Annotated in this window: 50 protein-coding genes, 18 tRNA genes, 3 rRNA genes and 1 riboswitch (2 of these 72 running past the window's edge); of the genes, 68 read left to right on the forward strand and 3 right to left on the reverse strand. The window is 37.9% G+C overall.

What is annotated here, in order from left to right; genetic code table 11:
• Positions 1 to 540, reverse strand: partial view of an ECF transporter S component gene (locus WKK_RS05575; protein WP_013989735.1) — the 5' portion only. 24 nt of this gene lie to the left of the window's left edge; the window shows 540 of its 564 coding nt (coding positions 1–540); its start codon is at positions 538 to 540; its stop codon lies beyond the left edge, outside the window.
• A 95-nt stretch (positions 541 to 635) separates the two neighbouring features.
• Positions 636 to 728: riboswitch (TPP riboswitch) on the reverse strand.
• A gap of 129 nt (positions 729 to 857) precedes the next feature.
• On the opposite strand from WKK_RS05575, the gene WKK_RS05580 reads away from it, so the two are divergent.
• The 11 genes from WKK_RS05580 (at position 858) to WKK_RS05630 (ending at position 12,038) form a co-directional block, all read left to right on the forward strand.
• Positions 858 to 1,832: a ribose-phosphate diphosphokinase gene (locus WKK_RS05580; RefSeq protein ID WP_013989736.1), complete on the forward strand. Its 975-nt coding sequence runs from the start codon at positions 858 to 860 to the stop codon at positions 1,830 to 1,832.
• Positions 1,833 to 1,869: 37 nt separating this feature from the next.
• Entirely contained in the window at positions 1,870 to 2,859 is a 990-nt protein-coding gene (locus WKK_RS05585; RefSeq protein WP_013989737.1) for an aldo/keto reductase, read from the forward strand.
• 249 nt (positions 2,860 to 3,108) lie between these two features.
• A complete protein-coding gene (locus WKK_RS05590; protein WP_041942407.1) occupies positions 3,109 to 3,921 on the forward strand; it encodes a Cof-type HAD-IIB family hydrolase in 813 nt (270 codons plus the stop codon).
• Positions 3,922 to 3,942: 21 nt separating this feature from the next.
• Positions 3,943 to 5,307, forward strand: coding sequence for an RsmF rRNA methyltransferase first C-terminal domain-containing protein (locus WKK_RS05595; RefSeq protein ID WP_013989739.1), 1,365 nt, complete (start codon positions 3,943 to 3,945; stop codon positions 5,305 to 5,307).
• Positions 5,308 to 5,369: 62 nt separating this feature from the next.
• Entirely contained in the window at positions 5,370 to 5,681 is a 312-nt protein-coding gene (gatC, locus tag WKK_RS05600) for an Asp-tRNA(Asn)/Glu-tRNA(Gln) amidotransferase subunit GatC (protein ID WP_013989740.1), read from the forward strand.
• Entirely contained in the window at positions 5,681 to 7,138 is a 1,458-nt protein-coding gene (gene gatA / locus WKK_RS05605; protein ID WP_013989741.1) for an Asp-tRNA(Asn)/Glu-tRNA(Gln) amidotransferase subunit GatA, read from the forward strand. Before gatC ends, gatA begins: the two co-directional genes overlap by 1 nt.
• Complete coding sequence (gene gatB / locus WKK_RS05610; RefSeq protein ID WP_013989742.1) at positions 7,138 to 8,577, forward strand: Asp-tRNA(Asn)/Glu-tRNA(Gln) amidotransferase subunit GatB; 1,440 nt, start codon at positions 7,138 to 7,140, stop codon at positions 8,575 to 8,577. The genes gatA and gatB overlap by 1 nt, the downstream gene beginning before the upstream one ends.
• Positions 8,578 to 8,581: 4 nt before the next feature.
• Entirely contained in the window at positions 8,582 to 9,514 is a 933-nt protein-coding gene (locus WKK_RS05615; RefSeq protein WP_013989743.1) for a diacylglycerol kinase, read from the forward strand.
• Between the two features lie 79 nt (positions 9,515 to 9,593).
• A tRNA-Gly gene (locus tag WKK_RS05620) sits at positions 9,594 to 9,665 on the forward strand.
• A 165-nt stretch (positions 9,666 to 9,830) separates the two neighbouring features.
• On the forward strand, positions 9,831 to 10,841 hold the full coding sequence (locus WKK_RS05625; RefSeq protein WP_013989744.1) for a lactonase family protein: 1,011 nt from the start codon (positions 9,831 to 9,833) through the stop codon (positions 10,839 to 10,841).
• Between the two features lie 21 nt (positions 10,842 to 10,862).
• Positions 10,863 to 12,038, forward strand: coding sequence for an AI-2E family transporter (locus tag WKK_RS05630; protein WP_013989745.1), 1,176 nt, complete (start codon positions 10,863 to 10,865; stop codon positions 12,036 to 12,038).
• A 66-nt stretch (positions 12,039 to 12,104) separates the two neighbouring features.
• On the opposite strand, the gene WKK_RS05635 is transcribed toward WKK_RS05630, so the two are convergent.
• Entirely contained in the window at positions 12,105 to 12,791 is a 687-nt protein-coding gene (locus WKK_RS05635; RefSeq protein ID WP_006845143.1) for a VTT domain-containing protein, read from the reverse strand.
• 150 nt (positions 12,792 to 12,941) lie between these two features.
• Here WKK_RS05635 and WKK_RS05640 point away from each other — a divergent pair, with 150 nt between their 5' ends.
• From WKK_RS05640 to WKK_RS05885, 50 genes are all read left to right on the forward strand, one after another.
• Positions 12,942 to 13,523 (forward strand): peptidylprolyl isomerase, encoded by a 582-nt coding sequence (locus WKK_RS05640; RefSeq protein WP_006845144.1) that lies wholly within the window; start codon positions 12,942 to 12,944, stop codon positions 13,521 to 13,523.
• Positions 13,524 to 13,555: 32 nt separating this feature from the next.
• Positions 13,556 to 13,942: a CvfD/Ygs/GSP13 family RNA-binding post-transcriptional regulator gene (locus WKK_RS05645; RefSeq protein WP_013989746.1), complete on the forward strand. Its 387-nt coding sequence runs from the start codon at positions 13,556 to 13,558 to the stop codon at positions 13,940 to 13,942.
• Between the two features lie 45 nt (positions 13,943 to 13,987).
• The gene (locus tag WKK_RS05650) at positions 13,988 to 14,371 is read left to right on the forward strand and encodes a hypothetical protein (RefSeq protein ID WP_006845146.1); all 384 of its coding nucleotides are present in this window, start codon (positions 13,988 to 13,990) and stop codon (positions 14,369 to 14,371) included.
• A 435-nt stretch (positions 14,372 to 14,806) separates the two neighbouring features.
• Positions 14,807 to 16,387, forward strand: a 16S ribosomal RNA gene (locus WKK_RS05655).
• A 310-nt stretch (positions 16,388 to 16,697) separates the two neighbouring features.
• A 23S ribosomal RNA gene (locus tag WKK_RS05660) occupies positions 16,698 to 19,612 on the forward strand.
• Between the two features lie 92 nt (positions 19,613 to 19,704).
• A 5S ribosomal RNA gene (rrf, locus tag WKK_RS05665) occupies positions 19,705 to 19,821 on the forward strand.
• The 16S, 23S and 5S rRNA genes sit together here with 16 tRNA genes alongside, the layout of an rRNA operon.
• Before the next feature lie 6 nt (positions 19,822 to 19,827).
• Positions 19,828 to 19,900, forward strand: a tRNA-Val gene (locus WKK_RS05670).
• Positions 19,901 to 19,902: 2 nt separating this feature from the next.
• Positions 19,903 to 19,975 (forward strand) — tRNA-Lys (locus tag WKK_RS05675).
• A 36-nt stretch (positions 19,976 to 20,011) separates the two neighbouring features.
• Positions 20,012 to 20,084 (forward strand) — tRNA-Thr (locus tag WKK_RS05680).
• 2 nt (positions 20,085 to 20,086) lie between these two features.
• A tRNA-Leu gene (locus WKK_RS05685) sits at positions 20,087 to 20,170 on the forward strand.
• Between the two features lie 16 nt (positions 20,171 to 20,186).
• Positions 20,187 to 20,260, forward strand: a tRNA-Arg gene (locus tag WKK_RS05690).
• Positions 20,261 to 20,294: 34 nt separating this feature from the next.
• Positions 20,295 to 20,368 (forward strand) — tRNA-Pro (locus WKK_RS05695).
• Between the two features lie 29 nt (positions 20,369 to 20,397).
• A tRNA-Met gene (locus WKK_RS05700) sits at positions 20,398 to 20,471 on the forward strand.
• A 14-nt stretch (positions 20,472 to 20,485) separates the two neighbouring features.
• A tRNA-Ile gene (locus WKK_RS05705) sits at positions 20,486 to 20,559 on the forward strand.
• 35 nt (positions 20,560 to 20,594) lie between these two features.
• Positions 20,595 to 20,684 (forward strand) — tRNA-Ser (locus WKK_RS05710).
• 22 nt (positions 20,685 to 20,706) lie between these two features.
• Positions 20,707 to 20,780, forward strand: a tRNA-Met gene (locus WKK_RS05715).
• Positions 20,781 to 20,783: 3 nt separating this feature from the next.
• Positions 20,784 to 20,857 (forward strand) — tRNA-Asp (locus WKK_RS05720).
• Between the two features lie 7 nt (positions 20,858 to 20,864).
• Positions 20,865 to 20,937: transfer RNA gene (locus tag WKK_RS05725), tRNA-Phe, on the forward strand.
• Positions 20,938 to 20,969: 32 nt separating this feature from the next.
• Positions 20,970 to 21,041, forward strand: a tRNA-Gly gene (locus tag WKK_RS05730).
• Positions 21,042 to 21,087: 46 nt separating this feature from the next.
• Positions 21,088 to 21,159 (forward strand) — tRNA-Gly (locus WKK_RS05735).
• Positions 21,160 to 21,163: 4 nt separating this feature from the next.
• A tRNA-Ile gene (locus WKK_RS05740) sits at positions 21,164 to 21,237 on the forward strand.
• 26 nt (positions 21,238 to 21,263) lie between these two features.
• Positions 21,264 to 21,351, forward strand: a tRNA-Ser gene (locus WKK_RS05745).
• Between the two features lie 387 nt (positions 21,352 to 21,738).
• Positions 21,739 to 22,602 (forward strand): helix-turn-helix domain-containing protein, encoded by an 864-nt coding sequence (locus tag WKK_RS05750; protein WP_013989747.1) that lies wholly within the window; start codon positions 21,739 to 21,741, stop codon positions 22,600 to 22,602.
• A gap of 85 nt (positions 22,603 to 22,687) precedes the next feature.
• Positions 22,688 to 23,347, forward strand: coding sequence for a glycoside hydrolase family 73 protein (locus tag WKK_RS05755; protein ID WP_006845148.1), 660 nt, complete (start codon positions 22,688 to 22,690; stop codon positions 23,345 to 23,347).
• 12 nt (positions 23,348 to 23,359) lie between these two features.
• On the forward strand, positions 23,360 to 24,478 hold the full coding sequence (locus WKK_RS05760; RefSeq protein ID WP_013989749.1) for an ATP-grasp domain-containing protein: 1,119 nt from the start codon (positions 23,360 to 23,362) through the stop codon (positions 24,476 to 24,478).
• A 289-nt stretch (positions 24,479 to 24,767) separates the two neighbouring features.
• Complete coding sequence (locus WKK_RS05765) at positions 24,768 to 25,130, forward strand: DUF3397 family protein (protein ID WP_006845150.1); 363 nt, start codon at positions 24,768 to 24,770, stop codon at positions 25,128 to 25,130.
• Positions 25,131 to 25,135: 5 nt separating this feature from the next.
• The gene (locus WKK_RS05770; RefSeq protein ID WP_006845151.1) at positions 25,136 to 25,351 is read left to right on the forward strand and encodes a cold-shock protein; all 216 of its coding nucleotides are present in this window, start codon (positions 25,136 to 25,138) and stop codon (positions 25,349 to 25,351) included.
• 149 nt (positions 25,352 to 25,500) lie between these two features.
• A complete protein-coding gene (locus WKK_RS05775) occupies positions 25,501 to 25,923 on the forward strand; it encodes an NUDIX hydrolase (protein WP_006845152.1) in 423 nt (140 codons plus the stop codon).
• 1 nt (position 25,924) lies between these two features.
• Positions 25,925 to 26,227, forward strand: a complete 303-nt coding sequence (locus WKK_RS05780) for a hypothetical protein (protein ID WP_006845153.1) — start codon at positions 25,925 to 25,927, stop codon at positions 26,225 to 26,227.
• A gap of 60 nt (positions 26,228 to 26,287) precedes the next feature.
• On the forward strand, positions 26,288 to 26,971 hold the full coding sequence (locus WKK_RS05785) for a 5'-methylthioadenosine/adenosylhomocysteine nucleosidase (RefSeq protein ID WP_013989750.1): 684 nt from the start codon (positions 26,288 to 26,290) through the stop codon (positions 26,969 to 26,971).
• Between the two features lie 160 nt (positions 26,972 to 27,131).
• Entirely contained in the window at positions 27,132 to 27,815 is a 684-nt protein-coding gene (locus tag WKK_RS05790; RefSeq protein ID WP_013989751.1) for a ribosome maturation factor, read from the forward strand.
• A 17-nt stretch (positions 27,816 to 27,832) separates the two neighbouring features.
• Complete coding sequence (gene nusA, locus WKK_RS05795) at positions 27,833 to 28,987, forward strand: transcription termination factor NusA (RefSeq protein WP_013989752.1); 1,155 nt, start codon at positions 27,833 to 27,835, stop codon at positions 28,985 to 28,987.
• A gap of 16 nt (positions 28,988 to 29,003) precedes the next feature.
• Positions 29,004 to 29,303 (forward strand): RNase P modulator RnpM, encoded by a 300-nt coding sequence (gene rnpM / locus WKK_RS05800; protein WP_006845157.1) that lies wholly within the window; start codon positions 29,004 to 29,006, stop codon positions 29,301 to 29,303.
• Entirely contained in the window at positions 29,293 to 29,613 is a 321-nt protein-coding gene (locus WKK_RS05805) for a YlxQ-related RNA-binding protein (RefSeq protein ID WP_006845158.1), read from the forward strand. The genes rnpM and WKK_RS05805 overlap by 11 nt, the downstream gene beginning before the upstream one ends.
• A complete protein-coding gene (infB, locus tag WKK_RS05810) occupies positions 29,610 to 31,862 on the forward strand; it encodes a translation initiation factor IF-2 (RefSeq protein WP_006845159.1) in 2,253 nt (750 codons plus the stop codon). The genes WKK_RS05805 and infB overlap by 4 nt, the downstream gene beginning before the upstream one ends.
• Before the next feature lie 57 nt (positions 31,863 to 31,919).
• A complete protein-coding gene (gene rbfA, locus WKK_RS05815; RefSeq protein ID WP_006845160.1) occupies positions 31,920 to 32,294 on the forward strand; it encodes a 30S ribosome-binding factor RbfA in 375 nt (124 codons plus the stop codon).
• A 212-nt stretch (positions 32,295 to 32,506) separates the two neighbouring features.
• Complete coding sequence (locus WKK_RS05820; protein ID WP_013989753.1) at positions 32,507 to 35,503, forward strand: DNA translocase FtsK; 2,997 nt, start codon at positions 32,507 to 32,509, stop codon at positions 35,501 to 35,503.
• Between the two features lie 220 nt (positions 35,504 to 35,723).
• Positions 35,724 to 36,125, forward strand: a complete 402-nt coding sequence (locus WKK_RS05825; protein ID WP_006845162.1) for a DUF948 domain-containing protein — start codon at positions 35,724 to 35,726, stop codon at positions 36,123 to 36,125.
• A complete protein-coding gene (locus tag WKK_RS05830; protein WP_013989754.1) occupies positions 36,125 to 36,730 on the forward strand; it encodes a hypothetical protein in 606 nt (201 codons plus the stop codon). The genes WKK_RS05825 and WKK_RS05830 overlap by 1 nt, the downstream gene beginning before the upstream one ends.
• Positions 36,731 to 36,748: 18 nt before the next feature.
• Positions 36,749 to 36,985, forward strand: coding sequence for a hypothetical protein (locus tag WKK_RS05835; protein ID WP_006845164.1), 237 nt, complete (start codon positions 36,749 to 36,751; stop codon positions 36,983 to 36,985).
• A 363-nt stretch (positions 36,986 to 37,348) separates the two neighbouring features.
• Positions 37,349 to 39,229, forward strand: a complete 1,881-nt coding sequence (locus tag WKK_RS05840; protein WP_006845165.1) for a ribonuclease J — start codon at positions 37,349 to 37,351, stop codon at positions 39,227 to 39,229.
• A gap of 112 nt (positions 39,230 to 39,341) precedes the next feature.
• The gene (locus WKK_RS05845; protein WP_006845166.1) at positions 39,342 to 40,247 is read left to right on the forward strand and encodes a hypothetical protein; all 906 of its coding nucleotides are present in this window, start codon (positions 39,342 to 39,344) and stop codon (positions 40,245 to 40,247) included.
• Positions 40,248 to 40,532: 285 nt separating this feature from the next.
• Positions 40,533 to 41,720, forward strand: a complete 1,188-nt coding sequence (tuf, locus tag WKK_RS05850) for an elongation factor Tu (RefSeq protein ID WP_006845167.1) — start codon at positions 40,533 to 40,535, stop codon at positions 41,718 to 41,720.
• A 296-nt stretch (positions 41,721 to 42,016) separates the two neighbouring features.
• The gene (tig, locus tag WKK_RS05855; protein WP_013989755.1) at positions 42,017 to 43,315 is read left to right on the forward strand and encodes a trigger factor; all 1,299 of its coding nucleotides are present in this window, start codon (positions 42,017 to 42,019) and stop codon (positions 43,313 to 43,315) included.
• 254 nt (positions 43,316 to 43,569) lie between these two features.
• A complete protein-coding gene (gene clpX, locus WKK_RS05860; protein WP_013989756.1) occupies positions 43,570 to 44,811 on the forward strand; it encodes an ATP-dependent Clp protease ATP-binding subunit ClpX in 1,242 nt (413 codons plus the stop codon).
• Positions 44,812 to 44,838: 27 nt separating this feature from the next.
• Complete coding sequence (yihA, locus tag WKK_RS05865) at positions 44,839 to 45,465, forward strand: ribosome biogenesis GTP-binding protein YihA/YsxC (RefSeq protein WP_006845170.1); 627 nt, start codon at positions 44,839 to 44,841, stop codon at positions 45,463 to 45,465.
• Positions 45,466 to 45,625: 160 nt separating this feature from the next.
• Entirely contained in the window at positions 45,626 to 45,844 is a 219-nt protein-coding gene (locus WKK_RS05870) for a cell division protein ZapA (protein WP_041942408.1), read from the forward strand.
• On the forward strand, positions 45,844 to 46,380 hold the full coding sequence (locus WKK_RS05875; RefSeq protein WP_013989758.1) for a CvpA family protein: 537 nt from the start codon (positions 45,844 to 45,846) through the stop codon (positions 46,378 to 46,380). The genes WKK_RS05870 and WKK_RS05875 overlap by 1 nt, the downstream gene beginning before the upstream one ends.
• 193 nt (positions 46,381 to 46,573) lie before the next feature.
• On the forward strand, positions 46,574 to 48,970 hold the full coding sequence (locus WKK_RS05880; RefSeq protein ID WP_013989759.1) for an endonuclease MutS2: 2,397 nt from the start codon (positions 46,574 to 46,576) through the stop codon (positions 48,968 to 48,970).
• Between the two features lie 136 nt (positions 48,971 to 49,106).
• A complete protein-coding gene (locus WKK_RS05885; RefSeq protein ID WP_013989760.1) occupies positions 49,107 to 49,946 on the forward strand; it encodes an aldo/keto reductase in 840 nt (279 codons plus the stop codon).
• 107 nt (positions 49,947 to 50,053) lie between these two features.
• On the opposite strand, the gene WKK_RS05890 is transcribed toward WKK_RS05885, so the two are convergent.
• Positions 50,054 to 50,125: transfer RNA gene (locus tag WKK_RS05890), tRNA-Glu, on the reverse strand.
• A gap of 262 nt (positions 50,126 to 50,387) precedes the next feature.
• Here WKK_RS05890 and coaBC point away from each other — a divergent pair.
• The 7 genes from coaBC to WKK_RS05925 all read left to right on the forward strand — a co-directional run.
• Positions 50,388 to 51,596: a bifunctional phosphopantothenoylcysteine decarboxylase/phosphopantothenate--cysteine ligase CoaBC gene (gene coaBC, locus WKK_RS05895; RefSeq protein ID WP_006845175.1), complete on the forward strand. Its 1,209-nt coding sequence runs from the start codon at positions 50,388 to 50,390 to the stop codon at positions 51,594 to 51,596.
• Positions 51,597 to 52,760 carry a hydroxymethylglutaryl-CoA synthase gene (locus WKK_RS05900; RefSeq protein ID WP_013989761.1) on the forward strand — a complete coding sequence of 388 codons (1,164 nt, stop codon included), beginning with the start codon at positions 51,597 to 51,599 and terminating at the stop codon, positions 52,758 to 52,760.
• Between the two features lie 110 nt (positions 52,761 to 52,870).
• Positions 52,871 to 53,311: a nucleoside 2-deoxyribosyltransferase gene (locus WKK_RS05905; RefSeq protein ID WP_006845177.1), complete on the forward strand. Its 441-nt coding sequence runs from the start codon at positions 52,871 to 52,873 to the stop codon at positions 53,309 to 53,311.
• 28 nt (positions 53,312 to 53,339) lie between these two features.
• Positions 53,340 to 54,239 (forward strand): N-acetylmuramoyl-L-alanine amidase family protein, encoded by a 900-nt coding sequence (locus WKK_RS05910; RefSeq protein ID WP_013989762.1) that lies wholly within the window; start codon positions 53,340 to 53,342, stop codon positions 54,237 to 54,239.
• A gap of 280 nt (positions 54,240 to 54,519) precedes the next feature.
• Entirely contained in the window at positions 54,520 to 55,848 is a 1,329-nt protein-coding gene (gene hisS / locus WKK_RS05915; RefSeq protein ID WP_006845179.1) for a histidine--tRNA ligase, read from the forward strand.
• Positions 55,849 to 55,850: 2 nt separating this feature from the next.
• Positions 55,851 to 57,650, forward strand: a complete 1,800-nt coding sequence (gene aspS, locus WKK_RS05920; RefSeq protein ID WP_013989763.1) for an aspartate--tRNA ligase — start codon at positions 55,851 to 55,853, stop codon at positions 57,648 to 57,650.
• Between the two features lie 18 nt (positions 57,651 to 57,668).
• Positions 57,669 to 57,671 carry the start of a YitT family protein gene (locus WKK_RS05925; RefSeq protein ID WP_006845181.1) on the forward strand. The gene runs 879 nt beyond the window's last position, so 3 of the gene's 882 nt are visible here — the first part of the coding sequence; its start codon is at positions 57,669 to 57,671; the stop codon falls past the right edge of the window.

The following is a 57,671-nucleotide window of genomic DNA, read 5'->3' on the forward strand; positions in this document are numbered from 1 at the left end:
AGTAACCATTTTTTCAATTAAATTAACTAAAATTCCAGCAAAGAACCCAGTTGAGATGAAACGAATTATGAATAGAAGAGCTAGCATGGGTAGATGGTAAGCTAAATAACCTGATTGAAAAAGGTCCCAAATAAAAGTTAAAATTGTCATCATGAGAGCTGAGATAAAAAGATTGGTTTTAGGACGTGGCCGATACTTAGTACTAGCAAAGCCAATTTCAGCTCCTAGACCTTGAATTAATCCGGAGACCAGGTTCATAGCGCCCCACTGTGAAAAAAGGAACATTTCAATAGTTGCAGCCAAAAATTCACCTAAAGTGGCAGAACCAGGTTTTGGAATTAATCGTCCGGCTAAAGGACCGGCCATGAGCCACACGCCTAAAGTAGCGTCATTGGCAAACGGCTTTAGCGGCGTGGCAGCGATGAAAGTATAAGAGAAACCCCAAATTTGATAAATTACACCAAAGAAAAGGGCGATTAAAGCTAAAAAGATAACATCTTTTAGTTGCCAGTGTGATGAGTTGTCAGGAATTGTTTGCATGATAATGCCTCCGGGGAATTTATTATGATATGTCAAACAAAAAACCGTTCTTTTTGCACGTTGAAAGCAAATAAGAACGGTCGTTTACAATTTCTCGGGTAAATAACCAAGCTTCCTTCGTCGGTGCTAACCGTAGCAGGTTCAATGGGTTACTTCTCAGCTCAAATGGAGCGCCCCAGCTTGTTTGATATGTCAAAATTAGTTTAAGGCTTTTTTCTTAAAAAAGCAATTAAAAGTAAATAGTTTCACTTAACCTACTGCGTTAATGATGTTTTTTTGGTAAAATATAAAGTAATAGAAAACGGAGGAATAAGCGGGTGGAGCATGAATTAAAGTTGATTGGTTTGAGCACTAATCATGAATTAGCGCAAAAGATTGCCGATGAAATGGGTGCAGATTTGATGCCGATGACTATCAACCAATTTGCTGATGGTGAGATTTATGAACGAATTTTAGAAAGCGTTCGTGGAGCTGATGTTTATATTCTGGCCCCCATTTCTGGAGAAGTAAATGATAGTTTCATGGAAATTATGATTGTAGTAGATGCTTTGCGGCGGGCTTCCGCACATGGTATTAATGTTGTTATGCCGTATTTTGGATATGTACGACAAGATCGTAAAACTAAGTCACGTGAACCGATCACGGCTAAAATGGTTTCATCATTACTTGAAATGAATGGCGTGCAACGAATTTTAGCAATTGATCTACATGCTGATCAGGTTCAAGGATTTTTCGATATTCCAGTTGATCAGTTGTTGGCAGCTCCATTGTTATCGGATTACTTTTTGGAACGTAATTTTACAGGCGAAGATACCGTGGTATTTGCACCAGATCATAACGGAGCCGGACGAGCTCGTCAATTTGCGTCTATTTTGGAAGCAAATTGGGGTGTAATTAATGATCGTGCAGTACAAGAAGATATTAAGAGTCCCAACGGGATAGTAGGAGAAGTTGCGGGAAAAAGAGTCATTGTCATTGATGACATTATCGATACTGGCCGGCGGATGGTTACTTCGGCCAAAGCAGTGAAGTATGCCGGAGCGATTGATGTATCAGTTGTTGCGACTCATGGCGTCTTGTCTGATGGTGCCGCTGAGCGGTTAAAGAACTGTGATGAAATTTCTCAAGTTGTGATTACCGATACCGTTGAGGTCCCGGCAGAAAAACAATTTGATAAGTTAAAGATTATCACCGTGGCCCCATTAATTGCGGATGCAATTAATCGCGTTCGACAAGATAAAGACTTATCTGGTTTGTTACGATCACGGATTAAGCCAGATATAAAAATTTAAGTAGCTTAGTTTTTTTGAATGAGGAGGAATTGGAATTATGGTATTTTCAGCAGCAGAAGATCGTTATGAAAAAGTTCCCGCACGGCGGGTTTCAGATTCAGGACTAATCTTACCAGCACTTTCGTTTGGACTTTGGCGCAACCTTGGTGATCAAAAGCCATTGGCTAATTCAAGAGAAGTGATTTTAAAAGCCTTTGATAATGGAATTTATTCATTTGATAATGCCTCAAATTATGGTCCTTCAAATGGTAGTGCCGAAGAAACGTTTGGTGCAGTTTTCAATTCTGACTTAAAAGCATATCGTGATGAATTAGTGATTACCACCAAAGCAGGTTATCATATGTGGCCAGGACCTTTGGGCGAGTTTTCAGGACGTAAAACTTTGCGGGCAGCATTGGACTTGTCCTTGCAACGAATGCATTTAGACTATGTAGATATTTTTTATGCTCATCGTTGGGATCCAAATACTAATCTAGAAGAAACCGCTGTTGCTTTAGATTCATTAGTACGTCAAGGTAAGGCTTTGTATGTTGGTGTTTCAAACTATACAGCTGAGCAAACGGCAGCTATTGCGGAAATTTTTAAAGAATTACGGACGCCGTTTGTAACTAATCAAGTTTCATATAATATGTTACACAGAAATGAAGCCGAAGATAATGATATGTTGTCAATTTTGGATCAGCATCATGCTGGATTAGTAGCTTATGGACCACTAGCAGAAGGGTTATTGACAGACCGTTATCTTGATGGTTTCCCAACTGATTTCCCTCTTCATCGGACGAATGCCGGATTAGCAGATAATCCAGATGAAACAGTAGCTAAGCTGAATGCTTTGAATGCTGTTGCTGCAGATCGAGGTCAAACGTTAGCACAATTAGCCATGGCATGGCTTTTGAAAGATCGACGGGTGGCATCGATTGTCTTTGGAGCATCATCAATTGAGCATTTGTTAGATAATATTAAAGTTACTGATAATTTAAAATTGTCAGATGAAGAGTTACAAAAAATTGAAAATATTTTAAATTAAATCAAGAAAATGAATCATCTTTGATGCAATAAAAAATTGATTTAATCTAAAAGCTGAGATATATGATGAAAATTCTTATTCAAATAAAACTAGCTAAGTTTTTTGATGAGAATTTTGCTTATCTTGGTTTTTTTTTGGATTAATAAAGCTATTAATATTGTAGTAGATAAGCATGGTGATAATAAATTGGGAGGCGCCTTGAAGTTCTGCTATAATATTGGGATAAAGGATTCGATGGGGGGACGAAAAATGGCACGTAAGTTAATTGGAATTGATTTAGATCATACTACTTTAAATGAAGCTGGGATGATTTCAAAATATACCCGCGAAACATTGCAAGCAGCCCAAGCTGAAGGACATATTATTTCGATTATTACGGGACGTCCACCGCGGTTAACCAATGCAATTTATCAAGAGCTAGGCTTACACTCACCTATGATTAATTTCAATGGGGCACTTGGCGCCATTCCTAATCAAAATTGGCGAGACGCTTACTCTCATCAAGTTCAGCGCACGATTGTTTTTGATTTATTGGAACAAGCAGGTGACTTAGGTGTTGATCTGGTTATTGCGGAACAAAATCAGCAAGCCTGGAGTCAACAGTTTGGTGTTAAAAAATTAAATCAAAAATTTTTCCCACAAGATAATAAGTTAAAAGGTCAGTTAAATAAGGCTAATTTAAAAACCGATGTGAATGCTATTTTATTACATGCAATTGATGCATCTAAACAAACTGAGATTCAAAATTGGATACAAACACGTTATGGTAAAGAAAATGTCAACGTTAAAATTTGGAGTGGTGATGCGCCGGTTCTTGAAGTAGCTCCTGCGGGGGTTGCCAAAGATACTGGGCTCCAAGTGCTGCAAAGGTCATATCAAATTGCTAAAGATGATGTTTATGCATTTGGTGATGAGATGAATGATTTAGAGATGATTGAGTATGCAGGCCACGGGGTGGTTATGCAGAATGGAAATTCGGAATTGAAAAAAGTTGCTAATGATGTCACCCCCTATACGAATGAGCAAGATGGATTAGCGCGTTATATTAAAACGATTTTATAAAAGTAAGGAAAAGTAATGATCATGGATGATTTTCCACAGGGATTTAAAGAACGTTATGCGGAATTGTTGGGGGATGAGGCAGAAGCCTTTTTTGCCACTTTTAAACAACCAGTACAAAAGGGCTTTCGGATTAATCCGTTAAAAGCTAACCAAACACTATATGATACGCAAACTACTCAAGCAGTTGCTTGGGGAAATTGGGGACGATTTGGACGGTTGAAAGGTCATTCAGTTGACCATACAACAGGTCTGATTTATTCTCAAGAACCGAGTGCCCAATTAGTGGGAGAAATTGCACATCCCCAACCTGACGAAAAAGTTTTAGATTTAGCCGCAGCACCAGGGGGTAAAACTACTCACTTGGCTTCGTTTATGAATCAAAAAGGTTTGTTAGTAAGTAATGAAATTTTCAAGAAACGGGCTCAAATTTTAAGTGAAAATGTAGAACGATTTGGAGCTAAGAATGTTTTAGTCACTAACCATGCACCGGCTGAATTAGTGCCAAAATTTGCCGGATATTTTGACCGAATTGTCTTGGATGCTCCTTGTTCAGGTGAGGGGATGTTTCGCAAAGATCCAGATGCGATGCAATATTGGGATGTTGATTATCCGAGCCGTTGTGCAAAGTTACAACGGGAAATTTTGGTGGAAGCATTAAAAATGCTGAAAAGTGGTGGAGAATTAATCTATTCAACTTGTACTTTTGCGCCTGAAGAAGATGAACAAATTATTGCTTGGTTGTTGGATAGTTATCCTGAGTTAGAATTGATGCCAATTGATAAGCCAAAAGGAGTGGATGATGGTCGACCAGAATGGGCCGATGGTAATCCTGAATTGGTAAAGACGGCACGATTATTTCCGCATCATTTAGATGGAGAAGGACATTTCATAGCACATTTGCGTTTGAAAGAAGCTGATGCTGTAGCTAAAAAGGCACCGGAAGTCGTAAAAACTAATTTGACGGATAGCCAAAAAGAAATCTGGCAAACTTTTGCTGATGAAACTTTGCAACGACCATTAATGGGGACTTTAATAACTTTTGGAGATCAACTTTATTTAGTCCCAACTGATACACCAAGTTTGAAAGGATTGCGCGTCTTACGTGCAGGTTTGAATTTGGGTACATTTAAAAAGAATCGGTTTGAACCTAATTTGGCTTTGGCTTTGGCGGAACAACCGGAAATGTTTAAGCATGTTTATCCTTTAGACGATCAACAGTGGGCTCAATATGTTCATGGGGAAACTTTTTTTGTTGATTCCGATATTCAACAAGTGAAAGGTTGGTATCTGTTGACGATTAATGGCAACGGAACTGGATTTGGTAAGCTAGTTGATGGACAAATGAAAAATTTCTATCCTAAAGGTCTCCGTTTTATGCCTAAATAAAATTAAATAAATCATTTTTAAATGATAAAATTAAAACAGAATCTTGAAAGGACTTTGAATTGATGACAACAAATAATATTACGCAAGCTGAAGTCGAACACGTAGCTAGCTTGGCTAAACTAGCCTTAACAGAGCAAGAAAAAACAATTTTCACCAATCAATTAGATAAAATTTTTGAAGTAGTTGATACTTTGGCAGAAGTTGATACAGAGGGTGTTGAACCTACGTATTCAATGACCGATGGGGAAAATGAATTACGTGAAGATGAGGCAGTTGATGCTAAGCAACGGGCTGCATTATTGCAAAATGCCCCTGAAACTCAGGAAACCTTGATTAAGGTTCCAGCAATCTTGACGGCAGGAGAAGATAAATAATGAACTTTCTAAAAACGACAGTAAAAGATTTACACCAAGATTTGATTGCTAAGGAATTATCAGTCAGTGATTTAACTAAGGAAACTTTTGATAATATTAAAGCTACTGATGATCGTTATGAAGCTTTCATTACTTTGATGGAAGAGCAAGCTTTAGGACAAGCCCAAAATTTGGATGAAAATGGGATTGAAGAAGATCAAATATTAGCTGGAATTCCATTTGGAATTAAAGATAATATGGTTACTAAGGATGTTCAAACTACTGCAGCTTCAAGGATCCTAAAAGATTTTAAGCCAGTTTATAGCGCAGCAGTTTTAGAAAACTTAGAGCAAGCTGGGGCTATTGGAGTTGGTAAGTTAAATTTGGATGAATTTGCTATGGGTTCAACGACTGAAACTTCATATTATAAGCAAACTAAAAATGCTTGGGATCAAACTAAAATTCCAGGTGGATCATCAGGTGGATCAGCCGTTGCTGTGGCAGCCGGACAAGTTCCTTTTGCTCTTGGATCTGATACTGGTGGATCAATTCGTCAACCAGCTGCTTTTAATGGGATTGTTGGCTTAAAGCCTACCTATGGACGTGTTTCTCGGTGGGGATTGATTGCTTTTGCCTCATCTTTGGATCAAATTGGGCCTTTGACACGGACGGTTGAGGATAATGCGCTCGTTTTGAATGCCATTGCTGGTTATGATGCACGAGATCAAACTTCATCAAAGAAAACCGTCCCTGACTTTACTGCTGGATTAACTGGTGATGTCAAGGGAATGAAAATTGCGATTCCTAAAGAATACTTTGGCAAAGGGGTAGATCCAAAAGTTGTTGAAGTAGTTAAAGCCGGAATTGCTCAATTAGAGGCTTTGGGAGCTAAGGTTGAAGAGGTTTCATTACCACATACTAAATATGGTGTGGCGGCTTACTATATTCTGGGTTCTTCAGAAGCATCTTCTAATTTGCAACGTTTTGATGGGATTCGTTACGGATTCCGGGCTGAAAATGTGAAAACATTAGAAGACCTTTATGTTCAAACGCGGACACAAGGGTTCGGAGATGAAGTAAAACGACGGATTATGTTGGGAACCTATTCACTTTCAGCTGGTTCATATGATGCTTACTTTAAAAAAGCAGCACAAGTTCGAACATTGATTGCTAATGAATTCCAAAATGTTTTTGCTCAATATGATTTGATTATTGCACCAACAACCCCTAATATTGCTTATGGCTTTGGTGAAAATCAAGATGATCCACAAGTAGCATATATGAATGACGCTTTGACGATTCCTGTTAACTTAGCTGGATTACCTGGTATATCAATTAATGCTGGATTTGTTGATGGGTTACCAGTTGGAATGCAATTGATCGGAAATCGTTTTGAAGAAGCAAAAATTTATCAAGCGGCGTATGCTTTTGAACAGGCCACACGTTTATTTGAAAAAATTCCTGGAGGTGAAAATTAATGGCCATTTCAAATTTTGAAACCACAATTGGACTTGAAGTCCACGTTGAATTAAAAACAAATTCAAAGGCGATGTCACCAGCTCCTGCTAGTTATGGATCAGAGCCAAACTTAAATACTAACGTTATTGATTGGGGCTATCCAGGGGTTTTGCCACAAGCCAACAAAGGAGCAATTGAAGCTGGTATGATGGCAGCTTTAGCCTTGCATGCTGAAATTACACCTAATTTACACTGGGATCGTAAGAATTATTTCTATCCTGATAATCCAAAGGCTTACCAAGTAACTCAACAATTCGAGCCAATTGCTAAAAATGGTTGGTTAGAAATTGAAGTTAATGGTGAAAAAAAGCGAGTTGGAATTACTGAAATGCACGTTGAAGAAGATGCGGGTAAGAATACCCATTCAGGTGATGGATATTCATATGTAGATTTAAACCGGCAAGGAACTCCTTTGATTGAAATTGTTGGTGAACCTGATTTGAAGTCTCCGGATGAAGCCTATGCTTATTTGGAACAGTTGAAGGAAGCAATCCAATTTACGGGAATTTCAGATGTTAAGATGGAAGAAGGCTCAATGCGAGTTGATGCAAATATTTCAATCCGGCCAATTGGTTCAAATCAACATGGAACTAAAATTGAATTAAAGAATTTGAATTCATTTAACTATGTTCGAAAAGGTTTGATGTTTGAAGAGCAACGCCAGGCTAAATTGTATTTAGCTGGTAAAACTTTAAAGCAACAAACTCGACGCTATGATGAGACTACTGGTGAGACGATTTTGATGCGAGTTAAAGAAACCGCTGATGACTATCGTTATTTCCCAGAGCCTGATTTGGCTCCAATTCATATTGATGCAGATTGGATTCAAAGAGCTCAAGATAAGTTGCCATTGGCAGCGAGTGTACGAAGAGCGCACTATGTTAACGACTTGAAATTAGAACCCTATGATGCGGAAGTATTGACTCAGACATTGGCTATGGCTGATTTCTTCGATCAAACGGTTGAATTTGGAGCTGATGCTAAACGGGCCGCAAATTATTTAATTGGGGATGTGAATGCATTTTTGAATACAACCCATCAAGATTTGCAAGAAACGAAATTAACCCCAAAGTATTTGGCTGATATGATTAAATTAATTGAAGACGGTACGATTTCAACGAAAATGGCCAAACAGGTCTTTAAAGCAATCACTGAAGGACAAGAACCGGTACAGTATGTTGAAGATCATGATTTGAAGCAATTATCAGATCCAGCGGTTCTTTTGCCAATGATTAATAGTGTCTTAGATGATAATGAACAATCAGTTCTTGATTTCTTAGGTGGAAAAGAACGAGCAACTAAAGCGTTAATTGGGCCAATTATGAAAATGACAAAAGGAAATGCCAATCCAACAGTTGTAAATGATCTGATGCACCAGGCTTTGGAAGCGCGGAGGTAAGATGATGAATAAGCGAGCGCGTATTATTTATAATCCGACCTCTGGTCGAGAAGCAATTAGACGTGATTTAGTTGATATTCTATCAGTCTATGAAAAGGCAGGTTATGAAACGTCAGCTTTTGCCACGACAGCAAGTCCGAAATCAGCTGAAAATGAAGCTCGACGAGCTGCTTTGGATGGATTCGATCTACTTGTTGCTGCTGGTGGAGATGGGACAATTAATGAAGTTGTTAACGGAATCGCGTCATTAGATCATCGCCCAAAATTAGCGATTATTCCCGCTGGAACCACAAATGATTTTGCGCGAGCCTTAAGAATCCCTAGAAACGAGCCATTTGAAGCTGCATCAGTTATTTTAAAAGATCAATCAGCTTTAATGGACGTTGGTCGTGCGAATGAAGAATACTTCATTAATATTGCCGCGGGTGGTTCAATTTCAGAATTAACTTATAAGGTGCCATCAAAGCTTAAATCTATGTACGGATATTTAGCTTATGTTGTGAAGGGAGCTGAATTAATTCCCCGAACTAAACCAATGCATCTGCGGGTGAAATATGATGAGGGTGTTTATGAAGGTCCTTCATCTATGTTTTTCTTAGCTTTAACAAATTCTGTGGGTGGTTTTGAATCAATTGTGCCAGATGCTAAGTTAAATGATGGTAAATTTACGGTTTTGATTGTTAAGACTACTAAAATTCCAGAAATTATGACATTGATTACTGAAGTCTTAAATGGTGGACGACATGTTGATGATCCTAATCTAATTTATGTTAAATCTTCTCATGTTGAAGTTGAGTCGCTTAATGCAGATGAACAAGTGATGGTTAACTTAGATGGTGAATATGGGGGCGATGCACCAATGGTCTTTGATAATTATCAAAGACATATTGAAATTGTGTCCAACTTTAGTGAGAAAGATCAAAAGAACTTATTATAAATAAAAATAAAAAAATGTTTGACAATTACTTGGGTATTAGTTATACTAGTTTATGTTGTTAAGGCAACAGCAAGTAATTGCGGATGTAGTACAATGGCTAGTGCTCCAGCCTTCCAAGCTGAGAATGCGGGTTCGATTCCCGTCATCCGCTTAAATTAAAACTTGAAAAGATCGAAACATTATTGTTTCGGTCTTTTTTATTTCAAATTGTTAAGATGTATTATGTCTGAGATTAAAAAAGATGATTTATTAAAATTAATGAAAGCGCACTCATGATATAATAAATAAGAATTAAAATCATAGGGGGAAATAATTAATGCTAAATGAAAAAGTTTTCTTTGGGACTTATACTCGACGTATTTCAGAAGGGCTATATCAAGCAGATTTAATTGATGGCCATTTGGAAAATTCTAAATTAGTAGCTAAGTTAGGTAGTCCGACTTATACGACGCTAGCCAATAACGATGTCATCTATACTGTTGATAAAGTTGATGATCAGGGTGGGGTGGCAGTAGTGAATGCTATCACTGGAAAGATTAAGCAAACATTATTACAACCAGGAGCCTCACCAGCTTATTTAGGGCTTGATACTAAGCGCCAACTACTATTTTCTGGTAATTATCATAAAGGTACGCTCGATATTTTTAAAATGGATCAAAATGGGATATTAACATTGAGTGATCATTTTCAAAATGAAGGGAGCGGACCTCGACCAGAACAAACTAGCTCGCATATCCACTTTACGAATTTGACACCAGATCAAAAATTGGTAGTTGTTGATTTAGGGACTGATGAAGTTTTGTTTTTTGACCTTTCTGAACAAGGTAAAATAACATCTGAAACTCGTTTTCAAACTGAAGCTGGATTTGGTCCTCGGCATATTCGGTTTAGTCCAGATGGTAAAACGGCTTATTTATTGGGTGAATTATCTTCAAAACTAATGATTTTGGATTATCAAGATGGTAAACTAGCTGTAAAACAAACCTTGGCAACGATTCCGCCTGAATGGACAGAACATAATGGGGCGGCGGCAATTCGGGTCTCTCAGGATGGCCGATTTGTTTATGTTTCAAACCGAGGAAATAATTCTGTTGCGGTATTTAATGTCGCTGGTGAAGAAGCTGAATTAGTTCAATTAATTAGTACAGAAGGTGACTTTCCACGAGATATGGCGTTTAATTCTACAGAAGAATATTTAATCGTCGCAAATCAGAATACTGATAATGTAAGTGTCTTTAAGCGTGATAATCAAACAGGAGAGTTAACATTGAGTCAAAAAGACTTTATGATTCCTGAGGGTGTTCGAGTTGAATTTAATTCTAAATAAGAATAGGGGCAGGAAAAATATATGGATAAAAAAGATCAATCAAGGCGATCATGGACCTGGCAATGGTTTTGGGATAATAAATTTGTTTCAGCATTGCTAGTTGTTTTACTGGTTTTGATTATTATTTTCATGCTACAAAAAGTTGATTTTATTTTCCAACCACTCTTTTCACTGTTTTCAGCAGTAGGGGCACCAATTATTGTAGCGGGATTATTTTATTATTTAATGAATCCTATGGTGGATTGGTTAGAGGAACGTCACCATGTAAATCGGGTATTAACGATTACTGGTCAATTTATTGGTCTGATTTTGTTAATCGTATTAGCAGTTATTGCAGTGATTCCTTGGCTTCAGAACCAAATTTATAGTTTGATACAGCATTGGCCAGAATATTGGCGAGGTATTTCCAATTGGATTGATGCCTTGATGAAAAATAACGATTTTAAAATGGTAAATGAATGGCTCAAAAAGAATGATAAAATGATTGATCAAACTTTGAAATCGTTGACAACAGGAGGAACGTTTCATGTTTCCTCAGTCTTTGGAACGATGAGCTCGGTAGTGATAACGATTGTCACCTTCCCGCTAATACTTTTTTATCTATTAAAAGATGGTCACCAATTGCCTGATTTTATAGTTAAGTTTTTGCCAAAGCGCATGCAAGGTTCTATGCATGAAACTATTACTGAAATCAATATGCAAATGTCTAACTATATTCGTGGACAAATTTCTGTGGCGGTGGCAGTAGCAATTATGTTTGCAATTGGATTTACAGTTGTGGGATTGCCATATGGATGGCTACTTGCGATCGCAGCCGGATTTTTAAATTTAATTCCTTTTTTGGGATCGTTTTTAGCGATGATTCCGGCGGTGATTGTTGCGATCTTTATTTCACCAATGATGTTAGTTAAAATTTTAATCGTCTTTTCAGTTGAACAATTTTTGGAAGGGAAGGTGGTTTCACCTAAATTATTAGGTGATTCATTGAAAATTCATCCCGTCACTGTGGTAGTAATTTTATTATCAGCGGGTAATATGTTTGGATTCTTAGGAGTTTTGTTTGGTATTCCGGGGTATGCTGTTTTGAAGGTCTTGATTTCAAAATTATATCAATGGTGGCAAAGTGCATCTTCGTTGTATGAAGATGAAGATGAGTCTTCCAAGAAAGCTATTCAATTAAAACCAAACTCTAAATAATATAAAAACAAAAAAAGATTCGGACTAAAAAGTTCGAATCTTTTTTGTTGGATATTTTAAATCGGATTAATTTTCAATGTTACTTTGGCTCATCTTTTTTTCCTTTTTACTAGCGAGGTAAGAACGCAGACCAGCAATGATGGCCGGTAAGGCTGTAACAACTAATATCCCAATAATAACTAATGAAAAGTGATCACGAATGAATGGAATACTTCCAAAGTAGAAGCCAGCCTCAACTGCAATGGTAGTCCAAAGAGTAGCTGCAATGATGTCTAGAATAACGAAGGACTTGTATGAAAAGCCCGAGACGGAAGATACGAATGGAGTAAGCGTTCGAATAATAGGTAAGAATCGTGAAAAAATGATAGCCAGTGGACCGTGTTTAATAAAAAAATTATTGGCTTCATCCAGTTGCTTTTGCTTAATGAAGCGACCAAGTAGGGGGTGATGAACTAATTTCAGTCCAATAGTTCGACCTAAGAAGAAATTACAAGAGTCACCAAGAACTGCAGCACACCAGAACAAGAGGATCAATGCATAATGGTGAAGCTCACTTCCCGGAATTGCAGCAATGGCACCAGCAGCGAATAAGAGAGAGTCACCTGGCAAAAATGGAAGAATAACAGCTCCAGTTTCAATAAAGATAACGGCGAATAGTAATACGTATGACCAAGGCCCTAAGATATTAACCCAGTGAGCCAGATGCTTATCAAGATGTAGCATAATATCAATTAATATTTGAAAATAATTCATTTTTAGAAATCTCCGTTTTTAACTTTATTCATTAATGAGGTTTAAACAATTATTAATTTTAGCCTGAATGCTAGTTAAATGCTAGTCATTTGATGTGGTATAATTATTTTTATAAAATTTATAAAAATAAGAATAGAAATGAGAATACAAATGTTACCACAATTTGATTTAGAACATGTTGAAGGACCAGTGGCTGTTTTTGAAACAACAATGGGAACGATTAAATTTAAATTATTTCCAACACAGGCACCTAAAACCGTCGAAAACTTTACTGGATTAATTGAAAAAGGTTATTATGATGGAATTATCTTCCATCGAGTTATTAGTGATTTTATGATTCAAGGTGGTGATCCAACTGGAACTGGAATGGGAGGAGAATCTATCTGGGGCGATTCATTTGAGGATGAATTTTCAAATGAGGTCTTTAACTTCCGCGGAGCACTATCAATGGCTAATGCTGGCCCCAACACTAATGGGTCACAATTCTTTATTGTAGAATCATCACATGTGCCAAATGATATGATTAAGCAACTAGATGCCATTATGCCTAAAGAAGTAACGAACCGTTATGCTACTGAAGGTGGAACACCTTGGTTAGATCGTCGTCATACTGTCTTTGGACATGTTTTAGAAGGATTGGATACTGTTGAATCAATTGCAAAGGTAAAAGTTGATTATGCTGATAAGCCAATTGATCCAATCGTTATTACACGTGCTTATCTAGAAGCTTAAGTTTATTATCGAAGATTATCTGAGGTTCACTTATGGAATACCAAATTGGTCAATTAGTTGAAGGTGTGATCACAGGAATTCAACCATATGGTGCTTTTTTACAGTTAGATGCGCATACGCAGGGATTGATTCATATTTCTGAATGTCGATCAGCCTATATTCAAAGTGTCGATGAGGAACTTAAAGTTGGGGATGTAGTTAAAGTTGTAGTCTTAAATATCGATCATTATTCAAAGAAGATATCTTTATCCCGTCGAGAAACGTTACTAGAAGCAAGTCAACGACCGATTGTAGTGGAAAAGCATCCTAATAAAGGAAAAATCCATTATTGGACCAATCAATATACAGAATATGGTTTTAAGACGATTACTGAATCATATCCGGTAATGCTGCAAGAAGCGTTAGGACGTTTAAAATAGATTGATAATTTAATTGTCGATTGGAATTGAAAGGACATTTATAGTATGTCATTAATTGCAGGAACGATTTATTTTACTAGAGGGGATCAAACATTCTTTTTAGTTACTGATCAACCCGCCTCTAAATTTTTCACAGTAAGAATGCATCGACACAAAAATGATACTGCACTAGGTGCATTATTAACTGGAATTCGTAATGAGTTGGGAATTGACCCTGAAACATTGCGATTAGGCGAATTAGGTGCTTGGCATACACAAGGGTTATCGGTTCAAGATGATTTAATCTCACTTTATACGTTAGAATTACTTGATGAAAGTACGCTTAACTTAGAGCGCTTAAGTAATTTAGGAATGTCTTTTGCTAGTGCAGGTAGTCTATCAAAACTTATTACAAAGGTAGATGTAACTGGTGTGGCAAGGCTAGAATAATTGAATAATAATTGGCATTTTGAGTATCCCTAAACTAAACTTAGAGATACTACGAAATGCTTTTTTATTTGTATGTACCAAATTGATTGAAATAAATTTCTTAAAAGTGTTGACATGTTTCTTTAAATTGAGTATTATTATGAAGTTGTCTTTTGGCAGGAAATAAATTTAAAAATTTCCATCTCTAAAAAACATTTATAAAAAGTGTTGACATTGAGTTTTGAACGTTGTATACTTATAAACGTTGTTAAAAAGCAACAGAAAATAGTTCTTTGAAAACTAAATAACGTTTCGATGAAACAAATGTGCAGGTGTGTCTCATATTTATAATATGGAAGATACAAACATTTGCGAAGTCAATTTCGCTAGTAAATTCGTTTAACAACTGTTAAACAACAACAAAAAAGATTGAGTTATACTCAAGCTTTTCAATTTTAAATTGAGAGTTTGATCCTGGCTCAGGATGAACGCTGGCGGCGTGCCTAATACATGCAAGTCGAACGTATTGTGGTTGAAATGATATGAAGAACTTGTTCAGATTTGATTTTCAACATTGCAATGAGTGGCGAACGGGTGAGTAACACGTGGGAAACCTACCTCTTAGCAGGGGATAACATTTGGAAACAAATGCTAATACCGTATAATAATTAAAACCGCATGGTTTTAGTTTAAAAGATGGTCTTGCTATCACTAAGAGATGGTCCCGCGGTGTATTAGTTAGTTGGTGAGGTAATGGCTCACCAAGACAATGATACATAGCCGAGTTGAGAGACTGACCGGCCACAATGGGACTGAGACACGGCCCATACTCCTACGGGAGGCAGCAGTAGGGAATCTTCCACAATGGACGAAAGTCTGATGGAGCAACGCCGCGTGTGTGATGAAGGGTTTCGGCTCGTAAAACACTGTTGTAAGAGAAGAATGACATTGAGAGTAACTGTTCAATGTGTGACGGTATCTTACCAGAAAGGAACGGCTAAATACGTGCCAGCAGCCGCGGTAATACGTATGTTCCAAGCGTTATCCGGATTTATTGGGCGTAAAGCGAGCGCAGACGGTTATTTAAGTCTGAAGTGAAAGCCCTCGGCTCAACCGAGGAATTGCTTTGGAAACTGGATAACTTGAGTGCAGTAGAGGAAAGTGGAACTCCATGTGTAGCGGTGAAATGCGTAGATATATGGAAGAACACCAGTGGCGAAGGCGGCTTTCTGGACTGTAACTGACGTTGAGGCTCGAAAGTGTGGGTAGCAAACAGGATTAGATACCCTGGTAGTCCACACTGTAAACGATGAGTGCTAGTTGTTCGAGGGTTTCCGCCCTTGAGTGACGAAGCTAACGCATTAAGCACTCCGCCTGGGGAGTACGACCGCAAGGTTGAAACTCAAAGGAATTGACGGGGACCCGCACAAGCGGTGGAGCATGTGGTTTAATTCGAAGCAACGCGAAGAACCTTACCAGGTCTTGACATCCTTTGACCACTCCAGAGATGGAGCTTTCCCTTCGGGGACAAAGTGACAGGTGGTGCATGGTTGTCGTCAGCTCGTGTCGTGAGATGTTGGGTTAAGTCCCGCAACGAGCGCAACCCTTATTGTTAGTTGCCAGCATTTAGTTGGGCACTCTAGCAAGACTGCCGGTGACAAACCGGAGGAAGGCGGGGATGACGTCAAATCATCATGCCCCTTATGACCTGGGCTACACACGTGCTACAATGGCAAGTACAACGAGTCGCCAACCCGCGAGGGTGCGCAAATCTCTTAAAGCTTGTCTCAGTTCGGACTGTAGGCTGCAACTCGCCTACACGAAGTCGGAATCGCTAGTAATCGCGGATCAGCACGCCGCGGTGAATACGTTCCCGGGTCTTGTACACACCGCCCGTCACACCATGAGAGTTTGTAACACCCAAAGTCGGTGAGGTAACCTTTTATTAGGAGCCAGCCGCCTAAGGTGGGACAGATGATTAGGGTGAAGTCGTAACAAGGTAGCCGTAGGAGAACCTGCGGCTGGATCACCTCCTTTCTAAGGAAAATCGGAAACCTGCATATTCGTTGAAACGTTATTTAGTTTTGAGAGAATTATCTCTCTACAATTAGTTCTTTGAAAACTGAATCATATTTAAGTAAATTTTAAAAATTTCAATTATATTGAATAATAATATAAATTGAACCGAGTAAATCAATAGTTGATCATCGCAATGATGATTGACAGTGAATTACACCGCGTTATTTTTTGAGTTTTTTAATTAGTTCATCACAATATTTATATTGTGGTAATCGCAAGTGACCGTTAGGTCGCATACTCAAGCTTGAATCATCAACGAAAGTTGATCGGTTAAGTTATTAAGGGCGCATGGTGAATGCCTTGGCACTAGGAGCCGATGAAGGACGGTACTAACACCGATATGCTTCGGGGAGCTGTAAGTAAGCTTTGATCCGGAGATTTCCGAATGGGGGAACCCAACTTGTTATGCAAGTTATCACTAGTTGAATATATAGACTAGTTGAAGGTAGACGTTGTGAACTGAAACATCTCATTAGCAACAGGAGTAGAAAGAAATATCGATTCCGTCAGTAGCGGCGAGCGAACCCGGAAGAGCCCAAACCAAAGTGCTTGCACTTTGGGGTTGTAGGACTACCGTTGTGGAGTTACAAAATTGTATGTTAGTCGAAGTGGTTGGGAAACCACGCGAAACAAGGTGATAGCCCTGTAGACGAAAACGTACAATCTCCCGTGTAGGATCCTGAGTACGGCCGGACACGTGAAATCCGGTCGGAATCTGGGAGGACCATCTCCCAAGGCTAAATACTACCTAGTGACCGATAGTGAACCAGTACCGTGAGGGAAAGGTGAAAAGCACCCCGGAAGGGGAGTGAAAAAGTTCCTGAAACCATGTGCCTACAAGAAGTCAGAGCCCGTTAATGGGTGATGGCGTGCCTTTTGTAGAATGAACCGGCGAGTTATGATTACATGCAAGGTTAAGGTGGAAAGACCGGAGCCGTAGCGAAAGCGAGTCTGAAATGGGCGACATAGTATGTAGTTGTAAACCCGAAACCAGGTGACCTACCCATGTCCAGGGTGAAGGTGTGGTAAGACGCACTGGAGGCCCGAACCTGTGCATGTTGAAAAATGCTAGGATGAGGTGTGGGTAGAGGTGAAATTCCAATCGAACTTGGAGATAGCTGGTTCTCTCCGAAATAGCTTTAGGGCTAGCCTCGGAATGTAGCGTATTGGAGGTAGAGCACTGTTTTGGTGCGGGGCCCATCTCGGGTTACCAAATTAAGATAAACTCCGAATGCCAATTACGTATGTCCGGGAGTCAGACAGTGAGTGATAAGATCCATTGTCGAAAGGGGAACAGCCCAGATCGTCAGTTAAGGTCCCTAAGTGTGTGTTAAGTGGAAAAGGATGTGGAGTTGCATAGACAACTAGGATGTTGGCTCAGAAGCAGCCACCATTTAAAGAGTGCGTAATAGCTCACTAGTCGAGTGATTCTGCGCCGAAAATGTACCGGGGCTAAACACACCACCGAAACTACGGGTGCCACGTAAGTGGCGCGATAGGAGAGCGTTCTATGGGCAATGAAGTCAGACCGTGAGGACTGGTGGAGCGCATAGAAGTGAGAATGCCGGTATGAGTAGCGAAAGACAGGTGAGAATCCTGTCCACCGAATGACTAAGGTTTCCTGGGGAAGGCTCGTCCTCCCAGGGTTAGTCGGGACCTAAGGCGAGGCCGAAAGGCGTAGTCGATGGATAACTGGTTGAGATTCCAGTACCAGGTGAACATGTTTGAACGATGGAGGGACGCAGAAGGCTAATGGATCCCAGCGACTGGAAGTGCTGGGTTAAATCACAAGTTTTGGGAGTAGTTAAATGCTTATCCCTTTAAGAACAAGTGATGATGAGGATCGAAATAAAGTAGAGAAGTCCATGATGTCACGCTGCCGAGAAAAGCTTCTAGTTAGTGTTTACCTGCCCGTACCGCAAACCGACACAGGTAGTCGAGGAGAGAATCCTAAGGTGTGCGAGTGAACTCTCGTTAAGGAACTCGGCAAAATGACCCCGTAACTTCGGGAGAAGGGGTGCTCAGCGCAAGCTGAGCCGCAGTGAATAGGCCCAGGCGACTGTTTATCAAAAACACAGGTTTCTGCAAAATCGAAAGATGACGTATAGGGGCTGACGCCTGCCCGGTGCTGGAAGGTTAAAAGGAGTGCTTAGCTTCGGCGAAGGTGCGAATTGAAGCCCCAGTAAACGGCGGCCGTAACTATAACGGTCCTAAGGTAGCGAAATTCCTTGTCGGGTAAGTTCCGACCCGCACGAAAGGCGTAACGATCTGGGCACTGTCTCAACGAGAGACTCGGTGAAATTTAAATACCCGTGAAGATGCGGGTTACCCGCGACAGGACGGAAAGACCCCATGGAGCTTTACTGTAGCTTGATATTGAGTGCTTGTGCAGCTTGTACAGAATAGGTAGGAGCCGTAGAAATCGGAACGCTAGTTTCGATAGAGGCAATAGTGGGATACTATCCTCGTTGTATGATCACTCTAACTCACACCACTAATCGTGGTGGAAGACAGTGTCTGGCAGGCAGTTTGACTGGGGCGGTCGCCTCCTAAAAGGTAACGGAGGCGCTCAAAGGTTCGCTCAGAATGGTTGGAAATCATTCGTAGAGTGTAAAGGCATAAGCGAGCTTGACTGCGAGACTAACAGGTCGAGCAGGTACGAAAGTAGGACTTAGTGATCCGGTGGTTCCGCATGGAAGGGCCATCGCTCAACGGATAAAAGCTACCCTGGGGATAACAGGCTTATCTCCCCCAAGAGTCCACATCGACGGGGAGGTTTGGCACCTCGATGTCGGCTCATCGCATCCTGGGGCTGTAGTCGGTCCCAAGGGTTGGGCTGTTCGCCCATTAAAGCGGTACGCGAGCTGGGTTCAGAACGTCGTGAGACAGTTCGGTCCCTATCCGTCGCGGGCGTAGGAAATTTGAGAGGAGCTGCCCTTAGTACGAGAGGACCGGGGTGGACGTACCACTGGTGTATCAGTTGTTCCGCCAGGAGCATCGCTGAGTAGCTATGTACGGATGAGATAAACGCTGAAAGCATCTAAGTGTGAAACTCGCCTCGAGATGAGATTTCCCATTCGAAAGAAGTAAGACCCCTTATAGATGATGAGGTAGATAGGCTAGGAGTGGAAGTACCGTGAGGTATGGAGCGGACTAGTACTAATGGTTCGAGGACTTAACCAAGTTGAATACGACGTGGTGGTTCGTTTATATTTATTTTTAAAAAAACACTTGACAATATGGTTCAGTTTTGAGAAAATTAATTCTCGTAAGCGTGTCGTAACGATAGCACTGAGGTCACACCTGTTCCCATCCCGAACACAGAAGTTAAGCTCAGTCACGCCGAAAGTAGTTGGAGGATCGCCTCCTGCGAGGATAGGAAGTTGCGACGCAATCATGGACGTTTAGCTCAGCTGGGAGAGCACCTGCCTTACAAGCAGGGGGTCACAGGTTCGATCCCTGTAACGTCCATTGGATCGTTAGCTCAGTTGGTAGAGCAGTGGACTTTTAATCCATTTGTCCAGGGTTCGAACCCCTGACGATCCATTGCCGAAAGGCATTATAAAAATGGCAATTACCATTGCCGACTTAGCTCAGTTGGTAGAGCATCGCTCTTGTAAAGCGGAGGTCGAAGGTTCGAACCCTTTAGTCGGCATTGCTGGATTGGCGGAATAGGTAGACGCAGGGGACTTAAAATCCCCCGATGGAAACATCGTGCCGGTTCGATTCCGGCATCCAGCATTTAACATATAATAACGCACCTATAGCGCAATTGGATAGAGTGTCTGACTACGAATCAGAAGGTTGCAGGTTCGACTCCTGCTAGGTGCATTTAGTCTTAAGGACTAATTATAAAATTTAATATCGGGACGTAGCTCAGCTTGGTAGAGCACCTGGTTTGGGACCAGGGGGTCGCAGGTTCGAATCCTGTCGTCCCGATTCTATAATGATTAAATATTATTATATTTCGCGGTGTAGCTCAGCTGGCTAGAGCGTCCGGTTCATACCCGGGAGGTCGAGGGTTCGATCCCCCCCGCCGCGATTTGACTTAACCAAGGACCTTTAGCTCAGTTGGTTAGAGCAGACGGCTCATAACCGTCCGGTCGTCGGTTCGAGTCCGACAGGGTCCATAGTGTTTGATGGATTTTGTTACTTATTGTATTATGGAGATGTACCCAAGTCTGGCTGAAGGGAACGGTCTTGAAAACCGTCAGGTCGGGAAACCGGCGCGTGGGTTCGAATCCCACCATCTCCTTTGTTTCATTTAATATTATTATCGCGGGTTGGAGCAGTCTGGTAGCTCGTCGGGCCCATAACCCGAAGGTCGTAGGTTCAAATCCTACACCCGCAATTTGGTCGCATGGTCTAGTTGGCTAGGACGCCTGCCTGTCACGCAGGAGATCACGGGTTCGAACCCCGTTGTGACCGTTATAATGGCTCGGTAGCTCAGTTGGTAGAGCATACGATTGAAGCTCGTAGTGTCGGGGGTTCGATTCCCTTCCGCGCCATTGGCTTTAAAGCCATTTTAAATTTTAATTAAGCGGATGTAGTACAATGGCTAGTGCTCCAGCCTTCCAAGCTGAGAATGCGGGTTCGATTCCCGTCATCCGCTTTCCATGTTAAAGTAATGTGGAAAGGGTATTTACAAACTTAATTAAGCGGATGTAGTACAATGGCTAGTGCTCCAGCCTTCCAAGCTGAGAATGCGGGTTCGATTCCCGTCATCCGCTCTATGGGCCTGTAGCTCAGCTGGTTAGAGCGCTGTGTTGATAACGCAGAGGTCACAGGTTCGAGTCCTGTCAGGCCCATTTGTTTAATAGAATGTTAAACATTTGGGGACATACTCAAGAGGCTGAAGAGGCGCCCCTGCTAAGGGTGTAGGTCGGGAAACTGGCGCGAGGGTTCGAATCCCTCTGTCTCCGTTATAATAAAATAAATTATTAAAAACTCCGTTATATCATGCTAATTGCTGGTATAACGGAGTTTATTTTTGTTAGTAAAGATTCAAAAAGATTCAAATTGAATTTATTAGAATACATAGCTTAGTGTGCATTTTTTGAAATCATATAAAAAAGAAAATAAAGCAAAAATTTGTTTGATGTATAAATTCATAAAAATATTTTTTAAATATCAATTGAAATATAATGACACTTAGTTTGTTATTCATATCCTGATAAGAATAATGTCTTAACAATATGAATAATTTTCTATTGACATTATTAGATGATCGAAACAATAAATTAAGGTCTTGTGTTGTATGCGTTTCCCCAATATACTTGAAACTATCTTAAAGGAGAGTGGGGATTGCGATGATTATTAAGGGTGAGATACTCAAGCATCAAAGAGAATCAATGGGGTTAAGTCAAAGATCATTAGCTGATGGAATTTGCCATCAATCATTAATTTCACGAATGGAAAGTGAAAGTCATATAACTAGTATGGTGATATTACAGGAGTTATGTCATCGTTTACAAATTGACTTAGATCAAATTGTTTCCTTGGAAGAACCCAATTATTTGAATTTGAATGCAGTGCGTAGTGCCTTAAATGTTGGAAACTATGGAATAGCGCGGCAATTACTCAAAAAGCAATGTAATATTAAACATTTGCCGGATGAATCAAAACCTCTATTTCATACACTCCATGCTCAATTAGATCTCAGTGCACGCAATTTTTTTGGAGCACTTAATGATTTACAGAATGCTAGTGTAGCGGTCACGCCTTTACAACGAAATCTAATTTTAGAAATTGAGATGGTGACCACAGAAGTTTGGTTAAAATTAAAAGACTGTGATAAAGCACGTTATTCCAATTCTATTGCACTTAAAAAATTACGTAATTTTCAAGGCATTAAACATAGTGTTTTAGACAATAACATAATTGTTGGAATTTATCGACAAAGCGCGCAACTTGAATTAGAGCAAAAGTCATTGGTGGTAGCAGAAAAATTTTTAAGACAAGCACGTGAATATGCGTCTAAAGTCACTTTAACTGCTGAACTGGTGCGCTTAAATTTAGTAGAAGGACGTTTAAAAAAATTACAAAATGAAAAGAGAGAATCATGCAAAGCCTATATCCGTGCTTATACTGGTGCGGAACAACTAGGTGATACAGTTATGATGGATGATATTAAGCCCTTTTTAGCTGAACATAAAATTGATTATTTTGATTAAGGTCATCTTAACTTAAATTTGGTATCATATAGACAATAGCCTTCAAAATTAAGATAGATAAAATTGAGGGATTTGGGCAGGTAGTATGATGGCAAAAAAAAGAAATAAATGGATTAAAAAATTTAATTTAAAAAAAGTGTTTGTTAAAAAAGGACGTCTACAGGTTGGACGGGTTTTGATTGTACTATGCTTGTTATTGTTGGGGGTAAGTCGCGTGTCAGATCTGTTACATTATCAGCCCAGTCAGAGCGTGGATGTTAGTAAGTTACCAATGAATAAACTTACTAAGCAACAGTTTATTCAAAGAATTGCTCCTGAAGCTCAAGATATTCAAACGCAAACAGGAATTCGTGCATCAATTAGTATTGCACAAGCTGGTTTGGAATCGGACTGGGGTAAATCGACTTTGGCGTATAAATACAATAACTTTTTTGGGGTTAAAGCCTCAAGTGGGATGCAAAGTATTGATTTATCAACTAGTGAATATATTGATAATAAATGGGTACAAGTTAAGGCACCTTTTCGAGTTTATAGTTCATGGCAAGCCTCAATGGAAGATCATGCTGATCTATTGTTAAAAGGAACAACGGATAACCCTAATCGTTATGCTAGAGTGGTTTCAGGAAGTAATGTGGAAGAGTCCGCTCAAGCATTAGTGGATGGCGGATATGCAACTGACCCAGATTATGCAGTAAAGCTGATAGATATTATAAAGACTTATAACTTAACGCAATATGATCATTAAGGAGTAAAGAAAATGCAAATTTTACCAGGAAGCACCATTGGTATACTTGGTGATAATACAAATAATGCACCTTTAATTCGGCATGCACATAAGATGGGGTTAAATGTTGCTTTATTTACCGAAAAAAAGTATGAAAATTATCGAACAGAATCCGATTATTGGTTCATGGGGGACGATCAATGGGCTGACTTTATTGGCTTATCAACGGTAATTATTTATAATCAAAATTGGTTGTCATTTCAAATGATGGATCGCTTAGCTGAAATTGATTTACCACAAGGGACAACCTTATTAGAATTAACGAGTGATGCCACTTTGTTAAGAGGACTCTTTGAAGAAAATGCAATAAATATCTTGCCATATCAGTTGGCTAGTACATTAGATGAAGTAGCATTGGCTGCTAGTGCTTTAACATACCCCGTGAGAGTTAAATCGATCTTTAAGACTGGTCAAAATAGTAAATCAGTTATTCTAATGGGGTCTTGGGATTTGGGCCTAGTTGCGCCTCTAATTGATGGGGGACAGTTATTAGTTGAAACTTGGGCAGTTGACGCCAAACAGATTAGTTTACCTATAGTAATTGACCAAAAAGACCAATATGTTAGTTATCCACTTCTAGAAGTCACTACTAAACAAGGGGTTAAACAATTAGCATCTGGGATCAGACTTGAAGAAGATATGGAACAAGCCTTATATGAGACGACGTCTGAAATTTTAAAGACTATTCAATATGTTGGAGCGTTAACTATTAATTTCTTGGTTACACCAGAAAACAATTTATATGTACATGATATTATTACTGGAATTAACCCAGGACAATTAGTATCTGAGGTGGGTGAAAACTCGGATATTGCCTTGCAAATGTTACGGGCAATTACAGGTCAAGCTTTACTACCAATTAAAAATAATGTTAAAAATAAGATCTTATCTCGCAGTATTGAGCCGGAACACCTACCTCGTTTATACACACAGTGGGAAATTCGTGATAATTGGATACTAACGGTTTACCCGAATATTAATGCTAAAGGAGTTGTGGGTGAAGTTGTTGCGATAGGTGATAGCTGGGATAAATTACAAACTCAATTCGATGTATCAGGTATTTGGTTTATTGATGAAGAAATTAATGATTAGAAATAAAAATTAAAAGCCCAATGAATTCTGATGAGAGAAAGCATTGGGCTTATCTATTTTAAGCATTAAATTTAAATAATGTAAAAAACGGTAATGAAGGCACTTGTAAGAGCTAGAAGTAACATTAAGTAAACGAAAACTTGTAATGTTTTAGCCATACGTGATTTTTTCTTTTTGGGCATATTTTCTCTCTTTCTAATCGTTCGTCTGAAATATATTGTAACAAACGTTTTTTAATTTGAGTAGGATTACATGCTATAATAAAAAAATTAGTGAAAGGAGAATTGATATGTTTTCAATATTTGATTGGAAGCTTGGTTTGGGAGCGATCTTAATTATTTGGATCTTTTTGAATCTGGGTCATTCATTACCGTTAATAAAAATGATTCCAAAGCATATCAAACCTCTTAGTATTGTTGTTCCATTATTTTGGTGGGAAATTGGCGCCATTTCCTTTCAGAGTTGGCAATTAGCATTTATACCCTATCTTTTTTTAATGTTTATATTATGGGGAATTGCACTTGCTGTATTTCAAGGATTTTTAGGGCAACATTATACATTTAGACGCTTTATCAGAGTATGGTGGAGAATTATTGAATTAACCACATTAATTACTCTGATTATTTTTATCATTATGGGTTGGGGGCATTAAGCAAAATGGAAAAGATTAATGGAATTGTGAAAAGTTGGAATGAAAAAGACGGTTATGGGTATATTGAGGTTCCCAATGAAGATGATGTTTTTGTGCATTTTTCAGGAATTGAAGACCGAAATCGTAACCTTGAAATTGGCGAAAATGTTAAGTTAGTAGTTATTAACGGTGTACGTGGAGCACAAGCTGCTTTAGTGAGCCGTGACTTGGGAGAAGAATAATTAAAGATTTAGAAATTAAAGAATATGAAGAAAAGGTTTTAAATGAAGAAACCGTATATGCAGGGCATATTATTGATGTTGTAAAAGAGACTGTCGAATTACCTAATGGAACATCTGCTAGCCGAGATATTGTACATCATGTACCGGCTGTGGCTATTATTGTAATCAATCAGGATGACCAGATTTTAGTCGTACATCAATGGCGTGCTGCAGTACGTGCTATGACTATTGAGATACCGGCTGGTAAAATGGATAAACGTGATCTTAAACCCATTGAAACGGCAGTTCGTGAATTAAATGAAGAGGTTCGTTTAGAAGCTGGTGAATTACAATTAATTACTAATTTTTATTCATCAATTGGATTTGCTGATGAAAAAATTTTCATCTATTATGCTACCAATTTAACACCGGTAAAAAAAGCTTTACCTCAAGATGCAGACGAACAATTAATGCTAGAATGGGTAGACTTTTCAACAATGGAACAAATGTTTAAAAATGGAGAATTAAATGATGCTAAAACTAGTTTCGCTTTTCTATATTGGCAAAGTTTAAGACTAAAGGCGGCAAAATAATATGAATAAACCGTGGGAAAATTTTAAGTATAATCCTTTTAACCGAAAAAAAACATTATCTGCTGAGGAAGAAACAGAAAGTGTTTTTGAACAGTTAAAAAGGTATTCTGGGGAAGATTTAAAAAAACCTTTGACACGAGCAGAGAACCGTTTAACCCACAAAGGTAAATTTGAAATTGATCCTGAAACTAGAAAATTAACGCCAACTGGTAAAACTGACCGACTTAAATATCGTTTGAATTGGATTATTTTATGGTTAGTACTAGGTTGTGTAATTACATGGTTGGTTTTGTTTTTTCTATAAGAATAAAAAATTAATCTATTAAGTGAAAAATTTAAATAGACATATCAAGAGGTAATCTAAATGAGATACGGAATTATAAATGCTGAACAGACCGAAATGGATGGATTACTGGCAGCAATGAAAAACGAAACCATTAAAACAATTCAAGGTGTTGATTTTCACGAAGGTTTGATTGGATCAAACGAGGTTGTGGTGGTTAATGGTGGGATTGGAAAAGTAGCCGCAGCCTTAACAGCAACGTTATTATTATCACAATTTGAAATTGATCGAGTGATTAATTCGGGCTCCGCTGGTGCTTTAGGGGATGGCCTTAAAATTGGTGATATTGTGGTGGCTGATGAATTAGCCTACTTCGATGCAGATGCGCAAGTCTTTGGATATGAATATGGACAAGTTCCACAACAACCAGCACGTTTTACAGCTGATGTAGAATTAGTTTCAGGGTTGATTGCTTCTTATCAAGATCAACAAGCACAAGTTAAAACTGGGTTGATTGTTTCGGGAGATACTTTTATTAATTCTGTGGAACAAAAGCAAGCGATTAAAGCTCATTTTCCAACAGTTCAATCTGGTGAAATGGAAGGGGCAGCGATTGCGCAAGTTGCTACTCAATTTAAAATCCCATTTGCAGTAGTTCGTGCAATTTCAGATAATGCAAATGGTGAGGCTGGAATGTCATATGACGAATTTGTCGTGGCTGCTGGAGAACAATCAGCAAAAGTTTTAATCGATTTTTTGGCCTAGGAATCAAGTCTTGTTAATGCCGGGCTAAAATGCTATGATGAGTAGTGTAAATAAAAGCTCTTAATCGAGTGGTCTGGGAAACATTTTCTAGACCGCTCATTTTTTTGGAGAAGCTCATAATTTAAATTAAATTTTTATTAATGAATAAAGGAGGAGTCCTATGTCAGAAATTATTGAAAAAGTCCGGAATGTGATTGAACCAGTACTTGATGAACAAGGCTATATGCTTTGGGCGATTGAATATGATCGAATGGATGATGATATGGTTTTACGAGCCTTAGTTGATCGTAAGAGTGGTTCCATTAATATGGATGATTTAGTTCATTTAACTGAGATCATCGGAGAATTGGTTGATACGATTCAACCTGATCCGTTTCCAGATGCTTACATGCTAGATGTTTCATCACCAGGAGCTGAACGTAAATTAGTGCAGTTGCGTGATTATGAATGGGCTTTGAATCAAAAAATTGTCCTAACTTTGAAACAACAAGCTGCTAATGATGATGACTTGATTGGCGAATTAATTGAAATTCAAAATGATGGTGTAGTTATTAAGCAAACAATCAAGAATAAAAACATTTCGACTCCTGTAGCTTGGACCGAAATTAAAGGTGCTAAGTTAGCCTTAGTTCAAGATCGTAGTTTAAATTCAGATGAAGATTTTGCATGGGCTTTAAATAAAATGGTTCAAGTAAATACTTATCAAAAAATTGATGGTGAAAAAGTCTTTAAGGGTGAGTTGATAGACTTTGATGCAGATCAATTAGTCATTGAGTCCGAAGAGCAATCAGTGTCTGTTCCAAGGACAGCGATTGCCAAAGCTCGTCAAGTAAGCGCAGATTAATAAGTGGAGATAAAAAAATGAGTAAAGAAATCGTTGCAGCGTTAGACGCATTAGAGACGGAACGTGGAATTCAATCAGAAGTTTTAATCGATGCTATTGAAGTTGCTTTAGCTAAAGCTTATGAAGAAAACTATGATGACGCAACTAATGTTGAAGTAAATTTTGACCGTAAAAAAGGTAACATTAAAGTTTATCAAATTAAGACCGTGGTATCAGAAGAAGAATTAGAAAATCATAATTTACAAATTAGTTTAGAAGAAGCACATAAATTACATAAAGATTATGAAATTGGGGATGAAATTAAATTTGAAGTAACCCCCGGTGACTTTGGTCGTTTGGCCGCTGGAAAAGCTAAGCAAATTATTATTCAAAAAGTTCGTGAAGCCGAACGAATGAAGGTTTACAATGAATATAAAGATGACTTAGATGAGGTGATCACGGGTGAAGTGGCTTATCAGGATAATCGTTACTTATATGTAACATTACCTGGCGGAAAAGAAGCAGCTATGAAGACTCAAGATCAAATGACTAATGAAAGTTATCGAAATGGCGATCTAATTAAAGTCCTTTTGACTGAAGTAGAGCAAGAAATAAAACGTGGACCACAAATCTTCGTTTCTCGGACGGCTCCTAATTTGGTAAAACGTTTGTTTGAGGCTGAAGTTCCTGAAGTTCAAGATGGAACGGTTGAAATCAAAGCAATTGCACGTGAAGCTGGTGACCGTTCAAAGGTTGCAGTCGTTTCATATAATGAAAACTTAGATGCTGTTGGTACAATGATTGGACAACGTGGTGCACGAGTTCAAACGGTGATTTCTGAATTATCTGGAGAAAACTTAGATATCATTCAATGGTCAGAAGATCCAACAGAATTTATTGTGAACGCCCTACGGACGACCGATAAGGCTGAGGTATTGGAAGTAATCTTTGACCTATCTAATGATCGTGGTGTTACTGTTTTGGTTCCAGATGATCAGCTTTCACTTTTCATTGGGAAGCGTGGTCAAAATGCTCGCTTAGCAGCTAAATTGACTAATTTTTCAATTGATATTAAGCCAGAGGCACAACGTGACGTAGTATATGCTGAAATGGAAGAAAAGGTTGGAACAGTTGGGACTAAGCCAACAATGAATGAGGCCGAAAAAGCTTTTGAAGAACTTGACCTAAACTAGAGTTTGGAGGTTAGCGATGAAAGAACGTAAAATTCCAATGCGCAAAGATCTTGTAACGGGTGAGATGGTCCCAAAGCAAGATTTAATTCGGATCGTTAAAACTCCCGATGGAACGGTTAAGTTAGATGAAACTAATCGAGCCAATGGTCGGGGGGCTTATTTAAAAGTTGATGTTGAAATTGCTAAGAAGGCAAAGCAACGCCGTACTTTTGATAAGGCATTTAGCACCCACTTAGATGATCTATTCTATGATGAATTAATTGCTTATGTCGACCATCAACAAGGACGACGGGAATTATTTGGAAATGGAAAATAGACAAAAATTATTAAACCTTTTAGGCTTAGCACGCCGCGCCAGAAAATTAGTGACCGGAGAAGATATGGTTTTAAAAGCTATTCGTAACGGAAAAGTACAACTAGTATTCTTTGCACAAGATGGTGGCGACAGCACTAAGAAAAAATTTACTAATAAAACACAAAGTTATAACGTTGCTTTTTCAACAATGTTAACTCGACAAGAAATTGCAGATGCAACTGGTATGGCACGCTCATTAGTGGCAGTTTCAGATCGAGGCTTTGCTAAAAAGATGAAAGAATATCTAAAACAAGAGGAGGAAACTCAATGACCAAGCGAATTTTTGAATTAGCAAAAGAATTGAATGTTCCATCAAAGGAATTGGTCGCTACGGCTAAAGCTGCTGGAATTGAAGTTAAGTCGCACATGTCAACGGTAGACGCTGACCAAGAAGCGGCTTTACGTCAAAAGAAACAACCGGCATCAAAAGAAGCAACTAAGTCAACCCAAAATGCAGCTAAGCCTGCTAATCATAAAAAAGAGGTTCAACCGGTGGAAAAAAAGTCAGCTGAGAATCAAAAACCAAAAGAACAAGAAAATAACAATCAACCAGCTAAAGCAGCCAAACCTGCTGTTAAAAAAGTTGTCGTAGCACAAAAAAGTCAAGGTAATCAACGCAACAACCGTAATAATAATGGTGGTTGGAGTGATCGCCGTGGTAATAATAACGGTAATCGCCGTGGTAAGCGTAATAATAACCGTAATCGCAACAATAATAATGCTAATCGTCCAGCACCAACTGTTCGTAAAGACCAGCCTTTACCAGAAACTTTGGTTTATTCAGTTGGGATGAATGTTCAAGATATTGCTAAGTTGATTCATCGTGATGCAACAGAAATTATCAAGAAGTTGTTTATGCTCGGTGTAATGGTCAACCAAAATCAATCTTTGGATGCTGATACAATTGAAATTTTGGCTGCGGATTATGGAATTAATGCTGAGCCAAAAGTTGAAGTTGACATTACTGATTTGGACCAATTCTTTGAAGCTGAGCCAGAAAATAGTGATGATTTAGAGCCACGAGCACCCGTTGTTACTATCATGGGACACGTCGATCATGGAAAGACAACTTTGTTGGACTATCTTCGAAACTCACACATTACAGAAGGCGAAGCTGGTGGAATTACCCAACATATTGGAGCTTACCAAGTTAAATTAGATGGACGAGTTATAACTTTCTTGGATACTCCTGGTCACGCGGCCTTTACGGCAATGCGTGCACGTGGAGCTGATATCACCGATATTACGATCTTAGTTGTTGCGGCTGATGACGGTGTGATGCCACAAACAATTGAAGCCATCAATCACGCTAAGGCAGCTAACGCACCAATTATCGTAGCAGTTAATAAGATTGATAAGCCTGGGGCTAATCCTGAAAATGTTATTAATCAATTAATGCAATACGAATTGATTCCAGAAGAATATGGTGGAGATACCATTTTCGTTAATATTTCAGCTAAGTTTGGTCAAAATATTGATGAATTATTGGAAATGATCTTGTTGCAAGCTGACGTTTTGGATTTGCATGCTAATCCTAATCAACGTGCGGCTGGTTCAGTTATTGAAGCACGTTTGGATAAGGGACGTGGAGCAACTGCTACGGTCTTAGTACAACAAGGGACAATGCACGTTGGTGATCCAATTGTTGTTGGGAATACCTTTGGTAAAGTTCGTACGATGACTAATGATCGTGGTCGTCGAATTAAAGAGGCTACACCATCAACTCCAGTTGAAATTACTGGATTAAATGATGTACCATCAGCAGGAGATCGTTTCGTGGTCTTTGAAGATGAAAAGACAGCTCGTGCAGCTGGTGAAGAACGAGCAAAGCGTGCTTTGCTTTTGGATCGTAAGCGTAATAATGTTGTTTCAGTGGCCGACCTCTTTGATAAGATGGCTGAAAATGAAATGAAGTCTGTTCCTGTTATCATCAAGGCCGATGTACAAGGATCAGTGGAAGCATTAGCTGGTTCATTGAAGAAGATCGATGTTGAAGGCGTTAAGGTTGATATTATCCACACTGCTGTTGGGGCAATTAATGAATCTGATATTACTTTGGCTGAAGCATCTGGGGCAATCATTGTCGGATTTAACGTTCGACCAACACCACAAGCAAAGATGCAATCTGAATCTAATTCAGTTGATATCCGTTTGCACTCTGTTATTTATAACGCTATTGATGAAATCGAAGCTGCTATGAAGGGTCAATTGGAACCAGTCTTTGAAGAACAAGTAATTGGAACGGCTCAAATTCTTGAACTATTCCGTGTTTCAAAGGTTGGAACAATTGCTGGTTCAATGATGATGAGTGGAAAAATAACGCGGGATTCAAGCGTACGTTTAATCCGTGATGGAATTGTGATTTTTGATGGTAAAATTGGTTCATTACGTCGTGGTAAAGATGACGTTAAGGAAGTTAAGAATGGAACTGACTTTGGAATGACCATTGAAAATTATAATGATGAAAAAGTTGGCGATGAAGTTGAAGTTTATCAAATGGTCGAAGTTAAGCCGAAGTAAGGTTATTTCTGACAGTGTAAATATTTAAATTGTCATAATTAATTATAGGAGGTTCCAATGGCACAACAAAATTTCCGGGTCGGGCGTTTAGAACAAGAAATTCAACGTTCCGTTAATGAAATCTTATTAAAAAGAATTCGGGATCCCCGAGTTCAAGATGTAACAATTACCGGGGTTGAAGTTACCGGTGATTTACAACAAGCTACAATTTATTATAGTGTGTTGTCAGAGCTTGCTTCTGTTAATCAAAAAGCAGCAGATGGTTTAACTGCCGCTACGGGATTAATTCGTAAAGAGGTTGGAGCAACTTTGAATATCTATAAAACACCGGAGATATTCTTTAAAAAAGATGATTCAGTGGTTTATGGAAATAAAATTGATGATTTAATTCGTCAACTGCATACAGAAGATCGTCCTAAGCGTCAAGATTAACCTTGATTTTAGAACACTTGTATTATAAAAGAGGACTGGAAAATTATTTTTCTATGTCTTCTTTTTTTATGGCAAAATTAATCAAAACATGAAAAGTTAAAGACCACAATAAGATTTAAAGAGATTAAAATGTCTTCAATTTAAGATATGCTATACTTTTAATTGATTGTTCAATTTAAAAATAATATTAATAAAATTCAATGGGAGGAATTATGGCAAGTCCACGAAAAACCACGAAAAATGCTGCAAAAAAAAAGCGGAAGACAAGTCGTAAAAAGCAAACAGAAAATACAAAGTATACTCTTCATATTATTGGACTAATTGGAATTTTAGCTGCCATCACTGCCATTGGACAATTTGGAATTGTTGGAGCATTCTTAGCTAATGTGACCCGCTGGGTGGTTGGTGATACCTACCAGCTATTTTTAGTTTTAACTTTGATTGTTTTAGTTGGATTAGCTGTTTATGGAAAAATGCCGGCAATTAAGCGACAACATTTAATCGGTATTGGCCTCTTTTATCTAGGTTTGACTCTTATTGGATCAATTAGGTTATTTAATCATTTAAATCAACATCATCAATTTGTACATAGAGTTACAAGCTTGATTGAACAGGATATAAATAATAATTTAGTTCGAACATCAGTTGGTGGAGGAAGTTTAGGAGCTCTTACTCTATCCCTTACTTATCCAGCACTAGCTAATTGGGGTTCTTGGATTATTGCGGTTGTGTTATTGATTAGTGGGGTTGTAGTACTCTTTAAATTACCTGTTAAAGATTTGATGATAGGAATATTTTCAGCAACAGAATATACTGCCAATAAAGTTAGTGACTCTACTCGATCAGCAGTTGAAGTAAGTGCTAAAAAAATGACAGAATTAAATGAGGCTTATAAACAGCGACGTAGCAATATTGCAGCAGAAGTGTTTGAAGCTGATTTTGAGGTTAAAAATAGTAAACACACCTCTAATAAAAATGTGGTAGAGACGCCCTTTTCAAATCAGGATGTTCAAAAAGAAATCCATGGGAATCCATTTGCGCCAGAGTTTGGTGAACCGGCAAGTGACCAGACTATTTCTACCAAAGATGAATTTGTAATGCCAGAAATTATTGCACCAAGTGGTGGTCCCGCAGTGATGCAGACGGTCAAAGCACCTGGTTTCAGTACAATTAAGCATCAAATTGATCCTGAGACAGGTGAAATTTTAGATTCAGATTCCTCAGATGAATTAGAAGTAGATACGATGGTTCAGACCAAGGTTAACGAAGTGGAACATATACAGTTCAGAACTAATCCTAATTTTAATTCGAATGTTATAACTACGCAGATTAATACAGGGATTACTGAAGATAATAATTTGGAAAAGATTGCAGAAAGCCTTGAGCCAAATTTGCTTGATAGTGAAGAAATCGCAACGCTTAATAATTCGGATCAAACGGGAAACTCGAATTCTGATGAATCTGAATTTGAACCTGAACTTGAACCTGATCCTGATCCTAAACTGGGTTCTGTAACAAATGAATTTAAATCAGGCGCTGAGTTGGCTGCAGAGTTAGTGCCAAAATCAGAAGCTGAAGAAGTACCAATACCAAAATCAGCAGCTGCTAGTCATGTTGATTTGCTTCGCTCAGATGCAAATTATAAAGCCTCACAGCATCAAACAGTGGCCGAAGAATATCATTCTACGCCTGAAGTCGGCATTGATGTGAACGGATTCAACCAACAGGTTAGTGCTAAACCATATGAATTGCCAGATGTAAGCCTTCTAACTAAGGCTGATTCAACCGATCAAAGCGATGAGAAGAATCAATTGGCAGAAAAATCTCGGATTTTGCAACAAACTTTAGAGAGCTTTCATATTAAGGCCACGGTTGAAAAAGTTGTTTTGGGACCCACAATTACGCAATATGAGATTAAACCGGCAGTTGGAGTAAAGGTTTCTAAAATAACCAATTTGGCAGATGATTTAGCAATGGCTTTGGCTGCTAAAAGTTTGCGAATTGAAGCCCCGATTCCTGGTAAATCATTGGTTGGAATTGAAGTAGCAAATGAACATCAAGCTGTGGTTGGATTCCGAAATATGTTTGAAAAGGTTGGGGTTAATCGTAAGAAAATTTTGGAAGTTCCTATTGGTATGAGTGTAACCGGTGAGACTGTAAAAATGGATCTTACGAAGATGCCACATCTTTTAATTGCTGGATCAACTGGATCTGGTAAGTCGGTAGCAATTAATACTATTTTGGCAGCAATTTTATTGCAGGCTAAACCATCAGAATTACGGTTAATGTTAGTTGACCCTAAAAAAGTAGAATTAAGTGTATATAATGATATTCCTCATTTGATCACACCAGTGGTTTCAGAGCCGCGTAAGGCAGCCGCAGCTTTGAAAAAAGTGGTTGCTGAGATGGATAAGCGATTTGATAAACTAGCTGAGATGGGCGTTCGAAATTTGGATGGCTATAATAAGGCAGTTGATGAACATAATGCCCAAGGGCAAAGCCAGTTACTACATATGCCTTATTTAGTTGTCATTATTGACGAATTAGCTGATTTGATGATTACAGTATCTGGTGAAGTTGAACCAGCTATTGTCAGAATCGCACAATTAGGCCGAGCAGCTGGAATTCATTTGATTGTTGCAACTCAACGACCTTCTGTTGATGTTATTACTGGTTTGATTAAAGCCAACGTGCCATCTAGAATGGCCTTTGCGGTAGGTTCTGGAACCGATTCTCGAACGATTTTGGACGGAAATGGCGCTGAAAAATTACTTGGACGTGGAGATATGCTATTTAAACCTATTGGTGCAAATGGTGCTGAGCGTGTTCAAGGGGCCTTTATGTCTGATGATGATGTAGAAACATTGACAAACTTTATTAAGCAACAAGGTAGCGCAGAATACGATCAAAATATGGAAATTACAGATGCTGATCTTAAATCTATGGATGGGAATGGGTCTGAATCTGGTAATGACAAAAGTATGTTAGATGAAATGTGGGACGACGCACTAGACTTTGCTGCAATCGAAGGTGAAGTTTCAGCTTCAATGATGCAACGTCACTTCCGTATGGGTTATAATCGTGCAGCACGATTAGTCGATGATATGGAAGCACAGGGCGTGATTGGCAGCGCAACAGGTGGTAAAAGGCGTCCGGTCTTGATGAATAAAGAACAGTGGTATGCCAGTCAAGAACAATTGAACAATTAGGTCAAATTGTTATGAAAAATAATGGTATTTTATAAGATATTAAAAAAGCTAGGGTTATTTTCCTTAGCTTTTTTATTTAATTTAAATAAAGATTATAGTTATAGGTATGTATTAAGTTATTAAGATCATAGAATATATTTAGGTCAAAGGTAAGTAATTAATACATTTACCGTGTATAATTAAGTTAGATAATAAAAACTATAAAAACGAGGACATGATTATGACACCAGGAGATATTTCATTTTTAATTATTGCCATTGCCATTTTAGCATTGGTCTTGTTTATCGGTTATTTTTTAGTACAATTAAGTGCAACTTTAAATTCAGTGACTCAAGATGTAAAATTAATCGCGCATGATGCTGATGACCTTTTGATTAATACCAATGATCTTTTGAAAGACGTGAACGGTAAAATGGTCACGGTTGATCCAGTTTTTAAAGCAGCCGGAGATTTGGGAATAAGTGTTTCTGAATTGAATGAATCTGTTAGAAAAATTAAAGAAAAATCTGGTAAGAAAAAAAGTGGATTAGGTTTTAGTTTAGGAACGGCTGCAACAACAGCTAATATGTTTTTTAATATGAGAAATAAGAGCAAACAAAAAGCAAGTCGGAGGGGAAAATAATGAAAAATTTAACTAAAGGAATTTTATTAGGAACTTTAACAGCGGGGGTTGCAGCAGCAACGGCTTATTATCGTTCACTATCACCAATGCAAAAAGAGGCAGTACAAGATCGCTTCTTAGATCAATTGGCAGCAAGCAAAGTAAAAATGGATCAGTTAAAGAATGATACAACGGATCACTTTAATATTTTAATGAGTGAACTAAGATATGCACAAGAAAATGATGAAGGGTGGCAAATTTTATTAGCTGATTTCAAGCAAGAATATATAAATCTTAGTAATCAAGCTAAAAACCAATATACTTATTGGCAGCAAGCATTGGCTGAACAGGTAGATGCTCATTTAGATATTGATGTTCCTGGCACAATGGATCAGATTCAATCTAACTACTCAGAAATCAAGAGTCAAGCAGCCAAAGTTTTTGCGGAAGCAAAGAGTAATTTAGTAGCTGATCATCAAAACTCAAAAAATGAAGTTGATAAAAAAATTGATGAAGCTCAAGCTGAATTTGATATCGTTTTAGATGCGCAACAAGCAGACGTTAAAGCTGCCTTAGGTTTAGCTGAGGATGTGATACCAACGAGATTAAGTAAGATCCATAATTAAGATGAAAGAGGGCCTATTATGGTAATTTTATCATGGATTATTATCGGTTTAGCGCTCATTCTATTGTTGGGATTTAGTTATTGGTTTATTCGTAAAACTAAAGTACAATTGGCAGTTTTACTAGGAGTAAGCGAGATATTACAACGTGAGTCTGAACCAGTTTTAGAACAGGTTGAGAAGTTGCAGGTGACGTTAGTCGAAAAACAAGCCCAAATGGAACGAGCTCAAGCTGATTTTAATGATCATAAAGATTAATATTAATATAACGGGTGTTTAAGAATGTGGGATAATATCATTTAAATCATGAATCTTTTGACACTTTTATAGAGGTCGGGACATTTTTGTTCTAACCTCTTTTTTAAATTCACTGCTAATATAATATGGATGAAAGTAGCGTATCCATCTGCTTTAGGAAAATATATTATTAATAATAAATTAAACCATTAAAATAGGAATTAATGATTATTAATATTAAATCTTTTGGTTAGAATAAATTGGACCAATTAAAAGTAATGTTTGATTGGTTCAAACGGTATGTTAAACTTAATATATTGATAAAACGTTTAGGAAACTTTTCCTTTGAATAAAAAATAAAAATGAAAATGGACATAAAATAATATGAGTAGTAATTTAACGATTATGCCGTTTGGTGGAATGCGCGAAAACGGTAAAAACATGTATGCAATTACAGTTGGTGAAGATATTTTCATTCTAGATGCTGGTTTGCAGTACCCTGAGAGTGATCTTTTAGGGGTTGATGTTGTGATTCCTGATTTTAAGTATCTAGTAGAACATGCAGACCAAATTGCAGGAATATTCTTAACCCATGGGCATGCAGACGCTATTGGTGCATTGCCTTATCTTTTGAAACAAATTTCAGCACCTATTTTTGGTTCAGAGTTAACAATTGAGCTTGCTAAATTGGCAATCAATAATGATTCTGAAATCAAGAGTTTCGACGATTATCATGTGGTGAAGGGAAGTCAAGAAATTGATTTTGGAGCAGTTAAGATTTCTTTCTTTGAAACCACGCATACCATTCCCGATTCTTTGGGGATTGTCGTTGGTACGCCAGAAGGACAAATTGTCTATACCGGTGATTTTAAGTTTGATACCACAGCACAAGGTGCTTATCAAAGTGATTTAATGCGTTTAGCTGAAATTGGCCGTAAAGGGGTAAAAGCTCTTTTGATTGATGCAGCTGGGACTGGTAATATTGGGCAAACTGCGCATGAATCAGAAATTGCTAAGTATATTTTTGAAACTTTCCGGCACCATGCTGGACGGATTATTGTGGCATCAGCTGCCTCAAATATTCAACGTATACAACAAGTAATTAACGCTGCTTTTCAAAATCAACGAAAACTGGTATTATCAGGAAATGATATTGAAAAGGTTGTTCGAACAGCACTTAATCTGGGTAAATTGGACTTACCAATTCCTGAGAATGAGTTGTTTGTGTCGTTAAAAAATATGGATTCCTTAAAGCCAGAAGAAACTGTCATTTTGGAAACTGGTAAGATGGGAGAACCTGTTCGACATCTTCAACGGATGGCGCATGGGGATGATCGTAATATCAAGATTCAAACAGGAGATCTTGTTTTCATAACAACGACTCCGTCTACTGCAATGGAAGGTTATGTTGCCCGAACTCGAGACATGTTGTTCCGAGCAGGAGCTGATGTTAAACAAATTTCAAATGATATGAAATCATCTGGACATGCTTCTAAGAATGATTTTCAAATGATGTTGAATTTGATGAAACCGGAAAATATTTTACCGGTTCAAGGGGAATATCGTTTATTAAATTCAGGTGCTCGAGCAGCCAAAGAATTGAATTATTCTGATGACAATATCTTTATTTTGGAAAATGGGGATCGATTGGTCTTAGAAGAAAATGGTAAATTTGAATTGAGCGGCTCAATTCAAGTTAATGCTACTATGATTGACGGATCTGGTGTTGGTGATATTGGATCAATCGTCTTAAATGACCGACGTATTTTGTCAGAAGATGGTGTTTTCATTGCAGTGATCACGATTGATCGTAAGAAAAAGAGAATTGTGGCAAATGCTAAAATCGATTCACGAGGTTTTGTATATGTTAAAACTTCACGTGAATTGATGAAAGAAGCAACAGAATTAGTTGAAACTACTGTAGCTGCGGGGATCAAAAATTCTAAAGAATTTGATTGGGGTAATTTAAAGAGCTCTGTTCGTGATGCCTTAGGTAAGTTTTTGTACGATCAAACACATCGTAAGCCAGTGATTTTACCGGTTATTATGGAAGCTAATCAAAATGGACGTCGACGCCGAAGCCCTAATAAAAAGGGGGATGAACATCAAAGTTCCCCTAAGAATAGTAACCAAGAATCATCGAAAAAAGAAGTAACAAATAATAAAACTGAAAATAAGCCTAATAGTAATAAAAAGCGTCCTCGCCATAAGCGACCAAACGAAAATAATGTCAAAGCCAATGACGTTAATGAAACTAAAAATTAATTTTATTTAAGGGGTTGAAATTATATTATTTCAACTTCTTATTTTTTTCTAAAAAATCTAGTAAGATATTTTAGTGAAATTAAACACATAAAGAGTAGAAAGGAAACTGTTAATGGTAGAAAAAAATAATGAATTTCAAAAATATTTTATAGCTGGTCAACAAGCATTGAACGATCAAGATTGGCTTAGAGCAAATGAACAACTAGAAAAAGCCTATATTTTAGAACAGACTGATGCAGTCTTGTTGATGTTAGTTACAAGTTTGGAACAAAGCGAACAGTATCAACAGGCTTGGGGCCTCATTCGGACCAATGAGTCATTATTTAAAACTTCAGAGACACAAGCCTATTTATACGTTGAAATTGCTTTAGCAAATCAAATGTATCTAGCTGCTTGGGAATTTGCGGTGACAACAACTTGGGCGGAAGAACTAGTTAATAAAGTTCAATTCCAGGAAAATAAAGATCAAGTCGAATTATCACAAACAATTAAAAACCGCGCACGACATTTCTTTAATCTAAGTGATGTAAATTTGGCTGAACAAGCTGAACGTTTACAAACAGCAGAAATGTTACCGAGAAATTATTATTTACAAGGGGCTAAAACCTTGTTGGTTGACCCATTTTTACCAGCAATTACCCGTTCAACTTTGGTGGATCGATTACGTCGCTTAAAAGTATCAGAAGAATTAGAATTTTTATGGTTGGATCAACAATATAAAAAAATGATTCCCAGTCAATTGGAATCACTTGAAGAAATACCATTCTGGAAAAAATTAACTAAGGCCTTGCAAAATGGTATATATCAAGATGATCCAGTCATTCTAGAAGGTTTAGAAAGACAAATTTATTTAGAAATGACGTTAAGTTACCCACATTTTCCAACTTTTTACTTAGATGCAGATGCTTGGATTCAGACAGAAATGTTGGGACTTCATACGTTGATCGATCAAAAAGAAACACCTGAACAAGAAAAATATCATCGGCTATTGTTAAACGAACAGGCTAAATTAATTTAAAGTTCAGGCTAAATGAAATGTTTTAGTTAATAAAATTCATTAAAAAGATCGATTTAATTTAAAAAAGACGAAAAACGTTAAATTGTTGTTACATTAAAGAAAAAACATATTTACAAACCAATTTTGGTCTTATATAATTATTAACAGCTTCCCAAAGGGGAGAAATCAATTAAATTATTTTCGAATGGGTTGTTTATACTATTATACTTTTGGGGTATAATGGTTTTAGCAACTTTTAAGTTGTAAACAATGTTTTCGACTTACGAAAATTAGGAGGATATGCTTTTGGCTAAGGAACACTACGAGCGGACAAAGCCGCACGTTAATATTGGAACTATTGGACACGTCGACCACGGTAAGACTACTTTGACTGCTGCAATCTCAAAGGTTTTGGCTGATAAGGGATTAGCAAAGCAACAAGACTTTGCTGCGATTGACGCTGCACCTGAAGAACGCGAACGTGGAATCACGATCAACACTGCTCACATCGAGTATGAGACTGAAGCACGTCACTATGCCCACATCGATGCCCCTGGGCACGCGGACTACGTTAAGAACATGATCACTGGAGCCGCTCAAATGGACGGTGCCATCTTGGTTATCGCCGCTACTGACGGACCAATGCCACAAACTCGTGAGCACATCTTGTTGGCTCACCAAGTTGGTGTTGAATACTTGATCGTCTTCTTGAACAAGACTGACTTGGTTGATGATGATGAATTGACTGACTTGGTTGAGATGGAAGCACGTGAATTGCTTTCAGAATACGATTTCCCTGGAGATGATGTACCATTCATCCGCGGTTCAGCTTTGAAGGCCTTAGAAGGTGATGCTGAACAAGTTAAGGTTATCGAAGAATTGATGGATACTGTTGATTCATACATCCCAACTCCAGTACGTGATACTGACAAGCCATTCTTGATGCCTGTCGAAGATGTATTCACTATCACTGGACGTGGAACAGTTGCTTCAGGTCGTATCGACCGTGGAACTGTTGTATTGAACGATGAAGTTGAAATCATTGGTTTGAAGCCAGAAGTTCGTAAGACTGTTGTTACTGGAATCGAAATGTTCCGTAAGACAATGGACCAAGGACAAGCTGGAGATAACATCGGAGCTTTGTTGCGTGGTGTTGAACGTACTTCAATCGAACGTGGACAAGTTTTGGCAAAGCCAGGTTCAATCAAGACTCATACTAAGTTCTTGGCTGAAGTTTATGTTTTGACCAAAGAAGAAGGTGGACGTCACACTCCATTCTTCACTAACTACCGTCCACAATTCTACTTCCACACTACTGACGTAACTGGGGTTGTTCAATTGCCAGAAGGTGTTGAAATGGTTATGCCTGGAGATCACGTTACATTCGATATCGAATTGATCGCTCCAGTTGCCATTGAACAAGGTTTGAAGTTTACTGTTCGTGAAGGTGGACGTACTGTCGGTGCCGGAACTGTTTCAGAAATCAATGACTAATTTTTAATTAGACTTAATTTTTGAAGAAGTAATACTTCTCAAAAGAAGAGAGAACTTGAATTTATTCAGGTTCTCTTTTTTTAGCCATTTTTGAAAATAAAAATTTAATTAAGCTAGGAAATCATAATAAAATTATCTTCAACTCAATTCAAATTAAAAAGGGCAGAAAACATACAAAATTAACTAGTGAACCCTATGCAAACGGAATAAAGTACGATAAAATATATAAGTATGTTAATTGAAATTAACGGATTAACTAAAAATATAAGTTAATTGACTGTGGAGGAATAATTATAATGGTTGCAAATAATGCAGAATTTACACGTGGTGATGGAAATAAAGGGACTTTGAAGTTTGAAATTCCCGTTGAAGATCACGCAGCAGCAATTGATGCTGCTTTCAACAAGATCAAGGATACTTTGGATGTTCCTGGATTCCGTAAGGGTAAGATGCCTAAGCAAATGTTTATTGCCCGCTTTGGTGAAGAAGCCTTGTATGAAGATGCATTGAACTTTGCATTGCAAGAAGCATATCCTTCAGCGATTGATGCAACTGGAATCGCTCCAGTGAACCAACCTCAAATTGGTGTTGAATCATTGGAAAAGGGTCAAGCTTGGGTTATTTCAGCTGAAGTTGAAGTTGCACCTGAAATTGAATTGGGTGATTACAAAGGTTTGACTGTTAAGAAGCAAGATGTTGAAGTTTCAGATGCTGATGTTGATGCTGAAATCGAAACAATGCGTCAAGGACAAGCTGAATTGGTCTTAGCTGAAGATCATGCTGCTGAAAATGGTGACACTGTTGTTATCGACTTTGATGGATCAGTTGATGGTGATCACTTCGAAGGTGGTAAGGGTGAAAACTTTAACCTTGAACTTGGTTCAGGACAATTCATCCCTGGCTTTGAAGAACAATTAGTTGGTCATAAGGCAGACGAATCAGTTGAAGTTAAGGTAACTTTCCCAACTGATTACCAAGCTGAAGACTTGGCTGGTAAAGAAGCTGTCTTTGAGACAACAATTCATGAAGTTAAGGTTAAAGAAGTACCAGCCTTGGATGATGAATTTGCCAAGGACGTTGATGAAGAAGTTGCTGGTTTGGAAGAGTTGAAGGCTAAGACGAAGGATCGTTTGGCTGAAGCTAAGAAGAATGAAGCAGCTGAAGCTAAGGAAGATGAAGCTGTTTCATTGGCTGTTGACAATGCTAAGGTTGTTGGTGAAGAAATTCCAACAGCAATGCTTGAAGAAGATATCCACCGTCAAATGAATTCATTCTTCGCTTCAATGCAAAACCAAGGTATTTCTCAAGAAATGTATTCACAAATTACTGGTCAAACGAATGAAGATATCCATAAGCAATATGCTGAGGGTGCTGAAAATCGTGTAAAGACTAGCCTAGTTTTGGAAGCAATTGTTAAGGCTGAAGGAATTACTCCTGATCAAGCTGCAATTGATGCCGAAGTTAAGTCATTGGCAGACCAATATGGAATGGAAGAAGATGCCATCCGTAATGCTCTTACAGATGATATGTTAGCTCATGATATTGCTGTTAAGGAAGCAGTTAACACAATTGTTGACTCAGCAATCGAAGCTTAATTAAAAGTATGATAAAACTCAACTAAATTTCATGTTAATTAATGACAATTGTAATTTAGCTGATGATGTTTAATATAAAATGGAAGTACCTCATACTGGTTAGACTAGTTCTAGCTCGTGTGAGGTACTTTTTATACCTCATTTTTTAACTTGATAAAAAATAGTATTAGTAGAACTAATATGTTTGGATTTTAGTTATATTTTGTTACAATGGTATTAATTGATTTTGATAGTAAAGAAGGGGAGATAAAGTGATGATTGATACAACTGATAACACAACTGCAGCTTATTGCTCATTTTGTGGAAAATCATCAACTGAAGTAAAAAAATTAGTTGCTGGACCCGGTGTTTTTATCTGTAATGAATGTGTAGAATTAGCTCAACAAATCATTGATGAAGATTTGAAGCAAGACGCACAAGATAATCAAATTAAATTGATGACACCGGCTGAAATTGTAGCCAATTTAAATACTTATGTAGTTGGACAAGAAGACGCAAAACGTACACTTGCGGTGGCTGTCTATAACCATTACAAGCGAATTAATGCCACATTAGATCAGGACTCTGACCATGGTGAAGTAGAATTACAAAAATCTAATATTGCGATGGTCGGACCAACTGGTTCAGGTAAGACCTACATTGCACAATCGTTGGCAACTATGCTGAATGTTCCATTTGCCATTGCAGATGCTACTACCTTAACTGAAGCTGGTTATGTTGGTGAAGATGTTGAAAATATTTTGTTGAAGTTAATCCAATCTGCTGATTTTGACATTGAACGAGCTGAGCATGGAATTATCTATATTGACGAAATTGATAAAATTGCTAAAAAGTCTGAAAATGTTTCAATTACGCGAGATGTTTCAGGTGAAGGAGTTCAACAAGCTCTTTTGAAGATGATTGAAGGAACAATTGCGAATGTGCCACCTCAAGGGGGGCGTAAGCATCCAAACCAAGAATTTATTCAAATAGATACAACCAATATTCTGTTTATTGTTGGTGGTGCCTTTGCAGGAATTGAAAATATTGTTAAAGAACGTCTGGGAGCCAAGACTATCGGATTTGGTACTGATAGTGATGAAGCGCATGAGCAGGCAGATAAGAGCATTATGCAACAAATTCTGCCAGAAGATCTTATGACTTTTGGATTAATTCCTGAATTTATTGGACGTTTGCCAATCTTAACAGCCCTAGAACAATTAACAGAAGATGATTTAGTTTTAATTTTGACGAAACCTAAAAATGCTTTAACTAAACAATATGAAGCTTTGTTGGCGTTAGATGGAGTTCAATTAGAGTTTGAACCAGAGGCCCTTAAAGCAATGGCTCACTTAGCAATAGAACGTGAAACGGGTGCACGTGGACTACGTTCAATCATCGAAGAAGTTATGTTAGATGTGATGTTTGAAATTCCAAGTCGCGATGATGTGAATAAGGTAGTTATTTCAAAAGAAAATGTCGAAAAACATACCGAACCCACAGTGGTATTAAAGTAAGTTTACTTAAAAGGAGATTTAGCTCAAATGGAAGTGCATAATGTTGAAATGGTAATGTCAGCGGTAGGACCTAGTCAATATCCAACTGATAAATTACCTGAAATTGCTTTAATTGGACGTTCCAACGTTGGAAAATCTTCGTTAACGAATACTTTAATCAATCGTAAGTCGTTTGCTCGAACTTCATCCCAACCAGGAAAAACACAAACTTTGAATTTTTATAAAGTTGAGGATCAGGTGTTTTTCGTCGATGTTCCAGGATATGGTTACGCTAAAGTTTCGAAAAGTTCACGTGCAAAATTTCAAGTTATGATTGGTGAATATTTATCAAAACGACAGGTCTTAAAAGGAGTAGTTCAATTAGTTGATGCTCGACACGCACCTTCAAAAGAAGATGTTGAGATGTATCAATGGCTAACTTCTGATGAAATGGGCGGATTGCCAGTTTTAGTTGTCGCAACTAAGGCTGATAAAATTGCTCGCGGACGTTGGAATAAAGCAGAGAGTACTATTAAAAAGGAACTGCAGTTTAAGGACCAAACATCAGACTTTGAAATTTTCTCTTCTGAGACAAAATATGGAAAAGATATTGTTTGGGAATGGATTGAAGCTCGGATGTTGGATGGAACTGACTTTGCTGAAACAGATGATTAAGACGTTACAATAAACTTTGTTTATAAGGCCGGGATTTTTAATCCTAGCCTTTTTATCCATTAATTAAGTTATTTTAAGATATAACTGATAAATTCAAGTGGATCCGTTCTTATTAATGATATTGTGCTCGAACGGAATGAAGGAGGAATATAAAATGGTAATGAATCGAGTAAAAGGAAATGTACTAGGTAAAAGTTATACCTTGTCAACACCAGAAGACGAAGCTCATATGCAGGCTGTTTTTAAGTTAATTAATACACAATTAGCTGATTTACAAAAGCAGAATCCAAGTCTAGAGCAAGATGATGCATTAGTCTTAATGGCAATAAACGCTTTATCTGATCAACTTAGGATGCAACGTAAATACGAGGAAAACTAATGGTCATTACAGTTGGAATTTTAGTTCTTTTTTTGATGGCGATCATGAATGGTTATCGTAGTGGGTTAGTAAAAACTCTTTTTCGTTTTGTGGGCCGGATTATCATTTGGGTGGTAGCTGTAATGTTATCTCACAATATTGGACAATTTTTAGCAGATAACCTACAATGGTCGATTGGATCTAACTGGTCATCACCAGTAACGGACAATTTAGTGGATAAATCTAGTAGTTTCCTATATTCTGGGATCGGATTTACAATAATTACGGTAATTGGATTTTATCTTTTACACCGTTTACAAAGCGGATTGGCATTTATTAATAAGGTGCCTTTGGTTGGAACGGCTAACCGTTTAGCTGGGGCGTTGCTTAGTTTTATAATTATGTATTTAGGAGTGTTTTTCTTCTTATATATAGCTGGAGCGTTGGATATATCATTGCTACATGAGCAAATTACCTATTCAACATTAGCTCAAATTATTATGCAGCAGACTCCTATATTATCTGAAAAAATATATGAATGGTTTTTGTTAATATAAGGGAGTAAAAAAAGAGAGGTTGAGATCCAAAATCTCGACCTCTCTTTTATGCACTAAATATGATTTGAATTTATAAAAGTGTTATTAAAGTTATTTCTATTCAATTAAAGGAGCCTGTGATAAAGCCGATACTGTTATAATAAGAAACATAGATTAAAAATAAAAAATAATGATGAAGGGAATTCATATAAAAATGAATCAAAAAATTTTAGAAACCCTTGAATATGATGCTATAAAAAAACAGTTACAGAATAAAATGGTAACCGCTGGTGGTGCACAAGAATTAGCAACATTAACACCAACAGATGATGCTACAGAAATGCAACAATGGTTAGCTGAGACAGCAGATGCCATGACGATTATTCGAATGGCTGGGGGGATGCAATTAACTAGACTAGGCAATATTCAGCCTCAAATGAAGCGACTTAAAATTGATGCTGATTTGAATGGTACAGAGTTAGCCCAAGTTGGGCGGGTTTTGTTTGCAACAGGTCAGGTAAAACAATTTTTCGAAAACTTTATCTTCGATCATGATGAAAAATTATTGAATCTTCAAAGTTATGTCGATCGATTGATTACATTACCAGAAGTGACGCGTCAACTAAATCAATCAATTGATCAAGATGGTCGAATAACGGATGAAGCTTCGCCAGAATTGAAACGAGTACGTCAGCTAATTTTAGGAACGGAGAATGGTATTCGGCAAAAAATGCAAGAATACACCCGGGGTAAGATGGCTAAATATTTGTCTGATCCGATTGTAACTATTCGAAATGATCGATATGTGGTACCAGTGCGTGCTGAAAATAGAAATAAATTTGGAGGTGTTGTTCACGATCAAAGTCAAACTGGACAAACACTGTATATTGAACCAGCACCAGTTGTGGATTTAAATAATCGTTTGAAAGAGGCGCAACTAAAAGAACGGGCGGAAGAAGCACAAGTCTTGCATGATCTATCAGCGGCATTACAACCATATCAAGATGAAATTTTAGAAAATGCTAAAGTTTTGGGACATCTTGATTTTGTGAACGCTAAGGCACTTTATGCGATTGACCTGAAGGCCGTGCAACCTGAATATAGTCCAGAACAACATATTCGTTTATTACAAGCGCGCCATCCTTTATTGGATCAAAAGCAGGCAGTTGCTAATGATATTATTTTGGGCGAAGATTATACGGCGATTATTGTAACTGGACCTAACACTGGTGGGAAAACCATTACTTTGAAGACGTTGGGATTGTTACAGATTATGGCTCAATCTGGGCTATTTATTCCAGCTGATGAATATTCTACCGTTGGGATTTTTGATAATATTTTTGCTGATATTGGGGATGAACAGTCAATTGAACAATCCCTCTCAACGTTTAGCTCACACATGGTGAACATTGTTGATATTTTGGACAAAATGACGCCAAACTCATTGGTGCTTTTTGATGAATTGGGAGCAGGAACTGATCCTCAAGAAGGAGCAGCATTAGCGATGGCGATTTTAGATGCTGTCGGAGCTATAGGTGCTTATACGGTAGCGACGACCCATTATCCAGAATTGAAAGTTTATGGGTATAATCGAGTTGATACTATTAATGCCTCAATGGAATTTGATGTGGAAACATTAAGACCCACCTATCGATTTATGATTGGAATTCCGGGACGTTCTAATGCGTTAGAAATTTCAAAACGTTTGGGACTGTCGGAAAATATCATTGATCAAGCTAGCCAATTAACGAGTGACGATTCACAAGAATTAAATGATATGATTCAAGATTTGGTTGATAAAAGAAACTTGGTTACTAAGCAAAAGATTGAATTGGAACAACAATTACAGTTAAATCGAGTTAAAACCAATCAATTGGACCAAGCAACTGAAAAAATTGCAGTTGAACAAGCTACAATGTTAGAAAAGGCACAAAAAGAGGCTAATCATATTGTAGCTGAATCACGGCAAAAAGCAGATCGTATTATCGATGATTTGCATCGATTGCAACGTCAAGGCGGTAATGTGAAAGAAAATCAAATTATTGATGCTAAGGGTGCTTTAAATGCACTCCGTCAAGAACCTACCGCTGAAAATAATCGAATTTTACGACGCGCTAAAGCTAAGAAGCAGGTTAATATTGAGGTTGGAGATACGGTCTTGGTACCAGAATATGGACAACAAGGGACTATCTTACGTAAATTAAAAGATGGAAAATATGAAGTTCAAATCGGAATCCTCAAGATGGTCTTGCCAGGAGCTGAAATTGAGAAGCAAAGTGGGGTAATGGCAACTAAAGCTACCAAGACTAGTAAGCCAAAAAGTAGTGCTAAAAAAAGTCGTAGTGTCAGCACGAATCAAGCCATGAATCGTGCTAATGCCTCAGCGACACTTGATTTAAGAGGCGTTCGATATGATGCAGCGATGCACGAGTTAGATCGATTTATTGATAGTGCCTTATTGAATAATTTATCCAGTGTAGAAATTATTCACGGGAAAGGAACCGGTGCCATTCGTAAAGGTACACACGAATACCTGCGATCACATCGAGCTGTTAAAGAATTTAATTTTACGGGCCCAGATCAAGGTGCTACTTACGTTGAATTCAATTAAAAAAAACTAGTAATTTGAAACAATTGGGTGAAAAATACGCAGTTTAAAATTGCTAGTTTTTTTTATATCTTGACACAAGAAATTGGTTGAAATTACTATAATTGTTTATTTATGAAAATTAAAAGGAGCAGCTAATATGTCTAAAACATTAGAAAATAAAATTAGTTTAAATAATGGAAAACAAATGCCACAAATGGGATTAGGCGTTTACCAAATTCCAGAGGATCAAACTGCTGCAGTGGTGGAACAAGGAATTATTAATGGATACCGTTTAATTGATACAGCACAAATTTATCATAATGAAATTGGAACAGGAGTAGGAATTAAAGCTGGATTAGCTTCAGCTAATTTAAAACGAGAAGATTTATTTATTACATCTAAGATATGGAATCGTAATTTAAATTATGAGGAATCATTGGCTGCAGTGGAAGATAGCTTGACTAAATTACAATTAGATTATCTTGATTTATATTTAATTCATTGGCCTGGACAAGGGAGCTTTAAGCCAGCTTGGCAAGCGTTAGAAACAATGTATAAAGCTGGAAAAATTAAAGCGATTGGGGTTAGTAACTTTAATACTGAGCATTTAGCCACCCTTGATACTTTTAAAACAGTTGAACCTGTAATTAATCAAATTGAATTACATCCAGCTTTAACGCAGCTACCCTTACGCTCAATTCTAGCTGAACGTAAGATTGTAACCGAAGCTTGGTCACCGTTGATGCAAGGAAAACTATTTACCGAGCCATTATTAGTACAATTAGCTGAAAAATATCATAAGAATCCGGCCCAAATTATTTTAAAGTGGGATCTTCAACAAGGATTAGTTGTTATTACAAAGTCGGTAAATCCTGATCGCTTAAAAGCGAATGCAGATTTAGATGATTTTGAATTAACAGCGGTTGAAGTGGATGCGATTAGTGCTTTGAATCAGAATGTTCGAGTTGGTCCAGATCCAGCTGAATTTGATTTTTAATAAAACATGACAAAATAAAAAGGCTGAGGTAATCCTCAGCCTTTTTAAATTATTTTTAAGTAAAAAAAATAAGCAATTCTACTTTACGTAGAATTACCTATGGACGATAGCTCATCAGGGAGTCGAACCCTGGATGCCGGTGTGAAAAACCGGAGTCTTAACCGCTTGACCAATGAGCCATGATGACTTGTTGTCGCTTAACAACAAATAATATAATATCAAGAATATAAACATTATGCAAGCTTTTTTTAAAATTAATTTCTATTTTTTTCAAAATTAAAAGGGAATACATTAAAAAGCGGTGGTTATGATAAAATAAGACTTAGCAAATTAGCCATTTAAAGACCCTGTTTAGAGTTACAATTTAAAGGATGGTATGTTGAAATCAATTTTATAGTATCGATCGAAGAAAAATTTCAAGAAGCTTTGAGGTAGGATAAAATGTTTGAGAATAAAAAGATTGTTTTAATTGTGACTGGTGGCATTGCGGCTTATAAGGCAGCAATATTTGCACGACTTTTAATGAAAGCTGGTGCAACAGTTCGGGTGGTGATGACAGCAAATGCCCTTGAATTCGTAACTGAAAAAACTTTTGCGGTTTTGACGAAACAACCGGTTTTAACGGACCTCTTTAATCCAGCGCAGAGTACCCAAGTTGGACATGTTGAAATTGCTGATTGGGCTGATTATATGATGGTCGTACCGGCGACAGCTAATATTATTAGTAAAATCGCTCAAGGAATTGGGGATGATGTTGCTAGTACTGTTTTATTAGCTCGACATACACCATTATTGGTTGCACCTGCGATGAATGCAAATATGTATAATAACCCAGCCGTTCAACGGAATTTGCAACAATTAAGACAAGACCAGGTCTTAATATTAGAACCGGCTTATGGTATGTTGGCAGAAGGATATGCTGGATTAGGACGGTTGCCCGAACCTGATGAGTTATTGGCTCAGGCTGAACTAAAGCTTCGACAAATACAAGGGACTTCATTGGAAGGGCAACATTATTTAGTCACCGCGGGTGGTACAAGAGAATATTTGGATCCAGTACGTTATATTGGTAATCGTTCTTCAGGTAAAATGGGTTATGCAATTGCACAAGCCTTAACGGAGGCAGGAGCCAAAGTAACCTTGATTTCAACAGTTAACTTAAAAGTACCAGTCGGGACTGAAGTTATCTCGGTGCAATCGGCATTAGAAATGCAAGCTGAAATAGATAAACTGTTTCCTCAAAGTGACGGATTAGTAATGGCGGCAGCAGTAGCTGATTTCCGAACAGCTGAAGTCGCGACACAAAAAATTAAGAAGAATCAGAATCAAGGACTTGATTTACAGCTAACCCAAAATCCTGATTTAGTAGCTACTTTTGGTGCTAAAAAACAGAATCAAAAAGTAATTGCTTTTGCAGCGGAAACAAATGATTTAATTGAGCATGCGCAGACTAAGTTACAAAAAAAGCATGCAGATTTATTAGTTGCAAATGATGTTAGTCGAACAGATCGTGGTTTCGGGGTTGATCAAAATCAAGTGACCATTCTAGAACCAGGTCAACCAAATGAAACGTTACCATTGTTAAGTAAAATTGAAACAGCTCGCTTGATCGTGCAAAGGATCATAAAATTATCAGTAGGAGAAAATTAAATGCAAGTTGGAATTGATCAAATTAGTTTCTTTTCACCAAATTATTATATTGATATGGTTGATTTGGCCATGGCAAGAGAGCAAGACCCCAATAAATATTTAATTGGGATTGGTCAGACTCAACAAGCAGTAATACCACCAACACAAGATGCTGTAACAATGGCTGCTAATGCAGCTGAATCTATTTTAACAGACACAGATCGGGAGCAACTTGATTTAATTATTTTTGCTACCGAATCTGGAGTGGATAATTCAAAATCAGCTGCTGCTTATTTACAACGTCTATTAGGAATTCAATCATATGCTCGAACAATTGAAATTAAACAAGCTTGTTATGCTGGAACATATGGATTAATGCAAGCTCGTGATTATGTGGAATTAAATCCTAATAAAAAAGTCTTAGTAGTAGCAAGTGATATTGCTCGTTATGGGCTTGGAACTAGTGGTGAAGTGACGCAGGGTGGTGGTGCAGTAGCAATGTTAGTTACGGCTAACCCACGAATTATGACTTTAGAACGTGATAATCAATTTATGACTAAAGAAGTAATGGATTTTTGGCGGCCAGTTTATGCCACAGAAGCGCGAGTTGACGGTAAATTTTCAAACGATGTTTATCAATCATTCTTTGTGGAATTATGGGACCGTTACCGCCATATAACAGGTAAAGATATTAATGATTTTAAAGCCTTTGTCTTTCATTTGCCATACACTAAATTGGGCTTAAAAGGATTGCGTAAAATTTTGCCAGAAGCGGATGAAGCCAAGCAAATTAGCCTCTTGGAACAATTTGAAGCGAGCCGTGTAGATAATAAGAATATTGGTAATTTGTACACTGGTTCATTGTATCTTAGTCTGCTTTCATTATTGAATCATAGTCATGACTTGATTGCTGGTGATCGAATCGGATTATTTTCATATGGATCAGGGGCTGAAGGAGAATTTTACTCTGGTATTATTCAAGAAAACTATCAAGAAGCTTTGGTTACGGATCAAATGGAAAATATTTTATCAAATCGAACTAAGCTATCAATTCTAGAATATGAAACAATGTTTAATAGCGCTTTAATGGGCGCAGATGATCGACAATTGGATGGGACTAAAGATCCTGCTAAATATATTTTAACGGGTCTAAGAGAAGAGCGACGCCAATACGAGCAGCATTGATATGAAAGCTGGATATAATTAAGGGTGGTTTACACCTTATAATTAGAGTAAAATAATTGAGTAATAGACGACCATGAACCGCACGTTGATTTAGGAAGAGGACATTTATAATGAAAAACATTTATTTGGCTGGGCCATTTTTTAGTGACGAACAAATCGCACGTTTAGAACGAGTAGAAGCTGCTTTGGAAAAGAATCCAACGGTAGCATCGTTTTATAGCCCTTTCCGGCATCAATTAGAAGATCTTGAATTTGGCTCAAAAGAATGGGCTGAAGCAGTTTTTGATGAAGATCGTCGTGAATTGCATAATTCTGAAGTAGTCGTTGGAATTGTTGATTATCAAGATGAACATGTCGACCCAGGAACAGCTTGGGAATTGGGTTATGCTGGTATGCAAGAAAAGCCAGTTATTGTATTCAAGGAAAAAGACGGTGGAATTAATATCATGATTTCTGTTCCTGGTCATGCGTTTGTTAAAGATGCAACAGACCTTGCTGAATATGATTTCGATGCTCTTCCAAAGGGTGACTGGGATGGACCAGTCTTCTAAAGACAATTAAGCAGGGGTAGTAGCGGGAATGTTGCGACGTGGATTGGATATAATCAAGAAATTTTTAATACGTTTCTGGCTCCCTTTGGGGATTACAATCGGAATGTTGGCAATTGCAATTACATTTACGATGGTACTATTAGCTCGACAACAAATTACGGTTCATATCAGTAACATAACTGTTCGCCAAGGACCAGACGTTTTAAAATCAGCTGAAGGAATTTTAAAAAAGGGTGAACACCTAAATATTTTGGACCGAGATAATGGTTGGTACAAAATTCAGCGTGAGGATGAGACCACAGGTTGGGTGGCAGGTTGGTTGCTGGAGCGTAAAGAACCTGTAAAGCATATGAACTTGTTGTCAGAGGCAACGATTGAATTGGACCCAGGTCATGGTGGCTCAGATAATGGAGCGTCAAGTATTGATAAAAAACATTTTGAAAAAAATTATACTTTATCTTTGGCGCAAAAGACTAAAAATGAGTTAGAAAAAAATTATGGAACACGAGTTTTTATGTCACGTGACGATGATCGTGTTGTTGGCTTATTGAAGATTCCAAAGGTGGGTGAATCACATCGAGCGAATGCTTTTGTCTCATTCCATTTTGATTCAACGGAAGAAAATAATACCGGAAGTGGTTTTACGGCTTACTACGGAAAAGAAGACAATGGTTCGCAAGAATTGGCTCAATATTTGAATAGTTCAATGGCACCAACGATGCCAATTAAAAACTTAGGAGTTAAACAAGCTGATTATATGGTTTTGAAATATAATTCAGTCCCAGCAGCATTGCTTGAAAATGGTTATATCAATTCAAGTCGTGATTTTAAAAATATTAAAAATGTAGATTATCAGAAAAAGATTGCTAAGCGAGTTCCGCTAGGGTTAGAGCAGTACTTGAATTATCAAGCAAAACAAGCAGAATAACTTGAAAAAACAAGTTAATTAAGGGATAATTAATTTTAATTAATAAAGAACCTATGAGAAAGATTATCTCGTGAAAAATGTTTAGCGAACGGGGATTGGTGGAAGCTCGTCATTTAATTCATTAGTGGACACTTTTAAGGTCGCATTTGCGCGTTTGCCTCGTTACGGTATTTAAAGTACAAACTAAGGTGGTACCGTGCTCTCAAGCGCCCTTGACGATTTTTTTAGTCAGGGGCGCTTTTTATTATTTATTCATATAAAAGATTGGAAGGATACTCAAATGGCACAAAGTATGTATCAAAAGCCCAAAGGAACGGCTGATTTATTACCCGGAGAATCACATAAATGGCATTATGTAGAGGAAACGGCACGCTTATTATTTGGTGATTACCAATATCAAGAAATTAGAACGCCTATTTTCGAAAGTTTTGAAGTTTTTTCAAGAACCTCAGGTGATACTTCTGATGTGGTAACAAAAGAAATGTATGATTTTAATGATAAAGGAGATCGACATTTAGCATTGCGTCCAGAAGGAACGGCGGGGGTAGTTCGTTCCTTTGTTGAAAATAAATTATTTGGACCGGAGTATCAAAAACCATATAAAGCATTTTATATTGGACCAATGTTTCGTTATGAACGACCTCAAGCTGGTAGAATGCGTCAATTCCATCAAATTGGGGTCGAAGCATTTGGGGCAGATGATCCATCACTAGATGCAGAAATGATCGCTATGGTGGTAGACTTCTTTCAAACTTTAGGTCTTTCAAATTTGAAAGTTGTGGTAAACACTTTAGGTGATGTAGAGTCACGTCAAGCGTATCGTCAAGCTTTGATTGATTATTTAACTCCTCACTTTTCTGAATTGTCACATGATTCGCAAGTGCGTTTGGAAAAAAATCCGCTACGAGTATTAGATTCAAAAGATGCTAAGGACCAAGAAATTGTGGCAGATGCTCCTTCAATTCTAGATTACCTTTCTGTTGATGCTAAGGCTCGATTTGAGAAACTTCAAATCTTATTAGATGCGTTGGGAATTGAATATGAAATTGATGCTAATGTTGTTCGCGGATTGGATTATTATAATCACACAATTTTTGAAGTAATGACTCAATCAAAGGCATTAGGACATGGATGGACTACTATTGCTGGAGGAGGACGTTATAACGGACTAGTTGAAGAATTAGGCGGACCTGAATTGTCAGGAATCGGATTTGGAATTGGACTAGAACGTTTAATGCTCTTGTTAGAGAATGAAAATGCAGTTCTACCTGAGGCACCGACTCTTGATCTTTATGTAGCTAATCAAGGTGATGGCACCGATTTGGTGGCTTTGCAATTAGTTCAAGCAGCTCGTTCGTTTGGCTATTCAGTTGATCGAGATTACTTGCAACGTAAATTAAAGGGACAATTTAAGTCAGCTGATCGTCAAAAAGCACGATATGTGGTGGTGATTGGGGACCGCGAATTAGAAACTCAGAGTGCTAATTTAAAGAATATGCAAACTGGAAAAGAAGTTAATCTTAAATTGGCTGAATTGTACACGAATTTGCCCACTTATTTAACTGATGAAAATGATGTAGACGAAGATAATAATATGGAGGCTGAATAGAGATGCAGCGCACAAACTATGCAGGATTGATTGATGAAGAGTATTTGGGACAAACGGTTACTCTTCAAGGTTGGGTACAAAAACGTCGTGATTTAGGGGCTTTGATTTTCGTAGATCTTCGTGATCGCGAAGGTTTAGTACAGTTGACTTTTTCAGATGATGTTAGTGAATCTGCATTAAAGGTTGCTGATCAATTACGGACTGAATTTGTTATTGAGGTGCAAGGGAAAGTTGCTTTACGTGAAGCGGGGGTTAATCCTAATTTGCGTTCCGGAAAAATTGAAGTACAAGTGCAAAGTGCTAAAATTTTAGCCACAGCTAAAACCACGCCTTTTAATATTGATGATAACGTAGACGCTTCTGACGAATTACGTTTAAAGTATCGCTATTTGGATCTTCGTCGTCCAGTCATGCAAAAGAATTTAAGAATTCGATCAAAGATTACGGCGGCTACTCATGAATTCTTGGATGACAATGGTTTCATTGATATTGAAACCCCTTATCTGGCAAAGTCAACACCCGAAGGAGCTCGTGACTATTTAGTTCCATCACGGGTCAATCCAGGATCGTTTTATGCTTTGCCCCAATCACCTCAGCTGTTTAAGCAATTATTAATGGGAGCTGGATTCGATCGTTATTATCAAGTTGCGCGTGCCTTTCGTGATGAAGATTTGCGTGGAGATCGTCAACCAGAATTTACTCAATTAGATGTCGAAACTTCATTTATGAATCAATCTGAAATTATTGCTTTGGTGAATGAGTGGGTTGCATCTATTATGAAAAAAACCGTCAGCTATGAATTGAAGACTGACGAGATTCCAACATTAACTTGGCAAGCATCCATGGACCGCTTTGGAACGGATAAGCCAGACTTACGTTTTGACATGGAATTGATTGATTTGACAAGCTTTATGCAAAATTCAACATTTAGTGTTTTTGCTAAGGCGGTTGCTAATCAAGGACAAGTTAAAGCCATTGTTGTTCCAGGTGCTGCCGATAACTATTCACGTAAGGATCTCGATAAAAAAGCTCAATTCGTAGAGCGTTTTGGAGCCAAGGGACTACCTTGGTTAAAAGTGACTGATGAAGGATTGAAAGGTCCAATTGCTAAATTCTTTAACGAAAATGAAGCAGAATTATTGGCCGCTACTAATGCGAATGTAGGTGATTTATTGGTGTTTGCAGCTGACCAGGCTAGTGTAGTAGCAGGATCTTTGGATGCTTTGCGTCGAATGTTTGCTAAAGAACAAAATTTGATTGATGAACAAAAATGGGCTTTTGCTTGGATTATTGATTGGCCATTATTTGAATATCAACCTGAAGAGGACCGATGGATCTCGGCTCATCACCCATTTACTATGCCAAATGAAGAAGATATTGAACTGTTAGATACGGTTGAAGGCGCTCATCAAGCGCATGCTCAATCCTATGATTTGGTCTTAAATGGTTATGAATTGGGATCTGGTTCAATTCGTATTCACCGTATGGATATTCAAGAAAAGATGCTTCATGCACTTGGGTTTACACCAGAAGCAGCACAAGAAGCGTTTGGATTCTTACTAGAAGGAATGGAATATGGATTCCCTCCAATGGGTGGAATTGCCTTGGGATTAGATCGGTTAGCTATGATTTTAGCAGGAACTGAAAATATTCGTGAAGTGATTGCGTTCCCTAAAAATTCAAAGGGAAGCGAGCCGATGACTGAAGCCCCACTACCAGTTTCAAAGCAACAATTAGCAGAACTAGAGCTAACTGCGCCTGTTTATGCTGATACAAAGACGCCGAATTTATCAGAAGAATAATGAGGAATTAATAATTTTATG

The organism is Weissella koreensis KACC 15510 (assembly GCF_000219805.1).
Classification (GTDB): Bacteria; Bacillota; Bacilli; order Lactobacillales; family Lactobacillaceae; genus Weissella; species Weissella koreensis.

Bases quoted from the DNA above. Each gene is read 5' to 3' on its own strand.
- WKK_RS05585 (WP_013989737.1), top strand. From the start codon at position 1,870: ATGGTATTTTCAGCAGCAGAAGATCGTTATGAAAAAGTTCCCGCACGG.
- WKK_RS05590 (WP_041942407.1), top strand. From the start codon at position 3,109: ATGGCACGTAAGTTAATTGGAATTGATTTAGATCATACTACTTTAAAT.
- WKK_RS05595 (WP_013989739.1), top strand. From the start codon at position 3,943: ATGGATGATTTTCCACAGGGATTTAAAGAACGTTATGCGGAATTGTTG.
- gatC (WP_013989740.1), top strand. From the start codon at position 5,370: ATGACAACAAATAATATTACGCAAGCTGAAGTCGAACACGTAGCTAGC.
- gatA (WP_013989741.1), top strand. From the start codon at position 5,681: ATGAACTTTCTAAAAACGACAGTAAAAGATTTACACCAAGATTTGATT.
- gatB (WP_013989742.1), top strand. From the start codon at position 7,138: ATGGCCATTTCAAATTTTGAAACCACAATTGGACTTGAAGTCCACGTT.
- WKK_RS05615 (WP_013989743.1), top strand. From the start codon at position 8,582: ATGAATAAGCGAGCGCGTATTATTTATAATCCGACCTCTGGTCGAGAA.
- WKK_RS05625 (WP_013989744.1), top strand. From the start codon at position 9,831: ATGCTAAATGAAAAAGTTTTCTTTGGGACTTATACTCGACGTATTTCA.
- WKK_RS05630 (WP_013989745.1), top strand. From the start codon at position 10,863: ATGGATAAAAAAGATCAATCAAGGCGATCATGGACCTGGCAATGGTTT.
- WKK_RS05635 (WP_006845143.1), bottom strand. From the start codon at position 12,791: ATGAATTATTTTCAAATATTAATTGATATTATGCTACATCTTGATAAG.
- WKK_RS05640 (WP_006845144.1), top strand. From the start codon at position 12,942: ATGTTACCACAATTTGATTTAGAACATGTTGAAGGACCAGTGGCTGTT.
- WKK_RS05645 (WP_013989746.1), top strand. From the start codon at position 13,556: ATGGAATACCAAATTGGTCAATTAGTTGAAGGTGTGATCACAGGAATT.
- WKK_RS05650 (WP_006845146.1), top strand. From the start codon at position 13,988: ATGTCATTAATTGCAGGAACGATTTATTTTACTAGAGGGGATCAAACA.
- WKK_RS05750 (WP_013989747.1), top strand. From the start codon at position 21,739: ATGATTATTAAGGGTGAGATACTCAAGCATCAAAGAGAATCAATGGGG.
- WKK_RS05755 (WP_006845148.1), top strand. From the start codon at position 22,688: ATGATGGCAAAAAAAAGAAATAAATGGATTAAAAAATTTAATTTAAAA.
- WKK_RS05760 (WP_013989749.1), top strand. From the start codon at position 23,360: ATGCAAATTTTACCAGGAAGCACCATTGGTATACTTGGTGATAATACA.
- WKK_RS05765 (WP_006845150.1), top strand. From the start codon at position 24,768: ATGTTTTCAATATTTGATTGGAAGCTTGGTTTGGGAGCGATCTTAATT.
- WKK_RS05770 (WP_006845151.1), top strand. From the start codon at position 25,136: ATGGAAAAGATTAATGGAATTGTGAAAAGTTGGAATGAAAAAGACGGT.
- WKK_RS05780 (WP_006845153.1), top strand. From the start codon at position 25,925: ATGAATAAACCGTGGGAAAATTTTAAGTATAATCCTTTTAACCGAAAA.
- WKK_RS05785 (WP_013989750.1), top strand. From the start codon at position 26,288: ATGAGATACGGAATTATAAATGCTGAACAGACCGAAATGGATGGATTA.
- WKK_RS05790 (WP_013989751.1), top strand. From the start codon at position 27,132: ATGTCAGAAATTATTGAAAAAGTCCGGAATGTGATTGAACCAGTACTT.
- nusA (WP_013989752.1), top strand. From the start codon at position 27,833: ATGAGTAAAGAAATCGTTGCAGCGTTAGACGCATTAGAGACGGAACGT.
- rnpM (WP_006845157.1), top strand. From the start codon at position 29,004: ATGAAAGAACGTAAAATTCCAATGCGCAAAGATCTTGTAACGGGTGAG.
- WKK_RS05805 (WP_006845158.1), top strand. From the start codon at position 29,293: ATGGAAAATAGACAAAAATTATTAAACCTTTTAGGCTTAGCACGCCGC.
- infB (WP_006845159.1), top strand. From the start codon at position 29,610: ATGACCAAGCGAATTTTTGAATTAGCAAAAGAATTGAATGTTCCATCA.
- rbfA (WP_006845160.1), top strand. From the start codon at position 31,920: ATGGCACAACAAAATTTCCGGGTCGGGCGTTTAGAACAAGAAATTCAA.
- WKK_RS05820 (WP_013989753.1), top strand. From the start codon at position 32,507: ATGGCAAGTCCACGAAAAACCACGAAAAATGCTGCAAAAAAAAAGCGG.
- WKK_RS05825 (WP_006845162.1), top strand. From the start codon at position 35,724: ATGACACCAGGAGATATTTCATTTTTAATTATTGCCATTGCCATTTTA.
- WKK_RS05830 (WP_013989754.1), top strand. From the start codon at position 36,125: ATGAAAAATTTAACTAAAGGAATTTTATTAGGAACTTTAACAGCGGGG.
- WKK_RS05835 (WP_006845164.1), top strand. From the start codon at position 36,749: ATGGTAATTTTATCATGGATTATTATCGGTTTAGCGCTCATTCTATTG.
- WKK_RS05840 (WP_006845165.1), top strand. From the start codon at position 37,349: ATGAGTAGTAATTTAACGATTATGCCGTTTGGTGGAATGCGCGAAAAC.
- WKK_RS05845 (WP_006845166.1), top strand. From the start codon at position 39,342: ATGGTAGAAAAAAATAATGAATTTCAAAAATATTTTATAGCTGGTCAA.
- tig (WP_013989755.1), top strand. From the start codon at position 42,017: ATGGTTGCAAATAATGCAGAATTTACACGTGGTGATGGAAATAAAGGG.
- clpX (WP_013989756.1), top strand. From the start codon at position 43,570: ATGATTGATACAACTGATAACACAACTGCAGCTTATTGCTCATTTTGT.
- yihA (WP_006845170.1), top strand. From the start codon at position 44,839: ATGGAAGTGCATAATGTTGAAATGGTAATGTCAGCGGTAGGACCTAGT.
- WKK_RS05870 (WP_041942408.1), top strand. From the start codon at position 45,626: ATGAATCGAGTAAAAGGAAATGTACTAGGTAAAAGTTATACCTTGTCA.
- WKK_RS05875 (WP_013989758.1), top strand. From the start codon at position 45,844: ATGGTCATTACAGTTGGAATTTTAGTTCTTTTTTTGATGGCGATCATG.
- WKK_RS05880 (WP_013989759.1), top strand. From the start codon at position 46,574: ATGAATCAAAAAATTTTAGAAACCCTTGAATATGATGCTATAAAAAAA.
- WKK_RS05885 (WP_013989760.1), top strand. From the start codon at position 49,107: ATGTCTAAAACATTAGAAAATAAAATTAGTTTAAATAATGGAAAACAA.
- coaBC (WP_006845175.1), top strand. From the start codon at position 50,388: ATGTTTGAGAATAAAAAGATTGTTTTAATTGTGACTGGTGGCATTGCG.
- WKK_RS05900 (WP_013989761.1), top strand. From the start codon at position 51,597: ATGCAAGTTGGAATTGATCAAATTAGTTTCTTTTCACCAAATTATTAT.
- WKK_RS05905 (WP_006845177.1), top strand. From the start codon at position 52,871: ATGAAAAACATTTATTTGGCTGGGCCATTTTTTAGTGACGAACAAATC.
- WKK_RS05910 (WP_013989762.1), top strand. From the start codon at position 53,340: ATGTTGCGACGTGGATTGGATATAATCAAGAAATTTTTAATACGTTTC.
- hisS (WP_006845179.1), top strand. From the start codon at position 54,520: ATGGCACAAAGTATGTATCAAAAGCCCAAAGGAACGGCTGATTTATTA.
- aspS (WP_013989763.1), top strand. From the start codon at position 55,851: ATGCAGCGCACAAACTATGCAGGATTGATTGATGAAGAGTATTTGGGA.